The organism is Xanthomonas sp. D-36-1, assembly GCF_017746155.1.
Lineage (GTDB): Bacteria > Pseudomonadota > Gammaproteobacteria > Xanthomonadales > Xanthomonadaceae > Xanthomonas > Xanthomonas cissicola.
The window spans coordinates 1-57,671 of the sequence record NZ_JAGHWR010000029.1 but is presented as its reverse complement, the minus strand read 5'-3'; the positions used below and the strand labels follow the sequence as shown (position 1 = coordinate 57,671).

At 65.4% G+C, this 57,671-nt stretch carries 42 protein-coding genes and 4 pseudogenes (1 of these 46 running past the window's edge); 26 read left to right on the top strand and 20 right to left on the bottom strand.

Annotated features, from left to right (window positions below; genetic code table 11):
* Positions 1-476, bottom strand: the 5' end (the start) of a protein-coding gene (locus tag J7367_RS09270; RefSeq protein ID WP_057661402.1) for an expansin EXLX1 family cellulose-binding protein. The gene continues 1,297 nt to the left of window position 1, outside the view; the window shows 476 of its 1,773 coding nt (coding positions 1-476); it begins with the start codon at positions 474-476; its stop codon lies off the left edge, out of view.
* Between the two features lie 406 nt (positions 477-882).
* The gene (locus J7367_RS09265) at positions 883-2,529 is read right to left on the bottom strand and encodes a glycoside hydrolase family 6 protein (protein WP_170922313.1); all 1,647 of its coding nucleotides are present in this window, start codon (positions 2,527-2,529) and stop codon (positions 883-885) included.
* A gap of 201 nt (positions 2,530-2,730) precedes the next feature.
* Here J7367_RS09265 and J7367_RS09260 point away from each other — a divergent pair, with 201 nt between their 5' ends.
* Complete coding sequence (locus J7367_RS09260; protein WP_057661407.1) at positions 2,731-3,024, top strand: hypothetical protein; 294 nt, start codon at positions 2,731-2,733, stop codon at positions 3,022-3,024.
* Positions 3,025-3,684: 660 nt separating this feature from the next.
* The gene (gene cycA, locus J7367_RS09255; protein ID WP_176215030.1) at positions 3,685-5,115 is read left to right on the top strand and encodes a D-serine/D-alanine/glycine transporter; all 1,431 of its coding nucleotides are present in this window, start codon (positions 3,685-3,687) and stop codon (positions 5,113-5,115) included.
* Positions 5,116-5,200: 85 nt separating this feature from the next.
* Here cycA and xopV read toward each other — a convergent pair whose 3' ends face one another.
* A complete protein-coding gene (gene xopV, locus J7367_RS09250; protein WP_057661470.1) occupies positions 5,201-6,196 on the bottom strand; it encodes a XopV/AopV family type III secretion system effector in 996 nt (331 codons plus the stop codon).
* Positions 6,197-6,450: 254 nt separating this feature from the next.
* Between xopV and J7367_RS09245 the strand changes: the two genes are divergently transcribed.
* Positions 6,451-7,353, top strand: a complete 903-nt coding sequence (locus J7367_RS09245) for a magnesium transporter CorA family protein (RefSeq protein ID WP_042805751.1) — start codon at positions 6,451-6,453, stop codon at positions 7,351-7,353.
* A 314-nt stretch (positions 7,354-7,667) separates the two neighbouring features.
* Here the strand turns inward: J7367_RS09245 and J7367_RS09240 are convergent, their stop codons facing one another.
* The 3 genes and pseudogenes from J7367_RS09240 to J7367_RS09230 form a co-directional block, all read right to left on the bottom strand.
* On the bottom strand, positions 7,668-8,366 hold the full coding sequence (locus J7367_RS09240; RefSeq protein WP_057661472.1) for an AIM24 family protein: 699 nt from the start codon (positions 8,364-8,366) through the stop codon (positions 7,668-7,670).
* A gap of 424 nt (positions 8,367-8,790) precedes the next feature.
* Positions 8,791-10,464 (bottom strand): alpha,alpha-trehalase TreA, encoded by a 1,674-nt coding sequence (gene treA / locus J7367_RS09235; RefSeq protein WP_057661409.1) that lies wholly within the window; start codon positions 10,462-10,464, stop codon positions 8,791-8,793.
* A gap of 273 nt (positions 10,465-10,737) precedes the next feature.
* Positions 10,738-11,510, bottom strand: a pseudogene (locus J7367_RS09230) (DUF72 domain-containing protein).
* A gap of 104 nt (positions 11,511-11,614) precedes the next feature.
* On the opposite strand from J7367_RS09230, the gene J7367_RS09225 reads away from it, so the two are divergent.
* Positions 11,615-12,367: a DNA-formamidopyrimidine glycosylase family protein gene (locus J7367_RS09225; RefSeq protein WP_057661410.1), complete on the top strand. Its 753-nt coding sequence runs from the start codon at positions 11,615-11,617 to the stop codon at positions 12,365-12,367.
* Positions 12,368-12,985: 618 nt separating this feature from the next.
* Positions 12,986-13,891 (top strand): hypothetical protein, encoded by a 906-nt coding sequence (locus J7367_RS09220; RefSeq protein WP_176215032.1) that lies wholly within the window; start codon positions 12,986-12,988, stop codon positions 13,889-13,891.
* 356 nt (positions 13,892-14,247) lie between these two features.
* Here J7367_RS09220 and J7367_RS09215 read toward each other — a convergent pair whose 3' ends face one another.
* The 3 genes from J7367_RS09215 to J7367_RS09205 all read right to left on the bottom strand — a co-directional run bounded on the left by J7367_RS09215 (position 14,248) and on the right by J7367_RS09205 (position 18,625).
* Positions 14,248-15,177, bottom strand: coding sequence for a GAF domain-containing protein (locus J7367_RS09215; protein ID WP_057661414.1), 930 nt, complete (start codon positions 15,175-15,177; stop codon positions 14,248-14,250).
* Entirely contained in the window at positions 15,155-15,580 is a 426-nt protein-coding gene (locus J7367_RS09210; RefSeq protein WP_176215031.1) for a hypothetical protein, read from the bottom strand. Before J7367_RS09210 ends, J7367_RS09215 begins: the two co-directional genes overlap by 23 nt.
* A gap of 165 nt (positions 15,581-15,745) precedes the next feature.
* Positions 15,746-18,625: a pitrilysin family protein gene (locus tag J7367_RS09205; RefSeq protein ID WP_057661416.1), complete on the bottom strand. Its 2,880-nt coding sequence runs from the start codon at positions 18,623-18,625 to the stop codon at positions 15,746-15,748.
* Positions 18,626-18,763: 138 nt separating this feature from the next.
* Between J7367_RS09205 and J7367_RS09200 the strand changes: the two genes are divergently transcribed.
* Complete coding sequence (locus J7367_RS09200) at positions 18,764-21,454, top strand: PAS domain S-box protein (RefSeq protein ID WP_343124459.1); 2,691 nt, start codon at positions 18,764-18,766, stop codon at positions 21,452-21,454.
* Between the two features lie 605 nt (positions 21,455-22,059).
* Here the strand turns inward: J7367_RS09200 and J7367_RS09195 are convergent.
* Both J7367_RS09195 and J7367_RS09190 read right to left on the bottom strand, forming a co-directional pair.
* The gene (locus J7367_RS09195; RefSeq protein ID WP_057661474.1) at positions 22,060-24,246 is read right to left on the bottom strand and encodes a methyl-accepting chemotaxis protein; all 2,187 of its coding nucleotides are present in this window, start codon (positions 24,244-24,246) and stop codon (positions 22,060-22,062) included.
* A gap of 267 nt (positions 24,247-24,513) precedes the next feature.
* Positions 24,514-25,944 carry a glycoside hydrolase family 5 protein gene (locus tag J7367_RS09190; RefSeq protein WP_057661421.1) on the bottom strand — a complete coding sequence of 477 codons (1,431 nt, stop codon included), beginning with the start codon at positions 25,942-25,944 and terminating at the stop codon, positions 24,514-24,516.
* Between the two features lie 239 nt (positions 25,945-26,183).
* On the opposite strand from J7367_RS09190, the gene J7367_RS09185 reads away from it, so the two are divergent.
* From J7367_RS09185 to hemC, 8 genes are all read left to right on the top strand, one after another.
* Positions 26,184-27,671 carry a SulP family inorganic anion transporter gene (locus tag J7367_RS09185; RefSeq protein WP_057661422.1) on the top strand — a complete coding sequence of 496 codons (1,488 nt, stop codon included), beginning with the start codon at positions 26,184-26,186 and terminating at the stop codon, positions 27,669-27,671.
* A 220-nt stretch (positions 27,672-27,891) separates the two neighbouring features.
* Entirely contained in the window at positions 27,892-28,872 is a 981-nt protein-coding gene (locus tag J7367_RS09180) for a GGDEF domain-containing protein (RefSeq protein ID WP_057661424.1), read from the top strand.
* Positions 28,873-29,039: 167 nt separating this feature from the next.
* Positions 29,040-30,689, top strand: a complete 1,650-nt coding sequence (locus tag J7367_RS09175; protein ID WP_057661426.1) for a M28 family metallopeptidase — start codon at positions 29,040-29,042, stop codon at positions 30,687-30,689.
* Positions 30,690-31,915: 1,226 nt separating this feature from the next.
* Positions 31,916-33,853 (top strand): glucans biosynthesis glucosyltransferase MdoH, encoded by a 1,938-nt coding sequence (gene mdoH, locus J7367_RS09170; RefSeq protein WP_057661428.1) that lies wholly within the window; start codon positions 31,916-31,918, stop codon positions 33,851-33,853.
* 151 nt (positions 33,854-34,004) lie between these two features.
* Positions 34,005-34,673, top strand: coding sequence for an alpha/beta hydrolase (locus J7367_RS09165; protein WP_057661430.1), 669 nt, complete (start codon positions 34,005-34,007; stop codon positions 34,671-34,673).
* Between the two features lie 4 nt (positions 34,674-34,677).
* A complete protein-coding gene (locus J7367_RS09160; protein ID WP_007965004.1) occupies positions 34,678-35,730 on the top strand; it encodes a sensor histidine kinase in 1,053 nt (350 codons plus the stop codon).
* Between the two features lie 30 nt (positions 35,731-35,760).
* The gene (locus J7367_RS09155; protein ID WP_057661432.1) at positions 35,761-36,498 is read left to right on the top strand and encodes a LytTR family DNA-binding domain-containing protein; all 738 of its coding nucleotides are present in this window, start codon (positions 35,761-35,763) and stop codon (positions 36,496-36,498) included.
* A 30-nt stretch (positions 36,499-36,528) separates the two neighbouring features.
* A complete protein-coding gene (gene hemC / locus J7367_RS09150; RefSeq protein WP_057661436.1) occupies positions 36,529-37,443 on the top strand; it encodes a hydroxymethylbilane synthase in 915 nt (304 codons plus the stop codon).
* 325 nt (positions 37,444-37,768) lie between these two features.
* Here hemC and J7367_RS09145 read toward each other — a convergent pair whose 3' ends face one another.
* The gene (locus J7367_RS09145) at positions 37,769-38,569 is read right to left on the bottom strand and encodes a DUF481 domain-containing protein (RefSeq protein ID WP_005916853.1); all 801 of its coding nucleotides are present in this window, start codon (positions 38,567-38,569) and stop codon (positions 37,769-37,771) included.
* A gap of 549 nt (positions 38,570-39,118) precedes the next feature.
* On the opposite strand from J7367_RS09145, the gene J7367_RS09140 reads away from it, so the two are divergent.
* On the top strand, positions 39,119-40,084 hold the full coding sequence (locus J7367_RS09140; RefSeq protein ID WP_005916857.1) for a YafY family protein: 966 nt from the start codon (positions 39,119-39,121) through the stop codon (positions 40,082-40,084).
* A gap of 158 nt (positions 40,085-40,242) precedes the next feature.
* Here the strand turns inward: J7367_RS09140 and J7367_RS09135 are convergent, their stop codons facing one another.
* The 3 genes from J7367_RS09135 to J7367_RS09125 form a co-directional block, all read right to left on the bottom strand.
* On the bottom strand, positions 40,243-40,521 hold the full coding sequence (locus J7367_RS09135; protein ID WP_057661438.1) for a hypothetical protein: 279 nt from the start codon (positions 40,519-40,521) through the stop codon (positions 40,243-40,245).
* 84 nt (positions 40,522-40,605) lie between these two features.
* The gene (locus tag J7367_RS09130; RefSeq protein ID WP_057661440.1) at positions 40,606-40,947 is read right to left on the bottom strand and encodes a hypothetical protein; all 342 of its coding nucleotides are present in this window, start codon (positions 40,945-40,947) and stop codon (positions 40,606-40,608) included.
* A 33-nt stretch (positions 40,948-40,980) separates the two neighbouring features.
* Complete coding sequence (locus J7367_RS09125) at positions 40,981-41,550, bottom strand: lipocalin family protein (protein ID WP_017155433.1); 570 nt, start codon at positions 41,548-41,550, stop codon at positions 40,981-40,983.
* 376 nt (positions 41,551-41,926) lie between these two features.
* Between J7367_RS09125 and J7367_RS09120 the strand changes: the two genes are divergently transcribed.
* Together J7367_RS09120 and J7367_RS09115 are read left to right on the top strand one after the other, a co-directional pair.
* Entirely contained in the window at positions 41,927-42,238 is a 312-nt protein-coding gene (locus tag J7367_RS09120; protein ID WP_057661442.1) for a hypothetical protein, read from the top strand.
* A 67-nt stretch (positions 42,239-42,305) separates the two neighbouring features.
* Complete coding sequence (locus J7367_RS09115; RefSeq protein ID WP_007973684.1) at positions 42,306-44,399, top strand: prolyl oligopeptidase family serine peptidase; 2,094 nt, start codon at positions 42,306-42,308, stop codon at positions 44,397-44,399.
* A 389-nt stretch (positions 44,400-44,788) separates the two neighbouring features.
* Here the strand turns inward: J7367_RS09115 and J7367_RS09110 are convergent, their stop codons facing one another.
* Positions 44,789-45,973, bottom strand: coding sequence for a pyridoxal phosphate-dependent aminotransferase (locus J7367_RS09110; protein ID WP_057661444.1), 1,185 nt, complete (start codon positions 45,971-45,973; stop codon positions 44,789-44,791).
* A 109-nt stretch (positions 45,974-46,082) separates the two neighbouring features.
* Here J7367_RS09110 and J7367_RS09105 point away from each other — a divergent pair, with 109 nt between their 5' ends.
* The 8 genes from J7367_RS09105 (at position 46,083) to hslU (ending at position 54,115) form a co-directional block, all read left to right on the top strand.
* Positions 46,083-48,218, top strand: coding sequence for a S9 family peptidase (locus J7367_RS09105; RefSeq protein ID WP_057661477.1), 2,136 nt, complete (start codon positions 46,083-46,085; stop codon positions 48,216-48,218).
* 362 nt (positions 48,219-48,580) lie between these two features.
* Positions 48,581-48,979, top strand: a complete 399-nt coding sequence (locus J7367_RS09100; RefSeq protein ID WP_057661446.1) for a YbaN family protein — start codon at positions 48,581-48,583, stop codon at positions 48,977-48,979.
* Between the two features lie 56 nt (positions 48,980-49,035).
* Positions 49,036-49,290 (top strand): lipoprotein, encoded by a 255-nt coding sequence (locus J7367_RS09095; RefSeq protein WP_022558202.1) that lies wholly within the window; start codon positions 49,036-49,038, stop codon positions 49,288-49,290.
* Complete coding sequence (gene dapF, locus J7367_RS09090; protein ID WP_022558203.1) at positions 49,280-50,134, top strand: diaminopimelate epimerase; 855 nt, start codon at positions 49,280-49,282, stop codon at positions 50,132-50,134. The genes J7367_RS09095 and dapF overlap by 11 nt, the downstream gene beginning before the upstream one ends.
* Positions 50,131-50,802: a DUF484 family protein gene (locus J7367_RS09085; RefSeq protein ID WP_007973676.1), complete on the top strand. Its 672-nt coding sequence runs from the start codon at positions 50,131-50,133 to the stop codon at positions 50,800-50,802. The genes dapF and J7367_RS09085 overlap by 4 nt, the downstream gene beginning before the upstream one ends.
* Before the next feature lie 180 nt (positions 50,803-50,982).
* Complete coding sequence (gene xerC / locus J7367_RS09080) at positions 50,983-51,900, top strand: tyrosine recombinase XerC (RefSeq protein WP_057661448.1); 918 nt, start codon at positions 50,983-50,985, stop codon at positions 51,898-51,900.
* Positions 51,901-52,095: 195 nt separating this feature from the next.
* Entirely contained in the window at positions 52,096-52,647 is a 552-nt protein-coding gene (gene hslV, locus J7367_RS09075; RefSeq protein ID WP_057661451.1) for an ATP-dependent protease subunit HslV, read from the top strand.
* A 100-nt stretch (positions 52,648-52,747) separates the two neighbouring features.
* Complete coding sequence (gene hslU, locus J7367_RS09070) at positions 52,748-54,115, top strand: ATP-dependent protease ATPase subunit HslU (protein ID WP_057661453.1); 1,368 nt, start codon at positions 52,748-52,750, stop codon at positions 54,113-54,115.
* 197 nt (positions 54,116-54,312) lie between these two features.
* Here hslU and J7367_RS09065 read toward each other — a convergent pair whose 3' ends face one another.
* The 4 genes and pseudogenes from J7367_RS09065 to J7367_RS09050 form a co-directional block, all read right to left on the bottom strand.
* On the bottom strand, positions 54,313-54,768 hold the full coding sequence (locus J7367_RS09065) for a nucleoside deaminase (protein WP_057661455.1): 456 nt from the start codon (positions 54,766-54,768) through the stop codon (positions 54,313-54,315).
* Positions 54,765-55,265: a GNAT family N-acetyltransferase gene (locus J7367_RS09060; RefSeq protein ID WP_057661457.1), complete on the bottom strand. Its 501-nt coding sequence runs from the start codon at positions 55,263-55,265 to the stop codon at positions 54,765-54,767. The genes J7367_RS09065 and J7367_RS09060 overlap by 4 nt, the downstream gene beginning before the upstream one ends.
* A gap of 124 nt (positions 55,266-55,389) precedes the next feature.
* Positions 55,390-56,478: pseudogene (locus J7367_RS09055) on the bottom strand (HlyD family secretion protein).
* A pseudogene (locus J7367_RS09050) lies at positions 56,475-57,509 on the bottom strand (MFS transporter); the annotation flags it as partial. The pseudogenes J7367_RS09055 and J7367_RS09050, both read right to left, overlap by 4 nt.
* Before the next feature lie 62 nt (positions 57,510-57,571).
* Here J7367_RS09050 and J7367_RS09045 point away from each other — a divergent pair.
* Positions 57,572-57,671 (top strand): annotated as a pseudogene (locus J7367_RS09045) (IS5 family transposase); the annotation flags it as partial.

Here is a 57,671-nt window from a genome sequence, read left to right as displayed (position 1 = left end):
CGGCGTGCCAGCGTGACCAGGCCGCGCGTCCATGCCTGCCGCTGTGCGCCCAGGAGCGGTGCGCGGTCATCGCAACTTCCATCTGCAAACGCGAACATCACCTGCATCCCGCGCTGGGTTGCGGCATGCACCACTGTGTCGAGCAGTTGCAAGGAATCTAATCCGCGCAGCGTGGAATCGCCGGCAACTTCTGCAGCTGCCACAGGGGCGCGTTGCAGAACAGCGGCGCAGACCGGCACCCGCACGGCATTAATGTCTGACGCCTGCATCCGATCCAGCAGTTGCGCCAGTGTGTTGTTGCGCATGCCGACGGCCGCCAACCCGGCGCGATCGAAGCCGGGCCAGGTGACCCCGCGAATGTGCAGCGTCTGACCCGTTGCATCGACAAGGGGAGCTTGCGTACTGACCTGCATCGCCGGCGCGGTGAGCGGGACGAGCGTTGCGAGCGCGATCAAGAAATGGATGTGTGACAGCATGGACGTTTCCTAGAGTGTGTCATGTACGTTGAGATGCCTACGAAGCGGCCTGTGCGGTTGGAGACAAAAGGGCACAGCGCCCCGGCAACGCGCGCGATGCAGTCCCGGCGTGCCACAGGCCACTTCCCGCCGGGTTGGCCGGCAGAAGCACGGAGTGGGCGCTGCGCCGCTTGCCGTGGCGCTACCGAGCCTGTGCCATGCAGCGCCCGTTCCGCCGCCGACGGCATCTGCTCCGATGTCATCTCATTCGAAGCGCATGCCGCGTTCCAGACAGAGGTAGAGCAGCACGACAGCGATTGAACTGGCGGCCGCTAGGCGCCGCATCGTTGTTGCAGCGCTCCTCCCGCAGCCGAGGAGCGGTAGAGCACACTAGCCTCTACCGCTCTGTGGCAACGCAGTTATCGCATCACCGATGCGGCGTCGCGCTCACGGTGACCGAGCTCGCGCCTGCACCCGATGGGCCGTTGGCCGTTACCTTGTAGTAGTACGTGGTACCGTTGGTGAGCGCCTGGTCCACATATGAGGGCGAGGTCAGGCCCGATGCGACGGTGATGGGAGCAGCGGCTGCGCCGGCAACACGTTGCACCGTGTAACCCGTGGCACCGGCAACGGGCGACCAGCTGAGCCTGACCTTGCCGTCCGCTGCATTGGCGGTCAGCCCCTTCGTTGCCGTCGGCAAACTGGCGGGCACCGCGTCGGTCGAAGCCGACTGCAGCGCCACCTTGGTCGAGGTGCCGATAGCGGGATACGCGTTGGCGACCAACTGGACGAACTGCGTGTGGAACCAGTTACCGGCGATCGGCGCGTTCGGCAAGGCGCCCGTCAACGTGCCGTCCGGCGTCGTATAGGTCGGGTCGCAGTATCTGTCGAAGCCCTTGCCCTGGTTGTTGGGGATGTACTTGCTGGAGCCGTCGGATTCGCCCGCTCCCTTGCCCCACACATAGGCATGGATATGCCCGCCGGGTGCCGCGGTCGGCGGCATGCCGATCCCCGCACCGCTCTGATTGCACCAGTTGCCGCGATGGAGACGACGGTCCACGCGTCCGGAGTCCACGTAGGTGTTGATGTCATTGCCGCTGGCAGATGCAGGGCGCGCGCTGCCGCCCCAGCCGTTGCGACCGGTGTCGATCAGAAAGCCGATCTTGCTGGGCCAACCCGCGCCGACGAAGCCGTTGTAGAGCGCTTCCGCATAGGTCGATTCGTCGAAGAAACTGTTCCATTGATAGAAGTTGGACGAGCGAATGGGCTGGCCACCGATCGTCAGGTCCGGATTGGGCAGGTTCGGCTCATGAAGCGGCGTGTAATTGGCGGTGTTGGTGATGAAGCCATCCGCACTGGCCAGACCGGCTGCCGTTCCCTGCACGACCCGTGTGTACAGCGAAATCGCAGGGCTACGGTTATTGTCCCACCCCAGCCAGCCGGAATGGGCGATATCGAGGTAATTGTAAACATTGGGAATGGCATGGAGCTTGTCGAGCGCGTACTTGATGGCGGCCTCGTAAATGCCGCTGGATGCCGCCTGGCCGCAGGCGGGCGTGCTTTGATTGGTGACAAGATTCGGAAGGCTGTCCGGCTCGATGATGTTGACGATCCGAAGATCCTTGTATTTCGGATTGGCCAGCGTCGATGCGATGACGTCGATGTATTCGGTCTTGTAGCGCTGCAAGCCGGCTTGCGTCAGTGGCAGCTCGCCGTTGGAGGCCAGCGCATGGCAGTCGCGCCCCGGCATGTCGTAAATGACAAAGCCGACCGTGATCGGCGTGTTGGCCTTTTTCTGCGCCAATGCCGCATCCAAGTGGCCTTGCAGACTTAGGCGGCCGGCGTTGCGCGAGCCGCCATAGATCGCGTTGATCGAATCCAGCCAGACGGAGGTCGGATAGGACTTGACGACCTGCATCTTGGCTTTCAGTTGCACATCCTTGACCTTGACGATCGACGAGTTGACTTCCTTCGAATAATCGGGATTGACATACCCGCTCGCGCCGACGAACGGGTTGTCGACATGGCTCTGGGCGGATGCCGCAACGGGAATGAGCAGCGCGCCGGTCAGCAACGAAACGGCGAGCTTGGACGTGACGCAGGGTCGGAGGTTTGTCAAAGATGACATTGAATTTTGCCTTGGGATGGGAAGTGGTGAAACGGTGTGTAATAGCGAGATATCAAGATGTCGCGTGATTCGCTATGACTGGTGGCTTCTCTCGATTGATGTCCGCTCGGGGTGAGTGATGCACGTGCGCAACCGAACGCGCCCCAGATGCGCGTGTGCATCGGTGGTCCTGCGCCGGGGCGATCGGCGCAGAAGATGGTGCGGCGTGTCGCATTCAAGCGGCTCGCCGTATTCGCGCATCGGTCGGCGCAATGCGTCGATTCCGTTGCCCGTTTGAGCGCAGCTGCAGCGGGGCTTACGCCCACGCGCACTGTGCGATTGTGTGCCGCGTCGTTGCGGCTCATGACCGGTTTCGTCTACCTGCCTGCCACGACCATCGAACGGCATGGTCGGCGCATCGATCGACAATGGCAGCAGGCCTTGCAGGCGGGGTGTGGCTGAAGATGCATGGGAAGCTTTCTGGCGAGACTGAGAACGTAGAAGGCCAGCATTGATGGCACGAATCCGTGCGCGTGCTCTAGAAAGCGAGCGCTACCATAAAAGCAGATGCTGGAACTGTGGACGACTACGCTCACCATCCGAGAAAGGTGTGGCGTTATTGCAGATGCCGATTATGTGGAGAAGAAAACGAAGACGGATACCGATGATTCGGAAATTATATTTACAAAGATAATCTCGAAAGTTATTTAATTCTGACAAAAATGGTTTGTTTTTTATTTTAGGAGAAGGGTGTAAAAGTATATTTTGATGCATTATGTTGGATGTCAGTCTCGGCTGGGGTCGTGGTTCCAGGGCATTGCGCCACAGCTCCAGATGGCCGGTGCCTGGCGGTGAACGTGAACCAGCGCGTCTGACCTAGATGCCGGTGTCAGAAGAACTCGGGACGGTTCGATGCGAGGTCGCTACGGTCGAGATGGCAGGCGTGAGCAGGTACCGGCAGACTGAGCTGCATGCAGTGCGAATTGCCGCCGCCGGGAGTGCGGTACGGCCTGGACGCTGGTTGCGGTCTTGGGGCGGTGCAGGTCTGCGACGCGGGTCTTGCCCAGGTCGTTGCAGAGGACGTGCCCACCGCAGCCTCGCATCAGGCGCCCACTGGCACGCATGGGCGTGATCTCGTATGTTGACCAGCTTGCCCACTCCTCCGGTGCCGTGCCCATGTCTGACCCGTCCGCGCCCGATCATCTGCAACGCAGCCTGTCCAATCGCCACCTGCAGTTGATCGCCATCGGCGGGGCGATCGGTACCGGCCTGTTCATGGGCTCTGGCAAGACGATCAGTCTGGCCGGGCCGTCGATCCTGTTCGTCTATCTCATCATTGGCGCGATGCTGTTCTTCGTGATGCGCGCGATGGGCGAACTGCTGCTTTCCAACCTGGAATACAAGTCGTTTATCGATTTTTCCACCGACCTGCTCGGGCCATGGGCCGGGTTTTTCTGCGGGTGGACGTACTGGTTTTGCTGGATCATCACCGCCATTGCCGATGTCATCGCGATTGCGGCCTATGCGCAGTTCTGGTTTCCGGGATTGGCGCCGTGGATTCCGGCGATCTTGTGCGTGTTGTTGCTGCTGAGCCTGAATCTGGTCACGGTGAAATTGTTCGGCGAGATGGAATTCTGGTTTGCGCTGATCAAGATCATCGCCATTGCCGCGTTGATCGTCACTGGCGCCGGGCTGGTGGCCTGGGGCTTCCGCTCGCCCTCGGGCAACGTGGCCTCGCTGTCGAATCTGTGGAACGACGGTGGCATGTTCCCGATGGGCATTGGCGGGTTCTTTGCCGGCTTTCAGATCGCGGTGTTCGCTTTCGTCGGCATCGAGCTGGTCGGCACCACGGCTGCAGAAACCGCCGACCCGCGCCGTAATCTGCCCAAGGCGATCAATTCGATTCCGGTGCGCATCTTGATTTTCTATGTGCTTGCGCTGATCGCCATCATGGCGGTGACGCCGTGGCGGCAGGTGGTGGCCGACAAGAGCCCGTTCGTGGAGTTGTTCGTGCTGGCCGGCGTGCCGGCGGCGGCCAGCCTGATCAACTTCGTGGTGCTGACCTCGGCCACCTCGTCGGCCAATAGCGGCATTTTTTCCACCAGCCGCATGCTCTACGGCCTGGCCGAAGAACAGCATGCGCCCAAGGGCTTTGCCAAGCTCTCGCGTGCGGCAGTGCCGGCGCGCGGCCTGCTGTTTTCCTGTCTGTGCCTGCTGCTGGGCGCGATGCTGGTGTATCTGATTCCCAACCTGGTCACCGCGTTTACGCTGGTCACCACGCTGTCGGCGGTGCTTTTCATGTTCGTGTGGTCGCTGATCCTGTGCGCCTACATCGCCTACCGCCGCAAGCGCCCGGAGCAGCACGCCGCCTCGGCGTTCAAGATGCCCGGCGGCGTGCTGATGTGCTACGTGTGCCTGGCTTTCTTCGCCTTCGTCATCGTGCTGCTGACCCTGCAGGACGACACGCGTCAGGCATTGCTGGCCAGCCCGGTCTGGTTCCTGCTCCTGGCCATTGGCTATGCGGTCAAACGCCGTGGGAACCGGCAGCATTGAGCGATGGGTGCGGCACGCATCGTGTGTAGCGTGCGGCGGTGACCGCACGCTGCGAGCCGTCATGGCGATGCGCGTGGACGGTGGATCATTCACCGCTTGGGTCAGGATGCGCCGCTTCGCCTTTCTGTGCCGGGCTCGGTGACGCGATGGCAGCCCCGGCGGGCAGACGCTGCAACGGAATCTGTTTCTTTGCTTTCCATTCCGGCGTGACCGGCAGACCGTAGTGCTGAAAGAGCTTGGAGACGTTTTCGAGATGGTCTGACGTTCGGTCGGCATATTCGCTGAATCGCCCCGAATCGTTATCGATGCAGAGCTCGCCGTCCGTGTTGTAGTACAGGGTGCCGCTGATGCGCGCTTCCGGTATCTGGCGGTTTTCCTGCCAGGTGGTCCTGTTCCAGGGTTGGCCGCCCACGAGGGTGACATGGCCTTGCGCGTATGGCTGTTTCTTCTTGCGCGCGTCCTTGCTTGTCATCGGCTCGTCCAGGACCACGCCAGGATGCCCTTCTCCGATGACCAAGCTGCCATTGCTGGCGATGTTCCATTTGTACTCCACTTTCTTGTCGCGCAGATCTTCCAGGCGCAGGCGCTGAGCCAGTGGCGTACTGGACGGCACGCCGCTTTCAGTCTGTTCGTGGAACGTCGGGGTGCTCCTGATGCGATCGATGGCGTCCTCGCTCAGCCCGAGATCTTTGGATAGCTTGGCTGGATCGAGACGATGCAGCGTCTTCAGTGCCGGACCGGTCGAGACGAACAGGCGTGTTGGATTGATCTTGACCTGCGCATGGCCGCCGGCAGGCGTTTCTATTTCCTGACTCTGGATCGGCGTCCGATGGGTACCGTCTTCCAGTTGCTTTCCGCGCGCGGGCTGGGTGCTGCCGAACAGCGCATCGAGATGGCTGCTGTCTGCGATGAACGCCGGCGATCGCCCCTTGGCTGATGCGCTTCGGCGCATGCGAGGCAGCCCGCAGAGTTGGGAGTGGGCGCCGATTTGGATGTCGTCGCAAACCGATGGGGCATGTCGCGGATCAACAGGACCGATATGCTCGTGTAGCTGGCGAAACGCCGAGCCGGAGATTTTCATGCGCGTACTCCTGGAATGCGTGAGCGGAAAATGTAAGGCAGCCAGGACGTGCATACCGCTCACAGCAGAATCGATGTGCGATTTGGCGAAAGCGTTCGCTGCCTTGCAGAAATCCCGCGGCGATCGCATGCGTGAGCAGGCACGGCCATCGCGGCCATCGCGGCAGTCGCCTACCTCGCCGGTGGGCATGTGCCGGCGTTGACGCCATGGTGGACGCGGAGGATGCTTGGGCTCTTTCATCTCACAGTCGATGCATGATCACGATCCACCCGATTGCCGGAACCCAGCACTGTTGGGTCGACCTGTGCCAGCCGAGTCCGCAAGAGTTGGCGCAGGCCGCTGAAAAGGCGGGGTTTGCCTTGCCCGATCGTGCGGCGATTGGCGAGATCGAATTCAGCAGCCGGGTACGCCGCCAGGGCGATGTGCTGTTTCTCAATGTGCCGCGTTTTCAGGACGATGACGGCCCCACCGCACCGCTGGGGTTTGCGCTGTCGCCCAGCATGCTGGTGACCTTGCGCGAGCAGCGCATCGGCTCGTTGGAGGACTTGCCCGCGCGGCTGGAACACGCGCCCTGCCACAGCTCGGACGACCTGTTGCTGCGCATGTTCGATCAACTGGTCGGGCGGTTGGCAGACCGGCTTGAGGCACTCGAAGCGACAGTCACCGAGACCACGCGGCAGGTGTTCGATAGCCCACACAAGACCAAGGATCTGGAGCGCATGTTGCACCAGGTCGGCGACATGGGCCGCCAGCTCGGCGGGCTGCATAGCGCCGGGCAGGGCATGCTGCGTCTGGTGACGTATCTGGATGGCACCGCGCCGGACTGGTTCGGCGCCGATGCGGCCAAACGCATCACCTCGCTGCACAAGGACCTGACCACCCTGAGCGAATTCCATCAGCACATGGACGACCGCATCGAGTTCCTGCTCGACAGCGTGCTGGGCATGATCAACATCGACCAGAACAACGTGATGAAGGTGATGGCAGTGGCATCGGTGGTCGGCATCCCACCCACCGTGCTGGTCGGCATCTGGGGCATGAACTTCGCCTACATGCCCGAACTCAAGGGGCACGACAACTATTTCTGGGCGCTTGGCATCATCGCGTTGAGCGTGGTGGTGCCGCTGGCGTGGTTTCGCAAGCGTGGATGGGTGTGACGCATCAGCGCCGGACAACCGTAGGAGCGCACCTGGGTGCGATGTGGCGTTACCGGAAAAGCCCTCGCGCCTGGGTGCGCTCCTGCGCAGGTGCTGCGCGCGCCGTCGTGATTTGAAGACTGTCCACTGCTTCGTCACTGCACCAGCGCCCGAGAACCGTAGGAGCGCCCCTGGGCGCGATGTGGCGTTACCGGCAAAGCCCTCGTGCCCAGGGGCGCTCCTACACAGGTGCTGCGCGCCGTCGTGACTTGAAGGCTGTCAGCTGCGTAGCGTGCAATCAGGTCATGCGCATTGTTGCTGCCGGGCGGCCTGGATCAGCCCTTGGACTGCTGGAAGCTGGCTTCTTCATAGGGCTGCACCACGACCCAACCTTCGCCGGCAAAACGCATCTGCAGGCTTTCGCCCGAGCCGCGGCCGAATAGCGTGCCGATCGAGACGTCGGTGACCAGCTCCGGCGTCAGCGTGCCGGACCAGGCGACGGTGGCATTGGGGTCGGTGAACACCGGGCCGCTGGCGGCGGTGACCGGCAAGGTCAGCGGCTCGTAGTGCGAGGTGATCGCCACGATGCCGTGGCCACTCAGGCGCACGTTGAACAGCCCGCCCGAGAGCATTCCGGCCACTTTGCGCATCATGGTGATCTTGTGTTCGACGCCCGATTCAAACGCCAGCACATCGTTGCCGTTGACGAAGATCGCCTCGCCGTTCAAGCGCAGCAGCGTGACCATCTTGCCGACATCGGCCAGATACACGCGGCCCTGGCCTTCGGCCTTCATCAACTGCATGCCTTCGCCGCTGACGGCTTTTTTCAGCAGGTTGCCCAGGCCCTGTTCCAGCAGTCCCTCGCGGGTGAACTTGACGTTGCCGGTGCGCGCCACCATGGCGCCGGCCTTGGACCACACCATGCCGTTCAGGCGCACTTCCAGCAGATGCGGGTTTTCCAGTTCGAACGGATCGGGGCTGACGTCCTTTTCCTTGGAATGGGCGAGAAATTCATTGAGCGTGCGTACGGCCATGGGTCCGTCCTGGAGTGAAAGAGTGCGCATGATACGCGGCCGTCTGCGGTGCAGTCGCGGGCCGGCACCGGGAGCCCATGTGCTGCGCATCAGCGCATGCGATGACAGCGGCAAGGTGGCGATCACCAGCCGCGCCCTACGTTTGCGGGTGAACCAGGCGCGGTTCGAATCGCTGCGCTCCAGACGGCTGCACACCATCGGAGGGCCTCGCCGGTGCGCCGAATCGGCATGGTGCGTTTTTATGCACGCGTTTGTGTGTGCGATGCCCCTATCGCACGATCGCGCGACGTGTTGCCAGCAAATGCAGAGCGCGTCGTGTTGCCGCAACGGCTGTGCTGCGCGTCGGTGACGTGCACCGTCCGACATCCAACGCCAATGATCCGCCCCTGCCGCCGCCACGCACTGCGCAGCAGCGGCACCGTCCTCAGCGCGCGGCCGCCTCGGGCTTGCGCACGCGCTTGGCGGGTGCGGCTTTGGTGTCCTTGCCCGGATACAGGTTCAACAGCATCAAGGTGACGCCGTTGGTCCAGCCGAAGCCGTCCTGCAGGGCGTATTCGCCGCCGCCGCCGCCGGCCGCATCGGTCTCCAGGCCGTACTTCTCGACCAGCTTGTGCTCGCGTGCGAACAGCGCCTGCACCTGGGCCAGAAAACGTTCGCCAATGGTGCGTGCCAGCGCGTCTTCGCCGTAGCGCCGCAGGCCATCCACGGCCACCCATTGCAGCGGCGCCCAGCCGTTGGGTTCGTCCCATTGCTGACCGGTCTTCACTGCGGTGGTGGCCAGTCCGCCCGGGCGCAGTAGCGTTTTACGCACGGTGCTGGCGGTGCGCTTGGCGTGATCGTCCGAGGCCAGGCCGGCAAACAGCGGGTAGAGCGCGGCGGCGGTGACCTGGTTGCTCAGCGTATGCCTCTGCCAGTCGTAGTCGGCGTAGTAGCCGGCTGCATTCCACAGATGCGCGTCGATGGCCTGCTTGCGCTGCTGTGCAAGTGCGGCGTAATCGCGGGTGCACTCCGCACCCGGTTGCGCGCAGGCCTGCGCCAGCGTGCGCTCCAGGTGGTAGAGCAGGCTGTTGAGGTCGATCGGGAGGATGGCGGTGGTACGGATGGTGCGCAGGTTCTGGCCGTCGGCCAGCCAGCGGCTGGTGTAGTCCCAGCCACTTTCGGCGCCGGCACGCAGGTCGCGGTAGACCTCGGCGGCCGGGCGGTCGGTCACTTCTGCGGCGGTGCGGGTGTCGTGCAGCCAGGCTTCCGGGCGCGGGGTGTCGCGCTCGTCCCAATAGCGGTTGAGCACGCTGCCATCGGCCAGGCGCACCACGTGGCGCGCGGCCTGGCCGGGCTGCAGGTCATCGCTGCCCTGCATCCAGTAGGCATATTCCTTTTGCAGCTGCGGCAGGTAGCGCTGATAGACCGCCTCGCCTTCCACGCCGGCCTGCAGCTCCACCATGTAGGAGAAGAACGGCGGCTGCGAGCGGCTGAGGTAGTAGGTGCGGTTGCCGTTGGGAATATGCCCGTAGGTGTCGATCAGGTAGGCGAAGTTGTCCAGCATCTGGCGGCTGAGCGTGGTTTCGCCGCTCTTCACCAGGCCCAGCATGGTGAAGTAGGAATCCCAGTAATACACCTCGCGGAAGCGTCCGCCCGGCACCACATACGGATGCGGCAGCGCCAGCAGGCTGCTGTGCGGCGGCACGTGGTTCTGGCTACGCACCAGCTTGGGCCACAGCAGGTCGATGTGCTCGCGCAGCGCGGTGTCCTGGCGGATCGCATCGGTCTGCACTGGCGGCGATTCTTCGAAATTGGCATCCACGAACTTGCGCAGGTCGAAGCCGGGGTGATCGTGCTGCGCCAGATAGTCGGCGTTGATCAGCGCCGGGTCGCGCAGCGGCAGGAAGTCGACAAAGTGCTTCTGGTCATCGAACAGCTCACCGCGCTGCACGGCCTGGAACAGTTCCGGGTAGGCCAGGTCGGGCGTGGGCGGCGTGGGCGCCGGCGCATTGACGACCGGAGGCTCCAGCGGCGCGGCGGTCAGCGTGCCCGGCGCAACAAACATGCTCAGCGACAGGCCAAGCAGCGACGTGCAGCACGGGGGCGCGGCAGAACTCATGACATCTCCAGAACGGGCAGTGGCGTAGGGCATGGTAAACGACCGATGTGGCGGGCGGGACCGAGCGAGGTGCCGGCACGCCGACAGGCTTCGCACCGGGACGACTGAATTCAGCAAGCTGATCGGCGTGGTGCCGCAACGTGCGTCGATCCAGGCATATCGGCGCGGCACTCAGGCAGCTTGAATGGTGGTGCGCCGGCGTCCCTGCAGCCTGGCCGTTGCAAGATGCGCGCCACCGGCGTGCCGGAAGACCGCCACCTGCCCGCGTTTGCGTTAGCGCTCCTTCTTGAGCAGGCGCTGCAATTCCAGCGCATTGGAGGTGGCGCACCCGGCTGCGGTGTTGTCGAAGATCACCCAGCGTTCGGGCGGTGGCTGCGTACTGCCCGGATGGCTGGCGCGCACCGCCGCGGCCAGCGCCTGCAGTGCGGTGTGCGGGTAGCTGCTGTAGTAGATGCGCGGGGCGCCATGCCAGCGCCAATACAGCGGTGCAGCAGTCGGGCTCGGCAGCGAGGCTGCGGGCACTGGCGCCGGGTCGGCGGCGCAGTGTGCAATGCGATGGCGCGCCAGCAGCGCCTGCGCAGGTGCGGCGCGAACCAGCTGGCGTGGCGCGGTTCGCAGACCACGCCGCCGTCCCAGCGCCGGCGCAGCATCGCGAAAAACCGCGCGGCCACCGCGGCATCGAAGGCGGCGCTGGGCGGCAGTTGCAGCAGCAGGCAGCCCAGTCGTGTTCCCAGCGCGCCGGCCTGCGCCAGGAAGGCATCCAGCAGCGGCCCGGTGCCGTGCAGGCTCGCGTCGTGGCTGATGCTGCGCGGCAGCTTGACCGAAAAACGAAAATCCTCCGGGACGCTGTCGGCCCATCGCGCATAGGTGCTGGCGCGGTGCGGGCGATAGAACGAAGAGTTGATTTCCACCGCGTCAAAACGCGTGGCGTAGCGCTGCAATACGCTGGCGCCTTGGTCGAACTGTGCGCGGTCGGCGGCAGGAATCGACCAGCCTGCGCAACCACAACGCACACGTGCAATGGCAGCGGATGGACGAGCTGGCATGGCAGGCAAGCCGAGAGTGGCAGCACTCTATGCATGCGCGTGCGTCAGGATGCCGTGTGCATCGCACTCACGGGCGACTCACGCAGCGCTTCGATACTGGGCGCATGCCAGAAGGTCCCTCACTTGTCATCCTGCGCGAAGACACCCAAGCGTTTGTCGGTCGCAGGATCGTGCGCGTGTCCGGCAACAGCAAGCAGGACATCGCGCGGCTGGACCAGCAAAACGTGCTGGCACTGCGCAGCTGGGGCAAGCACTTTTTGATCGAATTTGCGCATTTCAGCGTGCGCATCCATTTCCTGCTGTTCGGCAGCTACCGCATCAACGAAGACAAGCCCAACGCGGTGCCGCGCTTGTGCCTGGAATTTTCCAAAGGCCAGCGGCTGAACTTTTATGCGTGCTCGGTGCAGTTCATCGAGCGTCCGCTGGACGAGATCTACGACTGGACGGCGGACGTGATGAACCCACTGTGGGACGCCGCACAGGCGCGCCGCAAGTTACGCGCCGCTCCGGCAATGCTGGCGGCCGATGCACTGCTCGACCAGACCATCTTTGCCGGCGTGGGCAACATCATCAAGAACGAAGTGCTGCATCGCATCCGCGTGCATCCGGAAAGCACCGTGGGCGCGTTGCCGGCGCGCAAGCTCGGCGAACTGGTCACCCAGGCACGCGACTACAGTTTCCACTTCTACACCTGGAAAAAAGCCTTCGTGCTGAAGAAGCATTATCAGGTGCACACCAAGACCAGTTGCCCGCGCGACGGCGCACCGCTGCAGTACCGCAAGCACCTGGGCAAGGCCGGACGTCGTGCGTTTTTCTGCGAGGTCTGCCAGCGCCTGTACCGCGCCGACCAGGCCTGATGGGCGCCGTGCCGTGGCCAGGAAAGCGCTGGTCGGATCGGCGAGTGCCTGCTGATGGACTGCGGTCTGAGGGATTGCGGTCACCAAGCAGCGGTCCGTGCGCGCCGAGCTATGTGATCCTGTCGTTGGCCTGCCAGTGATCGGATGGCGATGCGTCGTCGGTGAGCGTGCTGGCGTGACGGTGCATCAGCGTTCGAGGATGTGCATGGCGGTCTCGGATCGCGCGCGGGGTAGGCCGTTTTCGCGGTGCTGGCGCTTGGCCTGCCCCATCGCATGGCCAAACGAGTTGCCCGCCATGTTCTCGGAGGCTGTTGTCGAATCCGCTCACCGGCGCGCCCTCTATTCGGCCCGTGGCGCACTGGCAATTCGCTCGCGCCCACCTGCGGCGCAATGTGAATGGCGGCTGGCCCTTCCCAGCCAAACAACGAATTACAAACGCGCGCCGTCGCGCCGCCCGCTAGATTTGCGCGTCGCACACCAGGGTTCGCTGTGTGCGGCGTCGGCACTCTCATCTCATCGGTCTCCCGCATTGTGACTACCCGCAGGAAGGAAGCGCTTGTCCCGCATGTCGCCGCTGTCGCATGCACGGGCGCCATCCTGTTCTTTCTTGCCTGCCTGTTGCTGTACATGCCGCCGCCACGCGAAACCCCGCAACACGACGACACGTTGCAGGTGTATTTCGTGCCGCGGCCACAACAGACGCCGCCGACACCGCAGCAACCGCCGCAGGAGCCCGAGCGCAAGCCGCGGGTTGCCTCGGCCGCGCGTGCGGCGCCGCCGGTCACGCACACGCCGCCACCGCCGCGGCAGTCAGCCGCCGCCACTGCGCCTGTCAGCGATTCGATGTCGGCCCAGCTGTATACCCGCGACGGGCGCCTGCGCATGGCGCAGGTGGACCCGATGGCGCAGACCGGCAGCGCGGTGCCACCGGGGATGGCCGACGAACGCGCGCAGGCCAAGGCGCGCAAGATCATGGAGCGGGTCAACCCGGTGCAGTACCAGGAAACCCGCTTCGCCAAGGACTGGAAGAGCGATGGCACCTTGGGCGATGTGGCGGTGCAGGAAATGAATCGCGGCATGAAGAAGTTCAACGACATGCTCAACGGGCCGCAGACCCAGGTCGCCAAGGCGCGTCCGCCGCCGGACGTGCGCTTCAATCCCGCGCTCGCCGGCAATCAGGGCGAGATGGGCAGCGAGGCGACGGGCGATGCCTATAAGTCAGCGCCGATTGCGCATGAAACGCTGCCCGACCTCAAGGGGGAAGCCAGCCGTCGCATCCGCGAGGCACTGGCGGCGCTGGAACAGCGCAGTGCGCGTTGCGACGCCTCCAGGCGCACATCGCTGTTGTCGCCGGTACGCACGCACCTGTCGGATCTGGAACGTGCCGAGCACGCCTTGAACAACGGCGCCGATCCGGTGATGGCCGCACAGATGCTGCCGCGTCAGGCCGACAGCGCCTACGACCTGGCCCGCCGCGCGCTGTGGTACGCCGATCGCCAGTTGAAGCAGTGCGCGCTGGGGTGAAGGGTGCATTTGTGCTGTGGTGCAGACGCAGCTGGGGATGCGGCAGTGTCATCGCGAGATTCGGCGACTCGGTACCGCCGTACCCTTACCCCAACCCCCGTTCCACGCCCCGGCCCGCGCCTGCAGCACGGGCGCTCCAAGGCACGCACGCCAGTGACCTGCAAGCGGTGCGTTTACGCCCCGCCGGGAAGGGGGCTTACATCGTTTCCGCCTTGCCTTGCAGTTCAAACCAAGCGGCGAGGCTGAATTCACCGCGGAACAACTGACCGCGGGCGCTTCGCTTCAAACCCCGTCTTCTAGCGGAGAGGGATTGGGATGAGGGTACGTCTGCGAAGCAGCAGATCGATTCGCAGGCCTCAGGCCAGGCTCTGCCGGTAACGGTCCTTCTCTGCGCTCAGCGCGACTTCGGCGCGCAGAAATACCTGGCCGATCGGCTCGTCCGGGCCAGCGGATTGCGCTTGGCCCAACAAGACGGTCAGGCCCAGCGCATGTTGTTGCTGGGCGATCTCGCGCAGGCTTTGCAAGGTGCGCTCGGCGTCGGGGCCGCACAGCACGGCGATGAATTCCGCACTGTCGGTGACACGGTCGATGCTGTTGCCTGGCCCCTGCACCAGTGCTGCAAGGGCCTGGTCGAGCTGCTGCAGGTTGCGCCCGAGCAAACGTTCGCTCTGGCGCTCGGCCAGTGCGGCCAATTCCTGCACTTCCAGAATCACCAGGTGATAGCCCGTGTCTGCGACGGCCTGGCTGGCGACCGGGGCAACCGGCTGCAGGATGGCGTCGCGCTCGAGTTGCAGCTCGCGCTTGCGCTCGTCGAGCAGACGCATGGCCACCCGTGCAAGCGCCTGCAGGCCGGTGCGCTGCAGCTCGGTGAGCGTGCGTGGCTCGGTGTCGAGCACGCAGACCGTGCCCAACGCCACACCATCGGAAGTGACCAGCGGCATGCCGGCATAGAACCGCGCGCCGGTGTCGCCGGTGACCACCGAAATATCGGCAAATCGCGTGTCCTTGCGCAGGTCCGGCACTTCCATCAGTTGCTCGGGGCTGCGGATGGCGTGGTCGCACACTGCCTGGCTCCGTTCGGTCTGCTGCAGGCCCAGACCCAGCTGCGCCTTGAACCATTGGCGGTCGCGGTCCACCAGCGACATCAGCGCGATGGGTGTGTCGCACAGGGACGCGGCAACCTGCACGACGTCTTGATAAGTGTCCTCCGGCAGGCTGTCGACGATGCGATAGCCATCCAGGACCTGTTGGCGAGAGGCTTCGTCAGCTACGGGCATGTCTTTCATCGAATAAGCCAGGCAAGCGCGAACGCGAAAGCGGCAAGCATACCGGCAGCGCCGGTAATGCGGCGTGGATGCCGCCCTGCGGACAGCGCGAGGTGAGACGCCAGCGCCGCGTGCTGGCAGCGACCGCATGGGTCGTGTTTGCGAGGCGATCAGGCAGGGGATCGGGCAGGGCCACGATGGCGAACGACAGGCGAGGTGTTCGACATGCGCTGCGTGTAACGCACGCTGGCGAATGCGCCTGGACCATCTGCACCACACATTGCATGGTGCCGGCGGTGTCCACCCGGCAGTTGCGCGCCAGGGTCATCGCTGTTTCAACACGACGCGCACGAAGCACGCCCTGCTGTGTCCTTGCTGCTGTCGAGCACGCCTGCAGGCAGCGATCACAGGGCAGCAGGTGCATGTGCGTTGCTGCTGTAGCGCCGCAGCCACGCGGGGGAATACTGCGGTGGCGACGAGCATTCGGGCAGCGACTGACGCGCCGAACCACCACACGCTGCATCAAACATGACCCCTGCCCGCACCGGCCACGCTGCGTGCAGCAGCGCAGCCGGTGTGGCAGGTGCGATCAGCGCTTGACCGGCTTGCCGTCCACGTCCAGCACCTGCACGTCACCCAGCTTGAGCGCACGGACGGGAGCTTCGATCTTCTTCAGGTCGCCGACGATCACCCAGGTCATCGCCTCCGGCTTGATGATTTCCTTGATGGCCTTCTGCGCGGCCGGCTGGTCGATCGCTTCCAGGCGCGGCTTAAGCGTCTGCACGTAGTCGTCGGGGCGGTCGAACTGCACGATGCCCTCGATCGCCCCGAGCACCGCGCCGGTGGTTTCGAAGCTGCCGGGCAGGGCGCGGATGCGCTGGTTCTTGATCTTCTCGATCTCGTCGGTGGTCAGCGGCTTGTCGCCGATGATGGCGGTGGCTTCCTTGAAGATCTCGTTGGCCGATTCGGCGGTCTTGTCGGTCTGCACCGGTGCCGAGAACAGGTAGGGCCGCTGGCCCTGCGCATCCATCATGCGGGTGCCGGCGCCGTAGGCCCAGCGCTTGTTTTCGCGCAGGTTCATGTTCAGGCGCGAGGTGAAGGTGCCGCCGAAGGCGCCGTTGGCCACACCAATGGCCAGGTTGTCCGGCGCCTTGGTGGACGGAGCCAGCAAGCCGGCCAGGATCACCGATTGCGGCGCATCCGGGCGGTTGATCAGGTACACGCGCGGCTTGCGCTGGGCGGCGACGTTGGCCAGGTTCTTCTTCGGCAACGCCGTGGTCGGGACCTTCCAGTCGCCGAAGGTGGCATCGAGCTGGGGAATGATCTGCGCCAGCGTGGTGTCGCCGGCCACCAGGATGCGCAGGTTGTCCGGACGTAGCCACTGGCTGTGGAAATTCTGCAGATCATGCGCGTTGAGGCTCTTGATCGCCGCCTCGGTCCCGCTACCGGTGAGCGGGATGCCGTACGGGTGCTGGTTGCCGAACAGCAACGGCGGCAGCGCCCGCAGCGCCAGGCTGTTGGGCTGGGTCTTTTCCTGCGCGATGCCGGACAGCCACTGGCCGCGGACGCGTTCGATGTCGGCAGCCTTGAAGGCTGAATTGCGCACGATATCGGAGAACAACTGCAGCGAGGGCTGCAGCTGGTCGTTGAGCGCGTCCAGCGAGGCGCTGCAGCTGTCCAGATCGCAGCCGACCGCCGTGATCGCACCCAGGCGCTGGCGGCGCTGCGCCACTTCCACCGAGTCCAGCGCGGTGGTGCTTTCGTTCATCAGCGCGGCACTGAAGCGGGCGGTGCCGAGCTTGTGGCCCTGGTCGGCGGCGTAGCCGGCGTCGAACAGCAACTCCACCTGGGTGACCGGGATGGTGTGGCGCTCGGCCAGGATCACCTCGATGCCGTTCTTCAACTTGCCGCGCTGCAGCTTCGGAAAGCTCAGGTCCGGGAATCGATCGGTCTGCGGCACGCCCTTGCTGCGGTCCAGCGTGGAGGCGGTGACCTTGAACGCGCCCGCGGCCGGCAGCTTGGGCGCCGGCTTGCCGGGTTCTTCGCCAAGTGCCACCACCGCCTTGTCTTCGGCGGCCGGGTCGAAGTCCTTGCCGGCCGGCAGCACGGTGAGCAGGTAATCGCCCTTGCCGAACCATGTGGCCGAGGCCCGCTTGACGCTGTCGGCGGTGGCGGCCTGGGCACGCTGCAGATCCTTCTTGTAGGCGCCCGGGTCGCCGCGATAGACCTGGCCCTCGGCCAGGATCACCGCCTTGCCGGTGAAGCCGCCGACCTTTTCCAGCCCGCGCACGAAGCCGGCGCGGTAGACCACCTGCGCGCGCTGCAGTTCGTCGGCGGTGGGGCCCTGGGCGATGAACTTCTTGAGTTCTTCGTCGATGATCGCCTCGACCTTGGCCGGGTCCACGCCGTCCTTCACGTCGGCCTGGATCTGCATCTGGCTGGACAGCGCGAACGGCTGCACCGAGGCGGAGACGTCGTCCACCAGGTTGTCCTGGTAGACCAGGCGCTGGTACAGCCGCGAGGTCTTGCCGCCGCCGAGCACGGTGGTGGCCAGATCCAGCTGGATGAGGTCGTCGGTGCCCAGCTGCGGTGCAACCCAGGTGCGGTAGATGCGCGGCTGCGAGACATGGTCGTGCTGCACGCCGCGCTTTTGTGTTGCCAGCGGGGTCACCCACGGCTGCTGGCGTGCCACCGGCTTGCCGGACGGGATATCGCCGAAGTACTGCAAGGCCTTGGCGCGCGCCTGCGCCACGGTGATGTCGCCGGCCAGCACCAGGGTGGTGTTGGCGGCGCCGTAATTGTCGTTGAACCACTGTTTGACGTCCGCCAGCGAGGCCGCGTCCAGATCTTCCATCGAGCCGATGGTGTCGTGCTGGTAGGGGTGGTTGGCCGGGAACAGGTTGGACAGGATGTTCTGGTCCACACGGCCATACGGGCGGTTCTCGCCCTGGCGCTTTTCGTTCTGCACCACGCCGCGCTGGGTATCGAGTTCCTGCTGGCCGATCGCGCCGAGCAGGTGGCCCATGCGGTCCGATTCCAGCCACAGCGCGGTATCCAGCGCGGTGGTCGGCACGGTCTCGAAATAGTTGGTGCGGTCGAACCAGGTGGTGCCGTTCATGTCGGTGGTGCCGACCTTTTCCAGCGGCGCGAAGAAGCTGCCCTTGTTGTTCTCCGAGCCGGAGAACATCAGGTGCTCGAACAGGTGCGCAAAGCCGGTCTTGCCGGCCGGCTCGTCGCCGGAGCCGATGTGGTACCAGATGCTCACCGCCACCACCGGCGCCTTGTGGTCTTCGTGCACCACCACGGTCAGGCCGTTGGGCAGGGTGAAGCGGGTATAGGCGATGTCGGGAATGGCGCTGCTGGCCGCGCTCTTGGACAGGCTGGCCGGGGCGGCCGCGACGGCGGGGGCAACGGAACCGGCAGCGACGCCAAGCACACCGGCGATCAACAGGGACAGCGGACGCAGCATGTGACACTCCAGGACAGGGCAATCGGCCGAGGGTAGTGGCTGCTTGCCGGCGCCGCAAATGCGGATGGGCAGGGAACTGGCCTGGCGTCTGGCCGCGTTCAGTGCCGGGCAGGCGCCAGCGCGGGGCTCGCCAGCGCATTGCCACGGCGCGACGGCCAGGCGAACGCAAGCGCCAGCCTCAAGTTGCCCGTCGCCTCGCCGTTACCTGGGTCGACCTATCTTGACCAGACGCCGCCTGCCGATCACCCCATGACCGACCTGTTGCCGCCCGTGCCGATTCCCGTCGACGACGCCTTGCGCGTGGACGCGGTGCGCCGGCTGCGCGTGCTGGACACCGAGTCCGAGGCCGAATTCGACGATATCGCCTGGCTGGCGACGCACGTCACCGGCGCCACGATGGCGCTGGTGTCGCTGCTGGATGCCGATCGCCAGTGGTTCAAGGCGCGTTGCGGCACCGATCTGGAAGACACACCACGCAGCGCCTCGTTTTGCGCCCACGCGATCATGGGCACCGAGTTGATGGAAGTGCCCGATGCCGAAGCCGACCCGCGCTTCGTCAACAACCCGTTGGTGATCGCTGCCCCCGGCGTGCGCTCGTATGCCGGGGTGCCGTTGATCGGGCGCGAAGGCTACGCCTACGGCACCTTGTGCACGCTCAGCACCCAGCCGCGCGTGCTCGACGACAGCCAGAAGCAGGCCCTGATCCGCCTGGCACGCCAGGCCGTCAATCAGTTGGAAGCACGCCGCGACCGGCTGGACGCGCAGGCGCAGCAGCAGACCTTGAGCATGTTGCTGGAAGCCATGCCCGACGGCGTGGTGGCCTGCGGCACCGACGGCTTGCTGCGCGAGTTCAATCACGCCGCCCGGCAATGGCATGGCACCGACCCGCGCGTGCTGCCACCGGCGCAATGGGCGCTGCATTTCGATCTGTACACCGCCGATGGCAACAGCCTGCTGCCCACCGAGGAAATCCCGCTGCTACGTGCCTGGCGTGGCGAACACGTACGCAACGCCGAACTGTTGATTCGCGCCACCAACCAGCCGCCGCGCAGCGTGCTCTGCAATGCGGATCCGGTCATCGGCGACAAAGGCACGGCATGGGGCGCGGTGTGCGTGATGCACGACATCACCCAGCTCAAGGATGCTTCGGCCGCACTGGCCGGCGAACGCGCGCGCCTGCAGGCACTGGTGGACGCCTCGCAGGACGTGGCCATCATGGCATTCGACCCGCAGGGCCGTCTGGAACTCTTCAATCCCGGCGCCGAGCGCCTGCTCGGTTACCGTGCCGACGAGGTGCTGGGCACCTGCCCGGCACAGTTCCATCTGCCGGCCGAACTGGAGCGGCACATGGCGACGCTGGCGTTGTCGCCTCCCTCGTATCTGAAGCTGGCTGCCGCGGCGGCTGGCGATGTGCTGGCCGAAGAACTCTGGACGCTGGTACGCAAGGACGGCGATCTGCGTCGCGTGCGCCTGTGCTTCAACGTGATCCACGATGCGCAGCAGGGTCTGGCCGGGTACCTCGCGATGGCCATCGACGTCACTGCCGAATTGCAGGCGCAAGCGGCCGCGCAGCTGGCTGCCGAACGTTTCATCGGTGCATTCGAAACCGCGCCCCAAGGCATGGCCATCGTGTCGCTGGAAGGTGACTGGCGTGACGTCAATCCGGCGCTGTGCGGCATCCTGGGCTATGCGCGCGAGCAATTGCTGCGCACCACCTTCAAGCAGATCACCCATCCCGACGATCTGGAGATGGACCTGCAATTGGTCCAGGACCTGATCGACGGCAAACGCGACAGCTACAGCCTGGCCAAGCGCTACATCAGCCAGCAGGGCGCGGTGATCTGGGCGCAGCTGTCGGTGTCGCTGGTGCGCGATAGCAGCGGTGCGCCGGTGCATTTTGTTTCGCAGATCCAGGACGTGACCGAGCGCCATGTCGCCGCCGAACGCCTGGCCGAAAGCGAAGCGCGGCTGCGGGCCATCAGCGACGCCACGCCCACCCTGGTTGCCCAGTTCGATGCCGAGCAGCGCTACCTGTTCGCCAATGAAGCGCATCGCCACTGGCTGGGCGTGGAGCCTGCCAGCCTGGTCGGTCGCCACATTACCCAGGTACTGGGCGAAGACCTCAGCACTGCAGCGCGCGCTGCGCTGGCACAGGCGGTGGCCGGGCAGCGCGCAAGTTTCGAACATCTCCTGGGCGGCGGCAGCACGCCGCGCGACGTGGAAGTCACCCTGGTGCCCGAAACGCAGACTGCCACGCCCACGCAGGGCTTTTTCCTGATGGCGCACGATGTCACTGCGCACAAGACCCTGCACCGCCTGATGCACGAGCGCGCCACCCGCGATGCCTTGACCGGCCTGCCGAACCGGCAAGCGTGGTCTGAAGCGTTGCAGGTGGCGGTTGCGCAGGCGCAACAGCAGCAACGCGCGGTGGCCGTGATGTTCCTGGATCTGGACGGCTTCAAGCGCATCAACGATGTCTACGGTCACCGTGCCGGCGACGCGGTGCTGGTGGCGTTCGGCAGCTGCCTGCAACGCGCGGCGGGCGAGCGCTATCTGGTGGCGCGTCTGGCCGGCGATGAATTCGTCGTGTTGCTGGACGGGTTGGAAGATGCGCAGGCCGAATGTGCTGCGGTGGCAGAGCGTATCCGCACGCTTGCCGCGCAAGGCGCCACGTTCGGCGATGAGCATCTGCCGATCCAGCCCAGCATCGGTGTGGCCTGGCAACACGGCGCACAGGCCGAGGCGTCCAGCTTGATGCATGCCGCCGACGAGGCGATGTATGCAGCCAAGCGCGCGCGGCAGCCAGAGGGGCAAGCGCCTCGCTCTTAGGCGTGGTTGGGCTGAGGGTGCAGGACAGCGCATGCGCACTGGCGGAGGCTGCTTACTGCTGCTGTTAGGTGCAATCGCACATCGCAAGCCGCAAGCCGCAAGCCGCAAGCCGCACAGCACACAGCACACAGCCAGTGCCTGATTGCGTGACAGCGGGCGTAGGATCAGCGTGGTAACCAAAGGTTGCGGGCAGTCGTCAGGCAGTTGGACGACGCAGAGCACACAGATTGCCCACGCCACTGGGCGATCGCGCGGCACAGTCTCGCCCGGAAAACGCCGTGTCCGCATTGCAAAAAGGCACCGATACGCGTCCCTGCCTGGAGAATGCGCGAGAGAGCGCGCCGAAACCGACCATGGCACGTCGTACGCCGCTGTTGGTGCTCAGGTACACGGTTCAGTCGCTTTACAGCAATACACCCACGCGTCGCGCAGGCTGGCGATGGCGGGTTCGACCCGCGATTGCGGCGGACCCAGGCGCGGACGCATGGCAGATGGCGGTGGCGTGTCCCGATCCGGAAACTTCAATCTCCATCATCGCTGCAGATGCCACCGACATCGCCTGCCGCACAGGAGCGAGCGCTCGTGTGCATGGCAGGCGATATCGCTCACGCCCGCAGCCTGTGGTCGTGCGCAGCTTGCTGGCTGGCCACCGGCTTCGTCGCGGCAAGCACGTTCGCTGCGCTGCTTGCCTGAGGCTGGCCGGCATCGGATGTCAGTCGGAACACCGCCACCGCGCGTGCCAGGTCCGCGGCCTGGTCTTCCAGGCTGCGTGCGGCTGCCGTGGCTTCTTCCACCAGTGCTGCGTTCTGTTGGGTCATTTCATCCAGCTGCATCACGGTGGTGCTGACCTGCTCGATACCGGCGCTCTGTTCGGTGCTGGCGGCGGTGATCTCGGCCATGATGTCGGTCACGCGCTTCACCGAGCTGACCACCTCGGTCATGGTGCTGCCGGCCTGTTGCACCAGGCCCGAGCCCTGTTCCACCTTTTCCACCGAGTCGGAAATCAGCTGTTTGATTTCCTTGGCTGCACCGGCCGAACGCTGCGCCAGTGCACGCACTTCCGTCGCCACCACCGCAAAGCCGCGGCCCTGTTCGCCGGCACGTGCAGCTTCCACCGCTGCGTTCAGTGCCAGGATATTGGTCTGGAACGCGATGCCGTCGATCACTCCGATGATGTCGGAAATGCGCGCCGATGCCTGGGTGATCGCCTGCATGGTGATGACCACGTCCTGCACCACGCGCCCGCCGCTTTCGGCGACGTCGCCGGTGCCCTTGACCAGCTGATTGGCCTGGCGCGAGTTGTCGGCATTCTGGCGCACGGTGGAGGTCAGTTCTTCCATCGAGGCGGCGGTTTCTTCCAGGTTCGCAGTCTGGTTCTCGGTGCGCGTGGACAGGTCGGCGTTGCCGCTGGCGATCTCGCCGGCAGCGGTATTGATCATCTCGGCCGAATGCTGGATGCCCTGCACGATGCTGGTGAGTTGGATCGCAGTGCGGTTGGCGGCATCGGCCAGGCGACCGAACGCGCCTTCGTAGTGCGACTCCACGCGCTGCGACAGATCGCCATCGGCGATCGCGGCCATGATGCGGCCCACATCGTCCAGGCCGGCATCGGCCTGCTGCATCAAGCGGTTCAGTGCCTGCACCATTTCCGCAAACGCGAACTGATAATGCGATTGATCGCCACGTGCGGAGAAATCGCCGCGCGCAGCTGCATCGGCCAGGCGCGCGATGTCGCTGTTGATCGCAGACAGATTCTCTTTCACCGTGTCCAGCGCCTGATGCAGGGCAGCGCGCTGGCCGGGCAGGCGACGCATGTCGCGGCGCAGATCGCCACGGCCGTAGTCGCTCATCACGTCCATCGCTTCGTTGATGGCGTCCAGGTGTTCGAACACCACCGTGTTGACGCCGTGCGCCAGCGTGCCGTAGTCGCCGGGGAAATCTTCCGGAATGCGGTGCGCGATGTTCTCGCCCTGCTGCAGCCGGATCATGGTCTGCATCTCGCCGTTGAAACGCTGCAGCTGGGTCTGCATCTGCTGCATGCTGTGCATCAGCTGGCCGGTTTCATCGCGCGATTCCACGCGGATGTCGTTGTCGAAGCGGCCCGAGGCGATGGCTTCGGCAGTGCGCGAGGCGGCGCGCAGCGGCGCAGCCATGGCCGAGGCGATCAGCCAGCACAGGCCGATCACCAGCGCCACCAGGGCGCCACCGATCAAGGTCAGGGTGCGCGTGAAACCCGAGGCCTGCACCTGAATATCTTCGGCATAGACGCCCATCACCAGCACCCAGTTCCAGGCCGGAAAGGTCTTGGCATAGCTGATCTTCGGCAGCTGTTCCTTCTTGCCCGGCTTGGGCGCATCGTAATAGCTGAAGCCGTCGCCGCTATCGATGGCGGTCTTGATGTCGCGATACACGTATTGACCGGCATCGCTCTTGTAGTCGGTCATGTCGGTGCCGACCGGGCGCTTGGGATGCATCAGGATGCGCATCTGCGGGTCGACGATGAAGAAGTAATCCACCCCGTCGTTGGTGCGCATGTCGGCCAGCGTGGTGCGGGCGGCTTCTTTGGCCTGCTCAAGGCTCAGTTCGCCGGCTTTGACCTTGTCGGCATAGTGCTGCATCACCGTCAGGCCCATCTCCACCTCGGTCTTGACGCTGAGCTTGCGCGCCTCCACCAGATCCAGATATTGCAGACGTGCGGCGGCCATCGCCAGCAGGATCACGCCCACTGTCAATAGCGTGCACAACAGGACGAACTTTCGGGTGAGCGGGAGATTGGCAACAGAACGACGCAGGAGGGAAACGACAGGCATGACAACGACATCCAGAACGCGCGCACGGCGCTACATCATGGATAGCGGATGATTCACATGCAGGTTGAATGCTAACTGCGGCAGCGTCCGCTCAGGCGATGCAACAACGTGCCAATGCAATGTCGGAGCGCACCGGCCGCGACAAGACGTTAGCCATAGCGTTTCTCTGGCCCGCGCGCTGCGACGCAGGCGTTCGCAACGGTCCATCGATGCGACGGCGGACACGCACTGCGTGCCCGCCGCCTTGCATCAACTTGCTGCGCAGAAGCCGAACTCGGCCGTTGCACCGGGCGCCAGCGTGCGGTTGAAGTCCACGCCGCTGGCCTGGAGGGTGGTGCCGCTCTGTGACCAGGTGACGTTCCAGGCGTTGTTGACGGTGCCGGTGACTGTCAGCGAGATCGACCAGTTGCCGCTGACGGTGCCGGTATTGGTGACCTGCACGCGGTTGCAGTAGCCACCGTTCCAGGTGCTGTCCCGGATCACCTTGGTACTGAAGCCCGCGCTTGGCGTCGGCGTCGGCGTTGGTGTGGGAGTGGGGGTCGGCGTGGGTGTCGGTGTGCTGTTGCTGGCCGTTCCCCACAGCGTCCGCAACAAGGTCATCTTGTCTTCGCGCACGCTGATCCAGTCGTCGCGCAGGATGCCGCCGGTATCGCCGCTATTGGGGTTCCACGACCAATAGAAGCCTTCGTTGATGCCCTTGCTGCGCAGGTACTTCACCAGCGCGTCCTGCCAGACCTTGTCGCGCGCATCGCCGTCGCCGTACTTGCCGCCGAATTCGCCAAGCAGCAGCGCGTGATTGCCGGCAAACTGGCCGAAATGGCGGTCCCAAATCGCGGGCATGTTGTTGGGGAAGTTGCTGTCGTTGAAGTACGACTGCACGAACACGTCCGGGCCGTACACATGCGGTGCCAGCAACAGGCGGTTGGCCGGAATGTTCAATGGGGTGCAGGCCAGCGGCTGCAGGCTGCCACCCCAGAAGATGCCGCCATTGGTCGAACACGCCGGGTTGTCGGTGATGCCTTCCACCGCAATGATCCACTTCGGCGCCACCGCAAGCACAGCGGCAGAACCGCGCTCGGCGGCCTTGTTCCAGTCGGTGGCGGCGTTGCCGGTGCCCCAGGTGGCGGCGCCGTGCGGCTCGTTCTTCAGATCCACGCCGATCACGCTCGGCACGTTCTTGTAGCGGTTGGCGACAAAGCGCAGGTCGTCCAGCCATTGCGCTTCGGAATACGTGCTGGTGTACCACAGCTCGGAAATCGCCGCGCAATTGGGCGTGTGGTGATCCAGCAGCACATACATGCCGCGTGCGTTGAATTCGTTGATCACCTTGTCGAGGATCTGCAGCGAGGTCAGACCCTGCAGATCGGCGTTGCGGCTGTAATCAATGCTGCTGGGCATCTGGCCGCTACGCAGCGTAGCCGGGCAAAACGGCAGGCGCACCGCGTTGAAGCCCAGGCCCTGCATCTGGTTGATCATCTCCTTCCAGTTGCGCGCCCACAGGCCATGCATGACATGGTTGCCGGTCTCGAAGCCGAACACGTTGACGCCCTTGAGCTGAACCACTTTGCCGTTGTCGTCGACGATCTTGTTGTTGCTGACCGAATAGCTGAAAGCCGGTGCGGCGGTGAGCGCTAACATCGTTGCCAATGCGAGCGTACTTGCAGCCCTGAAGATGGACATGGTGGTCTCCTTGGATGACCGAGCCCGACAGCCGGGCGCGGTGAGGGGGCATCTTGGTCTTCGGCTGCGTTGTGTGGCGTGACCGCTGCCACAGAAGAGCGCAGCGGCGGACCGATCACACGCAAGCTGCGGGCGAGGTCGCTTTCCCGCACACTATCGATGCTGCGTGCTGCGTGCTGCGTGCTGCGTGCTGCGTGCTGTCTGCAGGCTGTCCTCTTTGTCCCCCGGAGTGTCTCTCAATGTCTTTGTTGCGTGCCGAAATGGCGCAATGGCGCGCCTCCCCCGCGCGCGAACTCATGGCCGGTGCGGTCGCCACATTTGCGCTGATTCCCGAAGTGATTGCGTTCGCCTTCGTCGCCGGGGTGGATCCGCAGGTGGGCCTGTTCGCATCCTTCGTGATCGGCATCGTGATTGCGTTTTGTGGGGGGCGGCCGGCAATGATTTCTGCTGCGGCCGGCTCGGTGGCGCTGGTGGCTGCACCGCTGGTGGCCGCGCACGGGCTGCCATATCTGCTGGCCGCCGGCTTGCTCGCTGGCCTGGTGCAGATCCTGTTCGGGTTGTTGCGGCTGGGCGTGCTGATGCGGTTTGTCAGCAGTTCGGTGCGCACCGGTTTCGTCAACGCACTGGCCGTGCTCATCTTCGCGGCGCAAATGCCGCATCTGCTCGGCGCCAACCTGACCACCTGGGTCATGCTGGGCGCAGGTCTTGCCATCATCTACGGCCTGCCGCGTCTGCGTCTGCCGGGGCTGTCGGCAATTCCATCGCCCTTGCTGTGCATCCTGTTGCTCAGCGTGGCCGGCACTGCGCTGCATCTGCCGCTCAAGACGGTGGCCGATCTGGGCAAGCTGCCCAACGCGCTACCGTTCCTGCAATGGCCGGCGGTGCCGTTGACGCTGGAGACGCTGCGCATCATCGCGCTGCCGGCGCTGGCCATTGCCATGGTGGGCCTGCTCGAGTCGATGATGACCGCGCGCGTGGTCGATGAACTCACCGATACGCCCAGCAACAAGAACCGCGAATGCACCGGGCTGGGCATCGCCAATGCAGCGGCCAGCCTGTTCGGCGGCATTGCCGGCTGCGGCATGATCGGGCAAACCGTGGGCAACGTGAAATACGGCGGCCGTGGCCGGCTGTCCACGTTGTTCGCCGGCGTGTTCCTGCTGGTGCTGATGGTGCTGCTCAAGCCGTGGGTGTCGCAGGTGCCGGTGGTGGCGTTGGTGGCGATCATGGTGATGGTGTCGGCGGAGACCTTCGACTGGCGCTCGCTGCGCACCGTGGTGACCCACCCGCGCACCTCCAGCGTGGTGATGCTGGCCACCGTGGCGGTCACGTTGTTTACGCACAACCTAGCGGCAGGTGTAGCGGTTGGCGTGCTGCTGAGCGGGGTGTTCTTCACCTTCAAGGTGGCCGGGCTGCTGCAGATCGCGCATGTCGATGGCGCGGACGGGGTGCGCACCTACAGCGTGCGCGGGCAGGTGTTCTTTGCCTCGGCCGATGTGTTCATCGACGCCTTCGACGCACGCGAGGTGCCCGGCCGCGCAGTGGTGATCGATGTCGGCCGCGCGCACTTCTGGGACATCACCGCGGTGGCGGCACTGGACAAGGTGGTGCAGCGTTTGCGCCATCATGGTCTGGAAGTGCAGGTGAAAGGCTTGAATGCCGGCAGCCGACGCCTGATGCAGCGGCATGCCCTGGGCGAAGACGCGCTGGAATCGTCGCTGCCCTAGGCGGCGGAATGCGCCTGGCACGCATGCGGGGCGTCATGCCGGGCTGTGCGTGCGCTGAGCGCGGTGGCGAACCAATTCAAGTTCCGGCGGGCGACGCCGATGATTCGGCATCCTCATTGCCGGTCGTCGCTGTGATGCCAGTGGGTTTCAACCCGAGATATGTGCCTGCGTGCCAAGCCCGGCACTGCGGGTTCGTGTCCGCCCGCCGGAGGGCGCAGCCATGACCAACACGCCGTTGCTGGAACGGATGGTGGACCTGACCGCCATCCGCGATGCGGACCTGCTCGATCTGAGCCTGTTGCGCACCGTGCGCGAGGTCTGCGCGGCCGAAGAACTTTCGCTGCTGCGCATCGCCCCGGACAGCAACAGCATCGCCGAAACGCGCCTGCGCGACGACGGCCGGCTGGCGCTGACGGTGGCCGAGATCCACGATGCGCGCACGCGCATCCAGCTGGCCCAGGTGCATGGGCCGGGCGATGTGGTGCAACTGCACGAAGACGGCCGCGCCTTGCTGGTCTACCCGACGATGGAGGCGCGCGGCATCCGGACCTGCCTGCGAGTGGGCGGGACGCGTATTCCCGGCGTGGCCGAGCAAGCGATGCTGCAGGGCTTTGCGCGCTTCTTCCAGAACTACCGCAGCCTGCTCGACGACGCCCAGCGCGACGCGCTGACCGGCCTGCGCAACCGCAAGACGTTCGACGAGCTGATCTTGCGGCTGTTTGCCGGGGGTGCCGACTCCGCCGCAGAGCAGGGCGTGTGGCTGGGCATCGTGGACATCGATCACTTCAAGCGCGTCAACGACACCTTCGGGCATCTGTATGGCGACGAGGTGGTGCTGCTGGTCGCGCAGCTGATGCAGCGTGCGTTTCGCCAGGACGACCTGCTGTTCCGCTTCGGCGGCGAAGAGTTCGTGATCGTGTTGCGCGGCGTGGACCGCGACACGGCCGTGCATCTTTTCGAGCGATTCCGCCTGGCCGTGGCCGAGCACCTGTTCCCGCAAGTGGGGCAGGTCACGCTCAGCACCGGCATCGTCGCACTGACCCACGGCCGGCTGATCAGCGAAATGCTGGACGAAGCCGACAAGGCGCTGTACTGGGCCAAGCAGAACGGCCGCAATCGCGCGGCGGTGTATGCCGAGCTGATTGCCGGCGGGCACTTGCAGCAGGTTGCGCAACCGGTGGGCAGCATCGATCTGTTCTAGGCGGCAGCGCGGCGCTGAAGCAGGCCAGAGCTGTTTGCCGTGGATGCAGACACGGCGCTTCTGCAGCACTTGTCGCACTCGCATCGCAGGCATCGGCTCAGCTGCAGGTATCGGCCCGCATGCGATGCTGGCTACACTCCAGGGCTATCCAAGATCTGGGGTGTGCAATGAAGCGAGTTGCCGTAGGACTTCTGGCGATGGCGGTCTCGACCGCACTGATGGCGGCCACGCCGAGTTTCGATGGCGCGCGCATCTCGCGCGACGTCAAGGAACTGGCCTCCGACGCCTATGAAGGCCGCGGCCCGGCCACGGCCGGTGAAGAAAAGACCATTGCTTACCTGAGCAAGCAGTTCGCCGAAGCCGGTCTGCTGCCGGGCGGCGATCTGGCCAATGGCAAGCGCGCCTGGACCCAGGCGGTGCCGTTGCGGCGCGCCGATATCGTCGGCACGCCGACCATTGCCGTGCAGAACGCCGGCAAGCCGCAAGCGCTGACCCAAGGCAGGCAAATCGCCATCCGTGCCGCGCTGGATGGCTCATCCAAGGTGGAGATCGCCAACGCGCCGCTGGTGTTCGTCGGCTACGGCGTCAAGTCGCCCGAGCGCAACTGGGACGATTTCAAGGGTGTGGACCTGAAGGGCAAGATCGTGGTGGTGCTGATCAACGAGCCGGACTTTGAAACCGGCAAGGGCGACTTCGACGGCACCGGCATGACCTACTACGGCCGCTGGACCTACAAGTACGAAGAGGGCGCGCGCCAGGGCGCACTCGGCGTGCTGGTGGTGCACGAAACCGCGCCTGCCTCGTACGGCTGGGACACGGTGGCCAGCTCCAACACCAACACCATGTTCGACGTGGTGCGCGACAACCCGCGCAGCGCGCATCCCACGCTGGAAGGCTGGATCCAGCGCGATCTGGCCACCGAGCTGTTCAAGCACGCCGGCCTGGATTTCGAGACCTTGAAGAAGCAGGCGCAGACGCGCGATTTCAAGCCGGTCGAGCTCAAGGATCAACGTTTGAGCGCCCGCTACCAGGTCAAATCCGACGTGATCACCTCGCACAACGTGGTGGCGCGGCTGGAAGGCAGCAAACACCCGAACGAGACGCTGATCTACAGCGCGCACTGGGATCATATTGGCGTGGGCAAGCCGGATGCACGCGGCGACACCATCTTCAATGGTGCATTGGACAATGCCAGTGGCACCGCCGCGCTGCTGGAGCTGGCGCGTGGTTTCGCCAAGGGACCAACGCCTGAGCGCTCGGTGGTGTTCCTGGCCGTCACCGCTGAAGAAAAGGGCCTGCTGGGCTCGGAGTTCTACGCCTCCAAGCCGCTGTACCCGCTGGATACCACGGTGGCGGTGATCAACATGGACGGCATGAATCCGTTCGTGCCCTCGCGCGACTTCGGCATCTACGGCACGGCGAAACTCGAACTGCTCGATCAACTCAAGAGCGTGGCCGCGCAATCCAAGCTGCGTTACACGCCCGATCCCAAGCCGCAGGCCGGGTATTTCTTCCGTTCCGATCACTTCTCCTTCGCCAAGCGCGGCGTACCGGCGCTGTCGTATGCAGCCGGCCAGGATTGGGAAGTGGGCGGCGTGGCGGCAGGAAAGGCAGCCGCCGACGACTACACCGCCAAGCGCTATCACCAGCAAGGCGACGAATGGAAGCCGGATTGGACCTTCGCCGGCGCCGCCCGCGACCTGGGCGTGCTGTATGCACTGGGCCAGCAGCTGGCCGACTCGCGCCAGTGGCCGAACTGGAGCCAGGATTCGGAGTTCCGCGCCACCCGCGATGCCAGCGCGGCGGCACGCAAGTAAGGCCGGCGCACACCGCCATTGCGCCAGGACCAGGACGGCTGCCCTGGCGCAAAGCGGCGTGTGCCATCGCGACATGCCACTTTTGAAAGAGCCTCGCCTGACACGCGGCGCGTGCTGCTGGTTGTCGGTTACACCAGCCGGCGAGCGTAGTGTGCAATGTCTTCGCCAGTTACGGCATGGATGCCGCCATCGCGCCTCGGGATTGGATTCACCGCGTGTCCGCGCGCGGCGAGGGCACTGCGCACGCGACAGGCAGGCTTGAAGATCGCCGAGCGCTCGCACACGCGAACGCCCAGCATCTTCAGGTGGCTACTGACGAAGAGTGGAGTTGTCACGAGGCGAGTCTGCGCGTTGCTGCGGGGCCCTTGCCTTTCCACCATCGCAGGACGCATTGATCGCAGGACACATTGCAATTACGTCCTAGTAAGCCCCTTGGCGGCGTCCATGCCGCCAAGGGTCCCGCGCCGGTGGGCGGGCAAGGGCCAGTCGTGTCGTCGGTGCGTACGCTAAGGGCAAGCGCTCCATGTCGGGTTTTCAACGTATCGCCCGCTCGCTCCAGCCCAAGTCCTGCAACGACGTTCATTGATGCCTCGATCAAGCGGTTGCATCAGCAAACAAAGGCCACGTGTGCCGCGCCGCTTTCCTGGCCATCGATCAACTGCCTGGAGCGGCGAGGACGCCGCACGCTCGACCAATCACGCCGTTGCCGCAGGCCTTGAGAACCTCCGACCACCGCAACGTCTGGAATTCCAGGGTGTCTTCAGCGATTCACGGCGACCAACCGATCGCTTGCCCAGCCGGCTGACCGCATCGGCACGACGCAACGCCAATGCCCCGCCGCTGCAACCGATTGCACGCCATGGCACACCAATTGCAGCTCTCCTGCAGGATGGCCCGGCCAGCGGCCCGTGACAGCGTCTGCGCTAGGCTGCAATCTGTTGGGGTTGCGTTCGGTCGGTGCGGCGTAGTCTGCCGCGCGGTCCTCATGGGGGGAGGGCGAAGACCGTACGCGGCGTTCGTTCCTTTAACGGTCGATTCTTTAGGATGAGCTGCGAGGTGAGATTGCAGCCAGGAGAACTTGTGCATCGGAGTGGTTTCAGAGCGTCTTGGTCGTACACCGTCGGGCTCGCCCGTTCGGCCGCGTGCCAGGCAACATCGCACTGCATGGCGGGGATGGACCTCCCGTGTCAGCCCGCCCTGTCGTCCTCGCGCGACGGGCAGCCCTGATGGACGGCACCGTGACTCCTTCCCCGACAACGACTGCAGTGCCCCCCATTTCCGCCCTCGATGCCGGCACGCCCACGCTGCCGCCGGAAGCACCGTTGGCGATGCCCGAACAGAACCTGCGCGAAGGTAGCCTGCAGGTGCGCCACCAGCGCACGTCGCCGCCCGGCATCGGCGTGCGCCGCTTCTATTTGATCGGCGGCACCTTTGCCACCACCGCCATCGCCGTGTGGGTGATGCTCAGCGTGCTGTGGCCCGACGGCATCAGCGTGCTGGAAGGCTGCCTGCTCGGCCTGTTCGTGTTGCTGTTCGCCTGGATCGCCATGTCCTTCGCCAGCGCCGTGGCTGGCTTCGTCACCGTGGTGGCGCGCGCCGGCCGCAAGCTCGGCATCGACCCGGAGCAGCCCCTGCCTACGCTGCGCTCGCGCACCGCGTTGCTGATGCCCACCTACAACGAAGACCCGCGCCGCCTGCTGGCCGGCCTGCAGGCCATCTACGAATCGGTGGCCGAGACCGGCCAGTTGGAGCATTTCGATTTCTTCGTGCTCAGCGACACCACCCGCGAGCACATCGGCCGCGCCGAAGAGCTGGTCTACAACGCGTTGTGCGACCGCGTCGGCGGGCACGGCCGCATTTTCTACCGCCGCCGTGCCGACAACGCCGCGCGCAAGGCCGGCAACGTGGCCGACTGGGTGCGTCGCTTCGGCGGCAGCTACCCGCAGATGCTGATCCTGGACGCCGACAGCGTGATGACCGGCGACACCATCGTGCGGCTGGTCGCCGGTATGGAAAACAACCCGGACGTGGGCCTGATCCAGACCCTGCCGGCAGTGGTCAACGGGCAGACCCTGTTCGCCCGCATGCAGCAGTTCGGCGGGCGCGTGTACGGGCCGATCATCGCCTTCGGCGTGGCCTGGTGGCACGGCGCAGAGAGCAACTACTGGGGCCACAACGCCATCATCCGCACCCAGGCCTTCGCCGATCACGCCGGCCTGCCCTCGCTGCGCGGGCGCAAACCGTTCGGCGGGCATGTGCTCAGCCACGACTTTGTCGAAGCGGCGCTGATGCGGCGCGGCGGCTGGGCCATGCACATGGTGCCGTACCTGCAGGGCAGCTACGAAGAAGGCCCGCCCACGCTGACCGACCTGCTGATCCGCGACCGCCGCTGGTGCCAGGGCAACCTGCAGCACGCCAAGGTGGTGAGCGCCAAGGGCCTGCACTGGATCAGCCGCATGCACATGCTGATCGGCATCGGGCATTACTTCACCGCACCGATGTGGGGCCTGTTGATGCTGATCGGCATCGGCATTCCACTGGCCGGCGGCGGTATCGACCTGGCCGGCGACCTGCCGTTCTCGCCCGCCCGTTACTGGCACGGCAGCAGCCAGGGCAATGCGATCTGGATCTTCGTCTGCACCATGTTCGTGCTGCTGGCGCCCAAGCTGCTCGGCTACATCGCGCTGCTGCTCAACCCGCGCGAACTGCGCGCCTGCGGCGGTGCCTTCCGCGCGGCAGTAAGCATCCTGCTGGAGACCGTGCTGGCCGCCCTGATGGCGCCGGTGGTGATGTACCTGCAGTCGCGCGGTGTGTTCGAGGTGCTGGCGGGCAAGGATTCGGGCTGGGATGCGCAGGTGCGCGACGACGGCAAGCTGTCGTGGCCGGCGCTGTTTCGCAGCTATGGCGGCCTGACCGTGTTCGGCCTGTTCATGGGTGCGGTGGCCTACGCGGTCTCGCCGGCGCTGGCCGCCTGGATGGGGCCGGTGATCGTCGGCATGGCGTTGTCGATCCCGGTGGTGGCGCTGACCTCGCTGCGTCGCACCGGCATGGCGCTACGCCGCGCCGGCATCTTCTGCATTCCCGAAGAGCTCGACCCGCCCAAGGTGCTGGTGCGTGCCTCCGAATTGCGCCGCGCCGCCGCGCTGGAACCGTCGCTGATCTGAGCGTGCATCGGCGCTGGCCTCGGTGGCCGGCGCTGTGGCGGCATCGCATGCGGCAGGCCGGTGGCGATCGGCGGGCCTCGAGCCTCTGGCGCCAGCTGATCTGGCCCACCCCTCGCGCAAGGCATAATGCCCAGCCCGCAAGCGGAGCTGGATGATGCTGGAAGTGATCGAACGCGAGACCGGACCGAACCCGCAATGGAGCGTGCTGTGGCTGCATGGCCTGGGCGCCGATGGCAGCGATTTCGCCCCGATGGTGCCCGAGCTGGTACGCCCGCACTGGCCTGCGCTGCGCTTCGTGTTCCCGCATGCGCCGATCCGCCCGATCACCATCAACAACGGCGTGCGCATGCGCGGCTGGTACGACATCGTCGGCATGGATTTCGCCCAGCGCGCGGACAAGGCCGGCATCGCCGAATCGGTAGCCCAGGTCGAAGCCCTGATCGCCCATGAGCAGGGTCGCGGCATCCCGCCGGAGCGCATCCTGCTGGCCGGCTTCTCGCAAGGCGGCGCGGTGACCCTGGCCGTTGGCCTGCAGCGCAGCGTGCCGCTGGCCGGGCTGATCGCCATGTCTACCTATCTACCGGATCCGGCCGCGGCCGCCAGCCAGTTGCAGCCGGCTGCCCTGCGCCAACCGCTGTTCATGGCCCATGGCACGGCCGACCCGGTGGTGCCGTTCGCGGCCGGCCAGGCCAGCATGCAGACCTTGCGCACGCTGGGCTTCGCATTGGATTGGCACACCTACCCGATGGGCCACCAGGTCTGCCTGGAAGAAATTGAGGCCTTGCGCGACTGGATGCAGGCGCGCTTCACCGCTGCCTGAGGCCATGGCCCAGCGCGCACCGCAGATCGCCTGGATGCCGGACCTGTGCCGGCTGCCGCGGTTGGGCGCGATGCTGGGCCTGGCCGAGCTGGTGGTGCTGGTGGTGACCTTGGTCCCCGATGCCGGCGCCGCGCGCAGCATCACGTTGTCGCGGTTCCTCTCCGCCAGCGGCCTGGCGCTGTGGCTGGCGTTGGCGGTCACCGTGCTGCTGTGCGTGTTGCGGCCCACCTTGTCGCGATTGCCGCCACGGCTGGGCGGGCTGAGCGCCTTGCTGATCGCTGCGGTGGTGGCGATGTTCGGTGCCGGCATCGTGCATGGCCTGTATGCGGTGCTCGGGCAGGTACCGCTGGGCGCGCAGGTCGGCTTCTGGCGGTTCACGCTTGGCAGTGCGGCCACGGTGGTGCTGATCACTGCGCTGGCGCTGCGCTACTTCTATGTCAGCGACCGCTGGGAGGCGCAGGTGCAGGCCAACGCGCGCGCCGAGGCCGATGCCCTGCAGGCGCGCATCCGCCCGCACTTCCTGTTCAACAGCATGAACCTCATCGCCAGCCTGCTGCGGCGCGACCCGGTGGTCGCCGAGCAGGCGGTGCTGGACCTGTCGGATCTGTTCCGTGCCGCGCTCGGCGCCGGCGAGGGCGTCTCCACCTTGCGTGCCGAATGCGAACTGGCCGAACGCTATCTGGCAATCGAATCGCTGCGCCTGGGCGAGCGCCTGCAAGTACGCTGGCACCGCCAGGAACCGTTGCCGTGGGAATTGCCGATGCCGCGGCTGGTGCTGCAGCCGCTGGTCGAAAATGCGGTACTGCATGGCGTTTCGCGCATGCCCGAAGGCGGTACGCTGTACCTGTCGCTGCGTCAGCGCGGCAACCAGCTGCAGATCCGCATCGTCAACCCGGCGCCGCAGCCCGGCACCCAGTTGCCGCTGCTGGCCGGCGCCGGGCATGCCCAGGCCAGCATCTCGCACCGGTTGGCGTTCCAGTTCGGCGCCGGGGCACGGATGGCGGCCAGCTGGGCTGAAGGCTACTATGCCTGCGAGATCACATTGCCGCTGCCGTGAGGGGAAAGTCACTGCAGCGAGGGGGAGTCCATGACGGCCACGCAAGTGCGGGTGCTGATCGCCGATGACGAGCCACTGGCGCGCGAGCGCCTGCGCATGCTGCTGGGCGAGCATCCGCAGGTCGAGGTGATCGGCGAGGCCGAAAACGGCCAGCAAGTGCTGCAGCAATGCGAACATCTGCACCCGGACCTGGTGCTGCTGGACATCGCCATGCCCGGCGTCGACGGCCTGGAAACTGCGCGCCTGCTGCGGCAAAGCCAGCCGCCGCCGGCGGTGGTGTTCTGCACCGCCTACGACCAGCATGCCTTGTCGGCGTTCGACGCGGCCGCGCTGGATTACCTGATGAAACCGGTGCGCCCGGAACGCCTGGCGTCTGCACTGGAGAAAGTCGCCACCTTCCTGGCCGGCCGCGTGCCCGGCACCGCGCCCAGGCCGCTGCGCACCCATCTGTGCGCACGCCTGCGCGGCAGCCTGCGGCTGATCGCCATCGGCGACATTCGCTACCTGCAGGCCGAAGAGAAATACGTCATCGTCCATCACACGCGTGGCGAGGACCTGATCGAAGAGTCGCTGAAGTCGCTGGAAGACGAATTCGCCGACCGCCTGGTGCGCATCCATCGCAATTGTCTGGTCGCCCGCGATGAGCTGGTGGAACTGCGCCGCAGCGGCGACGGCCAGGTCCACGCGGTGCTGCGCAACGTGCCGCAGACCCTGGAAGTGAGTCGTCGCTGCGTGGCCAACCTGCGCGATCAATTACGTCAACTGTGAGTTCGGTGCCGGCTCCGCGATAATGCCGGCATGACCACGCTCCGTATCGCCACCCGCAAAAGCCCGCTTGCCCTCTGGCAGAGCGAACACGTCGCCGCCGCGCTGCGTCAGCACCATCCCGGCCTGGAGGTGGTGCTGGTGCCGATGAGCACCCGCGGCGACGAAGTGCTGGACCGTTCGCTCGCGGCGATCGGCGGCAAGGGCCTGTTCCTGAAGGAGCTGGAGTTGGCGATGTTGCGCGGCGAAGCCGATTGCGCCGTGCATTCGCTCAAGGACGTGCCGATGGAACTGGATGCCCCGTTCGTGCTGCCGGCCATCCTGGAGCGTGGCGACCCGGCCGATGCGCTGGTGTCCAATCTCTATGCCAGCCTGCAGGCGCTGCCGCTGGGCGCGCGCGTGGGCACCTCCTCGTTGCGTCGCCAGGCGCAGTTGCGTGCCGCGCGCCCGGACCTGGAATTGATCGACCTGCGCGGCAACGTCAACACGCGGCTGGCCAAGCTCGACAACGGCGGCTACGACGCCATCGTGCTGGCCTGCGCCGGCCTGCAGCGGCTCGGGCTGGAAGCACGCATCAGCGCGCGGCTGGACGCGCCGGAATGGCTGCCCGCACCTGCCCAAGGCGCGGTGGCGGTGGAATGCCGTGGCGACGACGCACGCATCCACAGCCTGCTGGCGGTGCTGGATGCCGATCGCACGCGTGCCTGCGTGGAAGCCGAGCGGGCCATGAATCGCGCCCTGCACGGCAGCTGCCATGTGCCGGTGGCCGCCTTCGCGCGCTGGGAAGGGCAGGACCTGTTCCTGCAGGGCATGGTGGGCAGCGCCAGCGACGGCCGCCTGATCCATGCCGACGCGCATGGCAGCGCCGACGATACCGAAGCGCTTGGCCGCCGCGTTGCGCAAGGACTGTTCGACAAGGGCGCCGCGCAGCTGCTGGCCGAGCTGTAGCGCCGGGTCTGGAACAGCGCGCCTGCTGCCGAAGTCGAGCGCGTGCAGACCCGTCGACCGGAGAAAACCGCCGCTGCGCCCGTAGGATCGAACCCGGTCACGAGCGCCACGCCGGGCGCGCGCAATGCCCGCTCTGCGTAGCAGCGGCCTTGGCCGCGACAGGCTGCACCGGTAACGCCCTCGCGGCCGGGGCCGCTCCTACACGAGCAGCCATCGCGGTCGGGGCCGCTCCTGCACGCGCAATCCGGGCGGCGGTACCTGCATGTCTCGCGGCCAGGGCGCTGTCGTGGAAGCCGGCGTCGCGGCCGCGAGCGAGTGCGGCCGCTTACTTGAACGTGTAGACCAGATTGACCGTAGTCAGCGTGTCGGTCTTCTTGTCGCCGTCGCTGACGTCGCTGTTGTGACGCATCTGCCACGCCGCCTTCAGCGCAAAGTGCGAGTTCATGCTGACCTGCACGCCGAAATCGTTTTGCGCGTAGGTGTTGTACTCGCCCGATTCCACCAGCAGGGTGTTGATCAGATCGGTGTTGTCGGTGACGGTGTACTTCAGGTCGAACAGGCCGCGGCCGATCAGGCCGGTTTCGTTGCGGTCCTCGTCGCTGTTGTGCGCGCGGCGCACACCCGGGCCCACCTGCGCATCCAGGTAGAAGCGGTCGGCGTCGATCAGGCGCGTGCCATAGCCGATACCAAAGGTGGCCAGGCGATCGTAGGTGGCGAAGTCGTCGTGTTCGTAGCGGCCGGTGGCAGTGAGCTGGCGGTGTTCGCCCAGCTGCAGCGCGCTGCCGACGCTGCCGGTGTAGCGCTCGGCTGTGGTCTGGCGCTCGCGCGTGGTGCTGCCGTCGTCGTTGGTGTTGGTGTATTCCGAACTCGACCGCAACGCGGTGGCATCCAGGCTGTGGATCCAGTCGCCATCGGTGTAGCGCAAGCGCACGCGGCCGTTGAGGCTGTCGGTGGTGCTGTTGCCATGCGCCGCTGCGTAGCCGAGCTCGCCGCTGCTGCCGCTCCACGGTGACGGCAGCACCACTGCGGCCGGGTCTGCCGGCGCCGGTGCGACTGCCTGGGCCCAGACGGAGGGCGTGATCAACAACAGCGGCAACAGGGCAGGCAACGGGACACGGCGGGACATGGGCAGCTCGCTTTGGACGGCGGGAGGAGGGGTGGAAGCGATTTCATGATAACGGACTGTGCGGTGACGTCATCGCCAAGTGAATATCCGCTTCATTGCCGGTTGGGACGCTGCAAGCGGCCTGGGGCGATCAGCGCTTCAACTGGGCGCGACGGAGAAGGGCGATCCGGGAGCGGCTGGCGATAGGGCCGGTGTGACCTGCGCAGTCGTTGTCAGGAGAATGAAGGTGGCTCGGGACAGGTGCCTGGCGTGAATCCCAGCGACCTGCCCGGGCGCGCGTGCGCATGCCAGGCGGCCTGAGGATGTCACCAGCACCTCTGGCCCGCTACGCGGCAGGAGCCTCAGCGGCCCGATTGCGTCATTTGCCAGCGCTGCCTGCCAACCAAGGGCCTGCGCGAACGCTCACGCGATGCCGGCGCGGTGGATGCCGCCACCGACCCAACAGACCCGGCAGCTGCGTCGCACATCCCCTGGGCGCTTGCCGCTGTCTGCCCGCCGTCACATCGCAATGCTCACCCCGCCGCGCAAAGACTCGGACATAATCGACGCATGGACCGCTACGAACGCATCAACTCCCTGCATCGCTTGCTCAAATCGGCACGCTACCCGGTCACGGTGGCGCGGCTGCAGGATGAGCTGAGCTGTTCCCGTGCAACCGTCTACCGCGATCTGGCGTTTCTGCGCGACGCGCTGATGGCGCCGGTGGAAGGCGATGGCGAATCGGGCTTTCGCTATCTCTCCGGCGAAAGCGACCGCTTCGAATTGCCCGGCCTGTGGCTGAGTTCGGAAGAACTGCACGCGCTGCTGGCCTCGCAACAGCTGCTCGCGCGCACCGGTGGCGGGGTATTGTCCTCGATGCTGGCACCGCTGCAGCAGCGCATCGAAGGACTGCTGGCTGCCCAGGCCGGCGTCTCGCAATGGCCGGTGGATCGGGTGCGGGTCATTCCACACCGTGGCCGCAAGCTGGACGAAGCCAGCTTCCGCACCGTGGCCTCCGGCGTGCTGGAGCGCAAGCAGCTGAGCTTCGATTACCGAGCGCGTTCCACCGACGAATCGACCAAGCGCACGGTGTCGCCGCAACGCATTACCCATTACCGCGACAACTGGTATCTGGACGCGTGGGATCACGGGCGCGACGGCGTACGCAGCTTTGCGGTGGACCGCATCAACCACGCGCGTCTGCTCGATGCGGCGCCGCGCGATGTGCCCGACAGCGAACTGGACGAGCAGCTTGCCGCCAGCTACGGCATTTTTTCCGGGGCGCCCAAGGGGTGGGCGACCATCGTGTTCAGTTCCAAGGCCGCGCGCTGGGTCGCCGACGAACATTGGCATTCCAAGCAGCAGGGCCGCTTTCTGCCCGATGGCCGCTACGAGCTCAAGTTGCCCTACAGCAACTCGCGCGAACTGCTGATGGACGTGCTGCACTACGGCTCGGACGCAGAGATTGTCGAGCCCATGTCGCTGCGCGAGCAGGCCAAGGCGTTGTTGTCGCTGGCGCTGAGCAATTACGACTGAGCCTGGCAGACAGATGACGCAGTGAGCAGGGCCGCGGTCGCGGCAGGCACGTGCACGCGTCTGGAAGACGCATCGGGCCTGGTCGGCGCAGATGCGGTCGGCCAGGCCCAAGGCCTGAATCAAGCCAAGTTGCGAAGCGGGTTCGTCCTTATCACGCGTCAGGCCCCATCCTGCACCGCGAGCATCTGCTGCGGCTCCAAGCCCAAGGAGTGGGAGTCAACCAGATCCTCACCCTGATGCCACTGCTTCTCTAGCCAGGCCTGTCCCCACCGATCCACCTCGTAAACCTCGAATGTGTCGCCGACCATCGAGAAAAGTCGATCTCGTTCCAGCTGCGGCAGGTGGCAGACAGTGGAATGGTGGAGATGCAGGACTTGGACACGCGTGCCGACTCGAACGACTAGGCCTCTGCTGCCAGCGGTCGCCTGTTCCGGCATGGGGCCCCTGGCACCTGCGTTAGCCGCGAAGCGGCGTCGGCCTGGACGCATTGTCAGGCCGCGCGACAGACACGATCACAGGCGCTAAAGCTGCCATAGGCCGTGATCGTTTCCACCGAGCAGGTAGATGGCACATCGACCCCGGCCGGGAAGTTCCATCGGTGGGACTGCGACCGTGCCGCCTGCCTCCACGATGGCCGAAACCGCCGACTCGATGTCTTCGACGCGCCAGTATGGGCGAACAACAGGCCGTTCCGACTCGCGCAAAGGTGCGCGAACACCGACGATGCCGCCGCCCGCCAGGTTTGCGGTGCGGGCGTTGCCCAGTTCGGGCACCGGCTCGCCGAATTGCGCGCCCTGCACCGCATAGGCGGCGCAGACCGCCTCCAGGTCGTGTGTCACGATCTCCAAGTACTGGACCTTCATGCCATACCTCCCGGGGGATGACGTTCGATCGCGCTAACGCTTGTTCGGCACTTCGAAGCCCAGGCGGTCCACCTGCTCGCGCAGCTGCGGCACCCGCTTGAGTTTGTCGGTATAGATGGAATAGTCGTCGCGCATCTTGTTGACCAGCATGCGGTACTGGTCGCGGCTCATGTCCGGCTTGCGCGAGAAGATCCAGGCCAGGTCGCGGCCGGGGTAGGAGATCAGCATCCATGAGCCGTCGGGGGCGATTTCCAGAATGCGCTGCTTGGCCGGGATGACCTTGTAGAACCACACCCGCCAGTCGCGGTTGCCGCTGTCGGCATCCACCGAGGCGCGCGCATTGACTTCCTTTTCCGGCTCGCCGAACCCGTCGCGGTACAGATAGCGCACCGCCACCTTGCCGTCTTCGACCAGGGTGTATTCGTCGCGGCTGGTGACGTGGCCACGCTCGACCGCGTTGGGCATGCGCGCAATCACGTACCAGGTGCCCATGATCTTGGACAAATCGATTGCCGGCTCCGTGGCGGGCGTGTCCTTGGCATGCGCCACGGGCAGGCCGAGGACGAGCAGAAAAGCGAGGGCGATCGTAACGGTCAGGCGCATCGCAACATCACAAAGAGGCAATCGGAGCAGCACACTACCGCATGCAGGGGGCAAGTTCGCGTCAACGGTCGGGCCTGGCATCGGCGGCCGGGGAATCTGCGGCAGACGCCGGGCGGCCGGGGCCGGCTTGCGGGTCTGGATCAGGCGCTGGCGCCGCGGCCGGCTGGCTCCGCTACGTTGCCTCGGCCCTGTGCCGCGTGCGGGTTGCCGGGCGCCGACGTCGCAGGGGGCAGCAGCACGCGTGGAGGCCCGTGACGCGCTTGGGCAGGCGCCCGAACCGCGCCCCGCAGATGCCCGCGTCAAGGTCGCAGCCTGTGAGATGGGCTGCGGCAATCCTGCGCGCCTGTTGTGATCCTTCCTGCCACGGAGTGCCGCCATGTCGCATCGCCCTGCTTCCCGTTCCGAACGTCCCGACCCGCGTGTGCTGCGCCCGGTGCGGCAGCTCGCCCTGGCCGGGCTGGCCCTGGTGCTGGTCTGGCCGGCCGCGCGCGGCAGCAGCGAGTGGATCGGCTGGTTGCCGCTGTGGCTGGTCGGCATGCCGATGCTGGCATGGTGGAGCCTGCACCGGTTTGCCCTGCCGTCTTTGGCAGCGCGTGGCGCGCGCCGTGTTGCGCCCCGGCGGCGTGGCCCGCAGGCCCAGCGCCGGCGCACTTCCTCGCGTACGGCGACACAGGCGCGCGCAGCCTGACCTTCGGCAGGGTTGGCCGGCAGGGCGCTGTGCTACGTTCCGGGCATTCGTTTTTCCGGAAACATTCATGCCCAAGTTCGCCTCGATCTGCCTGGTTGCCGGCCTGATCACCGCTGGCGCCGTCTCTGCAGAGGAACCCCCCGTGTCCAACGATCCCTACGCCTGGCTGGAAGATGTCACCGGCGCCAAGCCGCTGGACTGGGTCAAGACCCAGAACGCCAAGACCGAGGCGCGGTTGGCCAGCACGCCGGCGTTCAAGCAGATGGAAACCAGCATCCGCGAAGTGCTGGATTCGGACGCCAAGATTCCCGGCGTGCAGAAGATCGGCGCGTTCTACTACAACTTCTGGAAGGACAAGCAGCACGAGCGCGGCCTGTGGCGGCGCACCACGCTGGACGAGTACCGCAAGGCCTCGCCCAAGTGGGAAACGGTGCTGGACCTGGATGCGCTCAACAAGGCCGAAGGCGAAAACTGGGTGTGGCACGGTGCCGACTGCCTGCGCCCGGACTACCAGCGCTGCCTGATCGCGTTGTCGCGCGGCGGTGCCGATGCCGATGTCACGCGCGAGTTCGATCTGGGCAGCAAGCAATGGGTCAAGGACGGCTTCTTCCGTCCCGAGTCCAAGGGTGGGCTGGGCTGGATCGACCGGGACACTGTCTACGTGTTCACCGATTTCGGCGCCGGCAGCATGACCAGCTCCGGCTACCCGCGCATCGCCAAGCAGTGGAAGCGCGGCACGCCTCTGACTGCCGCGACCGTGGTGTACGAAGGCAAGCCGACCGATATGTACATCGCGGCCATGCATGATGACACGCCCGGATTCGAGCGCGATTTCGTCAGCCGCACGCTCGCCTTCTACAACGACGAGCTGTATCTCAAGGGCGCCGACGGCACGCTGGTCAAGGTGGATGTGCCCAATTCGGCCAGCAAGTCGGTCAAGCGCCAGTGGCTGACGCTGGAGCTGCGCGAACCGTGGACGGTAGGCGGCAAGACCTACAAGCCCGGCACCTTGCTGGCCACGCGTTTCGACGATTTCATGGCAGGCAAACGCAACTTCGACGTGTTGTTCGAGCCCACCGACACCACCTCGCTGGCCGGCATGGCGTGGACCAAGTCGCATCTGGTGTTGAACGTGCTGGAAGACGTCAAGAACCGTCTGAGCGTGATCACACCCTCGCGCGGTGGCTGGAAAAAGAGCGCGTTCGTCGGCGCGCCGAGTTTCGGTACGGTGGATGTCGGCGCGGTGGATAGCGACGACAGCGATGCGTTGTGGCTCACCGTCACCGATTACCTGACCCCCACGACCTTGTCGTGGGTGGACGTGGGCGCTGCGCCGCAGCCGCTCAAGACCATGCCGGCGTTCTTCGAGGCCGGCAAGGACACCATCGAGCAGCACTTCGCCACCAGCAAGGACGGCACGCGCGTGCCGTATTTCCTGGTACGCCCGAAGGCCTTGAAGCTCGACGGCAGCGCGCCGACCTTGCTGTACGGCTACGGCGGTTTCGAAATTTCGATGACGCCCAATTACTCCGGTGGCCTGGGGCGCGCCTGGCTGGAGAAGGGTGGCGTCTACGTGGTGGCCAATATCCGCGGCGGTGGCGAATACGGCCCGCGCTGGCACCAGGCCGCGCTCAAGCAGAATCGCCACAAGGCCTACGAGGACATGGCCGCGGTGGCCAAGGATCTGGTGGCACGCAAGATCACCTCGACCAAGCATCTGGGCGTGCAGGGCGGCAGCAATGGCGGCCTGATGACCGGCAACATGCTCACCCAGTATCCGGAACTGTTCGGCGCGGTGGTGGTGCAGGTGCCGCTGCTGGACATGAAGCGCTACAGTCACCTGCTGGCCGGCGCCTCGTGGATGGCCGAATACGGCAACCCCGACACCGACGACTGGACGTTCATCCAGACCTTCTCGCCTTACCACCTGTTCGATGCCAAGAAGACCTACCCGCCGGTGATCTTCCTGACCTCCACGCGCGACGACCGCGTGCATCCCGGCCACGCCCGCAAGATGGCCGCCAAGATGATCGAGGCCGGCAAGGACGTGACCTATTACGAGAACATCGAAGGTGGCCACGGCGGTGCGGCCAATAACGCGCAGGCCGCGCATATGGCCGCGCTGGCGTACAGCTTCCTGTGGGAGCGGTTGGCCGACTGAGGCTAGGGCTGCGTGTGCAGTGCGTCGCGCAGCACGAGGCCGCTGGCAGTCTGCAGCGGCCTGGCGTCGTTAGGGGCGTGGTTGAAACATGCAGGCCATGGCGTGCCTTATTCCGTCAGGGCGCAGTGGCAGCAGACGTGCCGCTCCCTGGCTGCGTGCTTCTCCCGTCGGGACATTGTCCTCCTTCATGGGAGAGAAGGTGCCCGAAGGGAGGATGAGGATACGCACCACCCACGCAGCTGTTGCATCGTACGGCGGTGAGTGACGCGTGGCAAAAATCACACAGCTACTCAAGCGGCCACGGCTGCGCGCATTGCGAGTGTGGATGCGCAACGTCGGCGCATCCGGCAAACACTTCCAATGCATCGCACTGCGGGCGACTTCGTTCACTACAACCGCTTCAACCCACGCGCAATCTGCTCCACCGCCTGTTCCAGGCGCGGCAGGCTTTGCGTGTAGGCAATGCGTACATGCTGATTGGCGCGGTAGTGGCCGAAATCGATGCCGGGCGTGAACGCAACATGTTCGGTTTCCAAGAAATGCGCGCAAAACGCCTGCGCATCATTTGAAAACCGGCTGATGTCCGCATACAGATAAAACGCGCCTTGCGGTTCGACTGCGATCTCCAACCCCAGCGCGCGCAATGCCGGCAGCAGGTAATCGCGACGCTCCTGGAACTCGGCGCGGCGCGCTTCGAAGAGGGCGATGCTCTCAGGCGTAAAGCAGGCCAGTGCGGCGTGCTGGGCAATGGTCGAGGCGCTGATGTACAGATTCTGCGCGAGCTTTTCCAGTTCCGGCACCGCGTCGGGCGGCGCGATCAGCCAGCCCAGCCGCCACCCGGTCATGCCGAAATACTTGGAAAAACTGTTCAATACGAAGGCGCTGTCGTCCACTTCCAGCACGCTGTGCGCATCCAGGCCGTAGGTCAGGCCGTGGTAGATCTCGTCCACCACCAGGTGGCCGCCGCGCGCCTGCAGCGTCTGCGAAAGCGCAGCCAGTTGCGTGCGCGACAGCACGCTGCCGGTGGGGTTCGCCGGCGAGGCGACCAGGGCGCCCACGCTGCCGTCGTTCCAGGCGCTCTCCACCAGCGCAGGGGTCAACTGATAATCGGTGTCCGGGCCGACCGGGACCAATTGCGCGGCGCCCTCGACCAGGCGCAGAAAGTGGCGGTTGCAGGGGTAACCCGGGTCGGCGAGCAACCAATGCTTGCCCGGATCCACCAGCAGGCTGCTGGCCAGCAGCAATGCGCCAGACCCCCCGGGTGTCACCAGAACCCGCTCCGGATCGAGGTGGCAGGCGTAGCGCTGCGCATAGAAGCCGGCAATCGCCTCGCGCAGCGCCGGTAGCCCGCGTGCGGCGGTGTAGCGGGTGTGGCCGGCCGCCAATGCCGCCTGGCCGGCCGCGACGATGGGTGCGGCCGTGGTGAAATCGGGCTCGCCGATTTCCAGGTGGATCACGTCGTGGCCGGCCTGCTCGAGCGCATTGGCGCGTGCCAGCAGCGACATGACATGAAACGGAGCGATGTCCTGGCTGCGGCGGCTATAGCCGCCTGCGTACGGAAGTGAGGAATCCATTGGTTCGATGATAGACCAGCATGACCTGGGACACATGGCGCCCGACAGAAGTCTCTTCCACACTCGGGCACCGGGATGGCATTGCGTTCATCCAATGGACCCCAATCTGATGAAGCCCATCCTCACTCTCCTGATCGCCAGCCTGATGACCACAGTCCCTGCTTTCGCCGCTCTTCCGTCGCCGCCAGACGTTGCCAAGCACCCGCATGTGGTCAAGGCGCCGTTCGGTGCGACCCGCAACGACGACTATTACTGGTTGCGCGACGACAAGCGCCAAGACAAGGCGATGCTGGCGTATCTCAACGCCGAAAATGCCTACACCGACAAGGTGATGGCGCCGCTGAAACCCTTGGAAGAAGCGCTGTATACCGAGATCGTCGGGCGCATCAAACAGGATGATGCCAGCGTGCCGTATCGCGAGCGCGGCTATTGGTATTACACGCGGTTCGAAACCGGCAAGGATTATCCGATCCAGGCGCGCCGCAAGGGCAGCATGGAGGCGCCGGAAGAGATCCTGCTCGACGTCAACCAGATGGCGCAGGGCAAGGGCTACTTCAGCGTGGGCGATGCCGCGGTGAGCCAGGACAATCGCATCCTCGCCTGGGCCGACGATGCCGTTGGCCGCCGTCAATACACCATCCGCTTCAAGAACCTGGAGACCGGCGAACTCTATCCGGACACTGTGGAAGGCGTCTCGGCCAACGTGGTGTGGGCCGACGACAACAAGACGCTGTTCTATATCGAAAACGACCCGGAAACGCTGCTCACCGTGCGCGTGAAAAAGCATGTGCTGGGCACGCCGTCCAGGGACGATGTGCTGGTGTACGAAGAGAAGGACGACAGCTTCTACATGGGCATCGGCCGTACCCGCGACGACAAGTACATCACCATCGAGGTGGAAAGCACGGTCTCTTCGGAAACCCGCTACGCGCTGGCCGCCAAGCCGGACGCCTTCAAGGTGCTGGCCAAGCGCGAGCGCGATGTGGAATACCACGCCGAGCATTTCGATGGCCGCTGGGTGATTCGCACCAATGCCGATGACGCCAGGAACTTCAAGCTGGTCACTGCGCCCACCGATGCGACCACACGCACGCAGTGGACCGACTGGGTGGCGCACGACGACAACGTCTACATCGAAGACTTCGAGTTGTTCGATGGGTTTACCGCCATCGAAGAGCGATCCGGCGGACTGGAGCGTGTGCGCCTTCAATTCAACGGTCCGCACATGGAGGTGGGGGCGCTTGCGGGGGAGCCGCAATACGTCAAGGCCGATGAACCGGCTTATTCGATGGGTCTGTCTGTCAACTCCGAGCCGGATACCGCCTGGCTGCGCTACAGCTACACCTCGCTGACCACGCCGGCGACCACCTACGAGCTCAATACGCAGACCGGCGAGCGCAGGTTGCTCAAGCAGCAACCGGTGATCGGCTACGACGCCAGCAAATACGTGACCGAACGCGTGTGGGTGACGGCGCGCGACGGGGTCAAGGTGCCGGTGTCGCTGGTGTACAAAAAGGGCTTCAAGAAGGACGGCAGCGCAGCGCTGTTTCAGTATGCGTATGGCAGTTACGGCATGTCGATGGACCCGGCATTCAATCTGCCGGCGATCAGCCTGCTGGACCGCGGTGTGGTGTATGCCATCGCACACATCCGCGGCGGCCAGGAAATGGGTCGCCAGTGGTACGACGATGGCAAGTTGCTGCACAAGAAAAACACCTTCAATGACTTTATCGATGTCACCCGCGGTCTGGTCGCCCAGGGATACGCCGCCAAGGACCGCGTTGCCGCATCCGGTGGTAGCGCCGGCGGTCTGCTGATGGGCGCGGTGGCCAATATGGCGCCGCAGGACTATCGCGTGATGGTCGCGCAGGTGCCGTTCGTCGATGTGGTCACCACCATGCTCGACGCCAGCATTCCGCTCACCACCAACGAATACGACGAGTGGGGCAACCCGGAAACCCCGGACTATTACGCGTACATGCTGTCGTACTCGCCATATGACAACGTGCGCGAGCAGGCGTACCCGGCGCTGTTCGTGGGCACCGGATTGTGGGATTCGCAGGTCCAGTATTGGGAGCCGGCCAAGTGGGTGGCCAAGCTGCGCGACGACAACACCGGCACCCAGCCCATCGTGTTCCGCACCAATATGGAAGCCGGGCATGGCGGCAAATCCGGACGCTTCCGCCGCTACCGCGAGCTGGCCGAATCGTATGCGTTCGTGCTGGATCAGCTGGGCGTGAAGTAGCTGGAGGGCCGGGATTGGGGAGTCGGGATTTGGGATTGGTTGGAACAGATGGCGTGGGCTGGAGCTGGCTGCTCGTGGGATGCGAGGGCTAGCCTCTCTCCATGTTCCGCTCCCCGGCCTTCGCTCGTCCTTATCGGCGCGTTGCGTTCGTCGCCTCGCCCCGAACCGAGCCGGGTACCAGTCCGTCGTCGCTGCATATTGGGCTGCGTGTCTGACCGCAGAGAGGCTGGGGGCGCCTTGGCACCTCTGGTGGCCGGCGCGCTGCACACCGCCCGCTGTGGACAGCGCGCCCTCCCGCAGCGACACAATCGCCGCTGCAGGGCCGACTCACCAAACCGCAGCGCTGGCCGTATGATTTGCGCATGACGCGACCGACTCGATTCCGCTGGGCCTGGTGGTTGCTGGCCTACGCCAGCCTGGCCACCGGTATCGTCGGGATCTTCGTCCCGGGGCTGCCGACAACGGTCTTCATCCTGATCTCTGCCTGGGCGGCCTCGCACGGGTCCGAACGCCTGCACAACTGGCTGCTGTCGCATCCGCGCTTCGGCCCGGCGATCGTGGAATGGCAGACCTACCGTGCGGTCAGCCGCAAGGCCAAGTGGATGGCGACGCTGACCATGACGGTCTGCGCCGCGATCATGCTGTGGTGCGTGCCGGTGTTCTGGGTCAAGTGCCTGTCGATCGGCAGCATGGTCGTGGTAGCGATCTGGCTGTGGTTGCGTCCCGAGCCGCCGCCGCGCCCGCTGCCCGGCGCGCACTGAACGCAGCGGGCCACCGAGCGCACGGCCATAACGGTGTTCTGGCTATACTTCGGCCTATGAGCATTATGTCCCGACCGTCTGTTCGTCTCGCACTGGTTGGTGCGACCTTTGTCCTGCTTGCCGCCTGCGGCAACAAGGGCCCGCTGGTGATGCCGCAGAAGCCGGTGCCGGTGGAAGCCCAGCCGGTGCCGCAGCCGCAGCCGGCGGATGCGTCGCAACCGCTGGACGAGTCCACGCCTGCGCCGGTGGATGGCGACACCAAGCCTGCATCCACCACCGACCAGCCCGCTAGCAGCGGCAATGAGCGCTGACGGTCGCAGCGGGCGTCTGCGTTTCACCAAAATGCATGGCGCCGGCAACGATTTCGTGGTGCTGGACCTGCGCGACGGTACGCCACCACCGGATGCCGCACTGGCAGCGCAGTTGGCCGACCGTCACTTCGGCGTTGGCTGCGATCAGATCCTGACCATCGAGGCGCCGCGCAGCGACGGCGCCGCGGCAGCCTACGGCATCTGGAATTCCGATGGCTCGGCCGCGCGCCAATGCGGCAATGGCGCACGTTGTGTCGCCGCATGGCTGGTGCGCGACGGCACCGCCCAGGGCGAGCGCTTCATCATCGACAGTCCGGTGACCGCGCACGCGGTCGAGCGCCTCGACGGCGACCGTTACGCGGTGGCGATGGGCGTCCCGCAGTTCGAGCCCACCCAGATTCCGCTGGCCGGGTTTGCCCATGCACGCGACGAATATGCGCTGCCGGTGCACGGCGAGACCGTGCGCTTTGGTGCGGTGTCGATGGGCAACCCGCACGCGGTGGTCGAAGTCGGTCGCGTCGATGCAGCGCCGGTGGAACGCGTGGGCGCGCTGCTGCAGCAGAACGCCGCGTTTCCCGATTCGGTCAATGTGGGTTTCGCGCAGGTGGTCGACCCCGCGCATGTGCGCCTGCGCGTGTTCGAGCGCGGCGTTGGCGAAACGCTGGCCTGTGGGAGTGGCGCCTGTGCGGCTGCGGTGGTGTTGATGCAGCGCGGCCGTGTCGAGCGCGACGTGCAGGTGTCCTTGCCCGGTGGCGAGTTACGCATTCGTTGGCCCGGCGACCAGGAGCAGGTCGTGATGTCCGGCCCGGCTGTGTTCGTCTTCGATGGAGAGTGGAACCGATGAGCGAGAACACGGACAAATTCGGCGCGCACGAAGTGGCCACGTGGCTGCGACGTCACCCCACCTTCCTCAAGCAGTTTCCGGATCTGGCGGTGAGCTTGCTGGTGCCGCGCGATGACGGCCCCACCGCCTCGTTGGCCACCTACCAGCTGGAAGTGCTACGCGACAAGAACCGCGAACTGTCGCGGCGCCTGCACGAGCTGGGCAGCAATGCGCAGGAAAACGAGCGGCTGGCGGTACGCACGCATCAACTCACGCTTGCGTTGATGCGCCAGACCAGCGCGGCCGACACGCTCAAGGCGATGGCCGCCTCGCTGGCAGAAGATTTCAACGGCGAACTGGTGCGGCTGGTGTTGCTCAAACCCATCGATGCGCTGGATGCGGACTGGCTGCAGATCATCGCCATCGACGATGCACGGCTGGCGCCGTTCCGCGATTGCCTGAGCGATGGCGAGCCCATCTGCGGCCGCCTGCAGGCTGAAAAACACGCGCTGCTTTACGGCGCACAGGCGGGGCAGGTGCAATCCACCGCGCTGCTGCCGCTGCCGGGCATCGGCCTGATCGCAGTGGGGAGCAGCGATGCCAACCGGTTCTATCCCGGCATGGGTACGCTGTTCCTGCGCATGATGGGCGAATCGCTGAGCGTGGCGTTGCAACGCTTCGACGTGTGAGGCCGATGGCTGCGTCCATCGACGTTGGCGGCACGGGGTCGTTGGCGATGGCGCTGCTTCGGCAGCGGGGAGGGCGAGGAGGTGCCAGTCGACTATCCGGGTTGTCTGCACCTGCGGGGCGCGCGTTCCGCGCGCATGTGCAGGTGACCGCAGTCGCGCCGCGATATCGGAGGCGCTGACGTGTCATCGGTCGACGAGTTCCTGACATACCTGCAGGTCGAGCGGCAAGTATCGGCGCACACGCTGGACGCGTATCGGCGCGACCTTGCTGCCCTGGTCGTCTGGGCGGCTGAGCAGACGACCGACGATGGCGTGCAGGACGCTGCAGTGCCTGCCGAGACTGCACAGTTCGATACCGCGCACTTGCGGCAATTCGTTGCGGCAGAACATCGGCGCGGGCTGTCGGCAAAGAGCCTGCAGCGCCGTCTGTCGGCATGCCGCAGTTATTACGCCTGGTTGCTCAAGCATGGCCGTATTTCGGCCAGCCCGGCGGCGGCGCTGCGTGCGCCCAAGGCGCCGCGCAAGTTGCCGCAGGTGCTGGACGCCGACGAAGCGGTGCGTCTGGTGGAAGTGCCGACCGATGCGCCACTGGGCCTGCGCGATCGCGCGTTGCTGGAAGTGTTCTACTCGTCCGGGCTGCGCCTGAGCGAGTTATGCGCATTACGCTGGCGCGACCTGGACCTGGACAGCGGCCTGGTGATGGTACTCGGCAAAGGCAGCAAGCAGCGCCTGGTGCCGGTGGGCTCGCACGCGATCGCCGCCTTGCGCGAATGGCGGCGCGACAGTGGTGCAAGCGCCGACAGCCACGTCTTCCCTGGCCGTGCCGGCGGTGCGATTTCGCAACGTGCAGTGCAGATCCGCATCAAGCAACTTGCCGTGCGCCAGGGCATGTTCAAGGACGTGCATCCGCATATGCTGCGGCACAGTTTCGCCAGTCATATCCTGGAATCGTCCGGCGATCTGCGCGGCGTGCAGGAGTTGCTGGGCCATTCGGACATTGCCACCACCCAGATCTACACGCATCTGGATTTCCAACACTTGGCCAAGGTCTACGATGCCGCGCATCCGCGTGCCAGGCGCAAGAAAGCTGCAGAGTGAGCGCTAAGCTGTAAGCGACCGGCAGCCGGCGTCATCGACTCCTGCAGTTCACTGCCGCAGGTCGGTCTGCATGTCGCGTGCAACGTGTTGCTGTCTCGCAAGTGAGCGCTGCCACACCAACCTGCGGCGACTGGTCGCAGCGTGCTTGAACCCGGCAGGGGCGTCCCCACCTCCTTGGAAACCCCCGGAGGATCCATGGACCCTAGCCAGAACCCCAACATCGTTCACGCCACCACCATCATTTCGGTTCGACGTGGTGGGCATGTCGCCGTTGCCGGCGATGGCCAGGTCACCCTTGGCCATACGGTCATGAAGGGCAATGCGCGCAAGGTACGTCGGCTCGGGCGCGAGGGTCAGGTGCTGGCCGGTTTCGCTGGCGCGGCAGCCGATGCGTTCACCCTGTTCGAATTGTTCGAAGCCAAGCTCGACAAGCACGGCCAGCTGACGCGCGCTGCCGTGGAACTGGCCAAGGATTGGCGCACCGAGCGCCGGCTGGGCAAGCTCGAAGCGCTGCTGGCCGTGGCCGACAAAAAGACCTCGCTGATCATCAGCGGCACCGGCGATGTGATCGAACCGGAAGACGGCATCATCGCCATCGGCTCGGGTGGCTCGTACGCCTTGTCGGCAGCGCGCGCGCTGCTGGCGCACACGCAACTGGATGCCAAGACCATTGCCGCCGAAGCGATCAATATCGCCGGCGATATCTGCATCTATACCAATCGCAACGTGGTGGTCGAAGAGCTGTGATTCGGGATTCGGGATTGGGGATTCGCAAAAGCGCTCCTTTCCCTGCACCTGGACATGCCTCGATCGTTCCTACTCCGCTCTTACGAATCCCCAATCCCCAATGCCAAATCCCGATAGCTCAACCATGACTCCGCGCGAAATCGTGCAGGAGCTCGACCGTCATATCGTTGGCCAGCACGACGCCAAGCGCGCGGTTGCCATCGCGCTGCGTAACCGCTGGCGCCGCATGCAGTTGCCGGAAGAACTGCGCAACGAAGTGATGCCCAAGAACATCCTGATGATCGGCCCTACCGGTGTGGGCAAGACCGAGATCGCACGGCGCCTGGCGACACTGGCCAACGCGCCGTTCGTCAAGGTCGAAGCCACGCGCTTCACCGAAGTGGGGTATGTGGGCAAGGATGTGGAGCAGATCATCCGCGACCTGGCCGATACCGCCGTCAAGCTGTATCGCGAGCAGGCCAAGGTGCGCGTGCGCAACCAGGCCGAAGAGCGTGCCGAAGACCGCATCCTGGACGCATTGCTGCCACGTCGCGCGACCGGTATTGGGTTTGATCCGGAAGCGGCGCGCAACGAGCCCTCCTCGCAGGACAACGACACCCGCATCAAGTTCCGTCGCATGCTGCGCAACGGCGAGCTGGACGAGCGCGAGATCGAACTGGAAGTGGCGGTGAACGCCAGCATGGACATCATGACCCCGCCGGGCATGGAAGAAATGGGCCAGCAACTGCGCCAGATGTTTTCCAATCTGGGCAGCGGCAAATCCCAGAAGCGCAAGCTCACCATCAAGGCAGCGCGCCCGCTGTTGATCGAAGAAGAAGCGGGCAAATTGGTCAACGAAGACGATGTGCGCACCGCGGCCATCGAAGCGTGCGAGCAGCATGGCATCGTGTTCATCGATGAGATCGACAAGGTGGCCAAGCGCGGCGAAGCCGGCTCCGGCGGTGGCGATGTCAGTCGCGAAGGCGTGCAGCGCGATCTGTTGCCGCTGGTGGAAGGCTCCAACGTGTCCACCAAGTACGGCACGGTCAAGACCGACCACATCCTGTTCATTGCATCAGGCGCGTTTCACCTGGCCAAGCCCAGCGATCTGATCCCGGAGCTGCAGGGCCGCTTCCCGATCCGCGTGGAATTGACCGCGCTGACCAAGGCCGATTTCGTCCGCATCCTCACCGAACCCAGGGCCGCCTTGATCAAGCAGTACGAAGCCTTGTTGCAGACCGAAGGTGTGGCGTTGACGTTTGCCTCTGACGCGGTGGACCGGCTTGCCGAGATTGCCGCGCAGGTCAACGAGCGCCAGGAGAATATCGGCGCCCGTCGCCTGCATACGGTGTTGGAGCGTTTGCTCGATGTGTTGAGCTACGAAGCGCCGGATCGCGATGGGCAGAGCGTGACCGTGGACGCCGCCTATGTGGATGCGCAGCTGGGTGAGCTGGTGCAGGATCCGGATCTGAGCCGCTACATCCTCTGACAACGTTGCACGGCAACCTGCGCGTGGGATGGAACAGACCCGCCAATGGCGGGTCTTTTTATTTGCAGCATGCACGACGGACGAGACGGGCTTTGGCATTGAGCGGCATTGTGATATCGGGCAATGCATCCCCGCTGCGCAGCGGCATTGCCCGCGGCCTGTGATGGTGCGGCAATGCCATGGTGCTTTAGCTGACCTCAGTCCTCGCCGATATCTTCGTTCCACACATCCGGGTTGGCGGAAATATAGCCACCGAGCAGATCGATGCATTCCTGGCTCTGCAGATCGATCACGTTGATGCCGTGCTCGCGCAACCACACGATGCCGCCCTGGAACGTGACCGATTCGCCGACCACCACGGTGCCGATGTTGAACTGGCGCACCAGCCCGCTGCAGTACCAGCACGGCGCCAGCGTGGTGACCATGATGGTGTCCTTGTAGCGGCGCTGGCGGCCGGCCTTGCGAAACGCGTCGGTCTCGCCGTGTACCGAGGGGTCGTTTTCCTGCACGCGGCGGTTATGGCCGCAGCCAAGTAGGCGCCCGTCGTTGTGATACAGCGCCGCGCCGATCGGGATGCCGCCTTCGGCCAGGCCCTGGCGGGCCTCGGCAATGGCGGTGTCCAGCAACGCGCGGTAGTCGGGAGTGGTGATCATGCGAACTCCAAAGGGGCCGCGCCGGCGGGGCGCAGCATGTCGAGATGGGGAATGCCGTCTTCCAGGTACTGTGCGGAAGCAGGGGCAAACCCGTGCGCCGCGTAGAACGATTGCAGGTGCGCCTGCGCACCGAGCTGGATCGCGCGACCCGGCCACTGCGTGTGCACCAACCCGATGCCTTCGCGCAACAGCGCGTGCGCCAGTCCAGTGCCACGAAATGCAGCAGCGACGACCACACGGCCGATGCTCGGCTCGGAATAACTCAAGCCTGGGGGCAGCACGCGCAGGTAGGCGGCCAACGCAGCGTCATTGGCGGTACCCAGCACATGCAGCATGGCGGGATCGGTATCTTTGCCATCCAGTTCCGGATAGGCGCATTGCTGTTCCACCACAAACACATCCGTGCGCAGCCTTAGCAGCGCATACAGCTGCATGGTGCTCAGTTGCGCAAACCGCAGGTGCTGCCAGTGCAGGGAAGGAAGGGGCATGGTGGGCATCACTGCATGATAGCGGCTGTGCCGCGTTTGAGCTGCGAAATCATGCCTGTATGGGGTATTGGCCGACCCGCCTGCGTGCGTGCGTGCGACGGCATTGCTGCCCACGCTCGGGTGCAGGTTGTGCCTAGTCGACCGCGCTGTCGGTCTCGACGGCCACCACCACCGACATGCCCGGCCGCAGCCGCGTCGCCAGCGGCTGGTCCGGGTCGACGCTGATGCGCAGCGGAATGCGCTGGGCAATCTTGACGAAGTTGCCGGTGGCGTTATCGGCCGGCAGCACGCTGAACTCCGAGCCGGCAGCCGGCGAAATGTCCTGCACGCGTCCATGCAGACGCGCATTGTCCAGCGCATCCACGGTGAAGCTGGCGCGCTGGCCGATCCGGATCCTGGCCATCTGGGTTTCCTTGAAATTGGCCACGATCCACAGCGTGTCCGGCACCAGCGACATCAGCTGCGTGCCGTTGGTGACGTAGGCGCCCTGGCGCACGCCAAGCTGACCGAGCTGGCCATCGCGCGGGGCCAGGATGCGTGTGTTGTCCAGGTTGATCTGTGCCAGCTGCACGGCGGCCTGCGCATTGGCAACCGCGGCTTCCAACGCGGCGCGGTTGACGCTCACGCTGCGCGCGTTTTCTTCGGCGGCCTGCACTGCGGCACGTGCCTGCGCCACGCCGGCCTCGGCCTGCGCGCGCGCGGCGAATGCGGTGTCGCGATCCTGCTCGGAGACCAGCTGCTGGCTGGCCAGCTGCTGCGTACGTGCATAGGCCGAACGGGTACGGTCGCGTTGTGCCTGGTTGCTGCTCAGCGCCGCGCGTTGCTCGGCAATCGTCGCTTCGGCGCTATGGCGTTGTTGATCTCAGTTGGCGAGGTTGGCCTGCGCGGTCTGCACTTGCGCCTTGGCCTGTTCGAGTTGCTGGGCATAGATGCGGTCGTCGATGCGTGCCAGCAGCTGGCCGCGCTTGACGTGCGCAAAGTCCTGCACCGGCACCTGCGTGACATAGCCGCTCACCTGCGGCGCAATCACGGTGATCTGACCGTGCACCATCGCATTTTCGGTGCGTTCGATCGCACTGGCGAACGGCGGCAACCGCCAGGCATACAGCACCAGCGCCACGCCGATCAGCGCAAGTCCGCCGAAGCCGACGATGCCGGCGAGACGGCGGCGCCGACGACGTTGCCGGTCGGCAGGCGGTGAGGAATCTGCTGGTGTATTCATGGGCGCGCAGTGGGAACAGGAGGGGAGGGCGATACCGAGGGGCGCAGATAGCGGCGCCACACCAGCACCGACAGGATCCACAGGCCGGTGGCGATGGCGATGCAGCCGATCAACAGGAACACATCGTTGTACGCCAGCACATTGGCCTCGCGCGTGGCGACCGTGCCTAGCGTGCGCACGCCTTGGGCCTGACGCAGTGCCGGGTCGCCGATGCTGCGGCCATACAGGCTCGCGTAGGCCTGCACGCGCGCGGCCACTTGTGGGTCGGTCAGCACCAGATGTTCCACCAACTGGCTGGAATGGTATTTCTCGCGCACCACCTGCACGGTGCCGAGCAGGGCGCTGCCGAGCAGGCCGCCCATGTTTTGCGCCATGCCGAACAGCACGATGAAACTGATCAGGTTGCCCGGCTGCGCGATCACCCGGCCGATGCCGGCCACCATCGCCGGGCCGATGAAGAACGTGCTGCCGAAGGCGAGCAGGAACTGGCTCGCATACATCTGCTCGGGGCGGGTGAGGCTGGTGGCATCGGCATCCATGAAGCAGCCGGTACAGATGGCCGCCACTGCGATGATCAGATGTTCGGCAACCCGCGCCGGGTTGATCAGCCACGCGCTGGCCGCCACGCCGACCACCGCGCCCAGCAGCATCAGCGCGAACAGGGTCTGCAGTTGCGTGTTGGCCAGGCCCAGCGTCTGGAAGAAGCCGATGGCGCCGGTGCTTTGTTCGGACAGCACCAGCCGGATCAACAGGATCGCCAGCCCCAGCCGCAACATGTCCGCACTGGCCAGCCAGCGCGTGTTGATCATCGGGTTGCGGCGGTTGTGTTCGATCCAGGCCGCCGTGCACAGCAGCACGATGGAGGCGGCCAGCACCACGCCCAGCCACGGCGTACTGGTCCACCACAGCAAGCGCCCGAGCGAGAGCACCGCGGCCAGGCCGGCGGCGCCTGCGGCGAACAGACTGAAGGTGAGGAAATGCAGCGGCTCGAACACGCGATAGCGATCGCTCGGCGGCAACTTCAGCGCTAGGGAAGGTCTGATCAACTCACCGCAGATGCGCGACACTATCGCCTTATGTAGAGGATTCATCCATGCAGCTGACGTTCGGTGACGCTGAGGGCTTGGGCAAGCGTAAGCAGACCCGGCGCGAGATCTTTCTTGCCGAGATGGAGCAGGTTGTTCCGTGGCAGC

Coding starts and splice junctions, on each gene's coding strand:
- J7367_RS09260 (WP_057661407.1), top strand. CDS start 2,731: ATGCGCGTGTGCATCGGTGGTCCTGCGCCGGGGCGATCGGCGCAGAAG.
- cycA (WP_176215030.1), top strand. CDS start 3,685: ATGGGCGTGATCTCGTATGTTGACCAGCTTGCCCACTCCTCCGGTGCC.
- xopV (WP_057661470.1), bottom strand. CDS start 6,196: ATGAAAATCTCCGGCTCGGCGTTTCGCCAGCTACACGAGCATATCGGT.
- J7367_RS09245 (WP_042805751.1), top strand. CDS start 6,451: ATGATCACGATCCACCCGATTGCCGGAACCCAGCACTGTTGGGTCGAC.
- J7367_RS09240 (WP_057661472.1), bottom strand. CDS start 8,366: ATGGCCGTACGCACGCTCAATGAATTTCTCGCCCATTCCAAGGAAAAG.
- treA (WP_057661409.1), bottom strand. CDS start 10,464: ATGAGTTCTGCCGCGCCCCCGTGCTGCACGTCGCTGCTTGGCCTGTCG.
- J7367_RS09225 (WP_057661410.1), top strand. CDS start 11,615: ATGCCAGAAGGTCCCTCACTTGTCATCCTGCGCGAAGACACCCAAGCG.
- J7367_RS09215 (WP_057661414.1), bottom strand. CDS start 15,177: ATGAAAGACATGCCCGTAGCTGACGAAGCCTCTCGCCAACAGGTCCTG.
- J7367_RS09210 (WP_176215031.1), bottom strand. CDS start 15,580: ATGCACCTGCTGCCCTGTGATCGCTGCCTGCAGGCGTGCTCGACAGCA.
- J7367_RS09205 (WP_057661416.1), bottom strand. CDS start 18,625: ATGCTGCGTCCGCTGTCCCTGTTGATCGCCGGTGTGCTTGGCGTCGCT.
- J7367_RS09190 (WP_057661421.1), bottom strand. CDS start 25,944: ATGTCCATCTTCAGGGCTGCAAGTACGCTCGCATTGGCAACGATGTTA.
- J7367_RS09185 (WP_057661422.1), top strand. CDS start 26,184: ATGTCTTTGTTGCGTGCCGAAATGGCGCAATGGCGCGCCTCCCCCGCG.
- J7367_RS09180 (WP_057661424.1), top strand. CDS start 27,892: ATGACCAACACGCCGTTGCTGGAACGGATGGTGGACCTGACCGCCATC.
- J7367_RS09175 (WP_057661426.1), top strand. CDS start 29,040: ATGAAGCGAGTTGCCGTAGGACTTCTGGCGATGGCGGTCTCGACCGCA.
- mdoH (WP_057661428.1), top strand. CDS start 31,916: ATGGACGGCACCGTGACTCCTTCCCCGACAACGACTGCAGTGCCCCCC.
- J7367_RS09165 (WP_057661430.1), top strand. CDS start 34,005: ATGATGCTGGAAGTGATCGAACGCGAGACCGGACCGAACCCGCAATGG.
- J7367_RS09160 (WP_007965004.1), top strand. CDS start 34,678: ATGGCCCAGCGCGCACCGCAGATCGCCTGGATGCCGGACCTGTGCCGG.
- J7367_RS09155 (WP_057661432.1), top strand. CDS start 35,761: ATGACGGCCACGCAAGTGCGGGTGCTGATCGCCGATGACGAGCCACTG.
- hemC (WP_057661436.1), top strand. CDS start 36,529: ATGACCACGCTCCGTATCGCCACCCGCAAAAGCCCGCTTGCCCTCTGG.
- J7367_RS09145 (WP_005916853.1), bottom strand. CDS start 38,569: ATGTCCCGCCGTGTCCCGTTGCCTGCCCTGTTGCCGCTGTTGTTGATC.
- J7367_RS09140 (WP_005916857.1), top strand. CDS start 39,119: ATGGACCGCTACGAACGCATCAACTCCCTGCATCGCTTGCTCAAATCG.
- J7367_RS09135 (WP_057661438.1), bottom strand. CDS start 40,521: ATGCCGGAACAGGCGACCGCTGGCAGCAGAGGCCTAGTCGTTCGAGTC.
- J7367_RS09130 (WP_057661440.1), bottom strand. CDS start 40,947: ATGAAGGTCCAGTACTTGGAGATCGTGACACACGACCTGGAGGCGGTC.
- J7367_RS09125 (WP_017155433.1), bottom strand. CDS start 41,550: ATGCGCCTGACCGTTACGATCGCCCTCGCTTTTCTGCTCGTCCTCGGC.
- J7367_RS09120 (WP_057661442.1), top strand. CDS start 41,927: ATGTCGCATCGCCCTGCTTCCCGTTCCGAACGTCCCGACCCGCGTGTG.
- J7367_RS09115 (WP_007973684.1), top strand. CDS start 42,306: ATGCCCAAGTTCGCCTCGATCTGCCTGGTTGCCGGCCTGATCACCGCT.
- J7367_RS09110 (WP_057661444.1), bottom strand. CDS start 45,973: ATGGATTCCTCACTTCCGTACGCAGGCGGCTATAGCCGCCGCAGCCAG.
- J7367_RS09105 (WP_057661477.1), top strand. CDS start 46,083: ATGAAGCCCATCCTCACTCTCCTGATCGCCAGCCTGATGACCACAGTC.
- J7367_RS09100 (WP_057661446.1), top strand. CDS start 48,581: ATGACGCGACCGACTCGATTCCGCTGGGCCTGGTGGTTGCTGGCCTAC.
- J7367_RS09095 (WP_022558202.1), top strand. CDS start 49,036: ATGAGCATTATGTCCCGACCGTCTGTTCGTCTCGCACTGGTTGGTGCG.
- dapF (WP_022558203.1), top strand. CDS start 49,280: ATGAGCGCTGACGGTCGCAGCGGGCGTCTGCGTTTCACCAAAATGCAT.
- J7367_RS09085 (WP_007973676.1), top strand. CDS start 50,131: ATGAGCGAGAACACGGACAAATTCGGCGCGCACGAAGTGGCCACGTGG.
- hslV (WP_057661451.1), top strand. CDS start 52,096: ATGGACCCTAGCCAGAACCCCAACATCGTTCACGCCACCACCATCATT.
- hslU (WP_057661453.1), top strand. CDS start 52,748: ATGCCAAATCCCGATAGCTCAACCATGACTCCGCGCGAAATCGTGCAG.
- J7367_RS09065 (WP_057661455.1), bottom strand. CDS start 54,768: ATGATCACCACTCCCGACTACCGCGCGTTGCTGGACACCGCCATTGCC.
- J7367_RS09060 (WP_057661457.1), bottom strand. CDS start 55,265: ATGCCCACCATGCCCCTTCCTTCCCTGCACTGGCAGCACCTGCGGTTT.